Here is a 54,009-nt window from a genome sequence, read left to right on the forward strand (position 1 = left end):
GCGCGACGTTCGGAAACGTGGCTTCCCTCTCCCGACCCTCGCTGACGCGAGGCCCACCCTCCCCCGCAGCGGGGGGAGGGAGAGTTCGACCTAGACCACGTTCTGCGGCTTGCCGGCGACGAAGGCCTCGACGTTGTCGACGAGCTGGTCGGCCAGGATCTGCATCGCCTCCTTGCTGGCCCAGGCCACGTGCGGCGTGACGATCAGGTTCGGCAGGTCGAGGTCGCACAGGATGTTGCCGTTCTTGGGCGGCTCCTGCACCACCACGTCGAAGCCGGCGCCGCCGATCGTGCCGGCCTTCAGCGCCTCGGCCAGGGCCTCCTCGTCCACCAGCCCGCCGCGGGCGGTGTTAATGAGGATCGCGTGCTTCTTCATCTTCGCCAGCTGCTCGGCGCCGATCATGTTCCGGGTCTCAGGCGTCAGCGGCGCGTGCAGCGTGATGACGTCGGACTGGGTCAGGATCGTCTCGAGGTCGACGAGGCCCTCCTGCGGGAAGACATCGTAGGCGATGACCTTCATGCCGAGCGCTTCCGCCCGCTTGCCGATCGACTTGCCGAGCGCGCCGTAGCCGACGATGCCGAGCGTCGAGCCGGCGATGTCGTGGATCGGGTAGTCGAAGTAGCAGAACTGGGTCGACTTGTTCCAATCGCCCCGGCGCACCGAGTTGGCGTAGGGCACGATCGCGCGCCGCAGGGCGAAGATCAGCGCGATGACGTGCTCGGGCACGGTGTTGAAGGCGTAGTTGCGGATGTTGACGACGGTGATGCCTTGCGCCTTCGCCTGCTCCTTGTCGACCACGTCGGTGCCGGTGGCGGCGACGGCGATGAGCTTGAGGTCGGGCAGCTGCTTCAACGTGTCGGCGCGCATCGGCACCTTGTTGATCAGCGCGATCTCGGCGCCCTGGAGCCGGGAGACGATCTCCTCCGGTGTCCAGGTCGAATCGTATTCCTTGTAGTCGTGCGGGAAGTTGAACGGCCGGACCGTGGCGTCGAGGGACTCGCGGTCGAGGAATACGATCTTCTTCGTCATGGAACGCCTTTCATGCGACGGCCGGATCGGGCCCTGCCCGCGACGCGCCGGTCGCGGCGATCCCGATCCGGTTCGAGATGATCCCCTCTCGTCCGGGATGGCGCGGGGGCGTCGCCGCCCCCGCGCGATGGTGTCGGCCTAACGTCAGCCCTGGGTGAGCGGATGCTCGCGCAGGTAGCTCGACGCGGCGGCGACGCCCGAGCCCGGGGTGACGTGCACGCCGCAATCGATCATCGCCATCTCGGCGCCGGCGATCGCGCCCAGCAGCGACAGCTCGTTGAGATCACCGAGGTGGCCGATGCGGAACACCTTGCCGGCGACCTGGCTGAGGCCGGCGCCGAGCGAGAGGTTGTAGCGGTCGTAGGCGTGCTTGATGATCTTGGCCGCATCGACGCCCTCGGGCGCCAGGATCGCCGTCACCGTGTCGGAGTTCCACTTGGGCTCCTTGGCGCAGGTCTTCAGGCCCCACGCCACCACGGCCTGACGGGTCGCCTCGGCGAGCACGTGATGGCGGTGGTAGACGTTCTGCAGCCCCTCTTCCTTGATGCACTCGAGAGCCTCGCGCAGGCCGTAGAGCAGCGGAAGCGGCGGGGTGTAGGGGAAGTAGCCGGTCGGGTTCTGCTTCAGCTGGTCGGACCAGGCGAAGTAGACGTGTCCGAGGCGGTCGTTGCCGCCGGCGGTGCCTTCGGAGGCCTTGATCGCCTTGGCGCTGGCGCAGAGCACGCCGAGGCCGGCGGGGAGCATGAAGCCCTTCTGCGAGCCGGCGATGGCGCAATCCACCTTCCACGCGTCCATCTCGAACGGCAGCGAGCCGATCGACGAGATGCCGTCGACGAACAGCAGCGCCGGGTGGCCGGCGGCGTCGATCGCCTTGCGGACCGCGCCGATGTCGCTGGTGACGCCGGTCGCCGTCTCGTTGTGGACGACCATCACGGCCTTGATCTTGTGCTCGGTGTCGGCGCGCAGCGCCTGGCCGATCTTCTCCGGGTCGGCGCCGGTGCCCCAGGCCTCGTCCTGCACGATGACGTCGAGGCCGAGGCGCTGGGCCATGTCGACCCAGAGGTGGCTGAACTGGCCGTAGCGGGCGGTCAGGACCTTGTCGCCGCGGCAGAGCGTGTTCGCCAGGGCCGATTCCCAGATGCCGGTGCCGGAGGACGGATAGAAGATGATCGTGCCCGCCTCGGAGCCGAACACCATCTTGGCGTCCTGGAACAGCGGCTTCACCAGCGCCGGGAAGTCGGGCGAGCGGTGGTCCTCCGAGGGGACGTGCATCGCGCGCAGCACGCGGTCCGGGATGTTGGTCGGGCCGGGAATGAAGAGGTGATTGCGTCCGGGGCGCCGCGTTGCAGCCATGGGGTGTGTCCTCCGATTACCAAGAAACGTTGGCCGGCAAGCCGGCGTCAGGAACGATGCGCCGGCTTGCGACGCATGGGCGTGTGGTGATCCGTGGGCGGTCTGGTGAGGGGGACGCCGAACCGGCGCGGCCGGAAGCGCGCGGGAGGGCTGTCCCGCGCGGAACTTCCGCGTCGTCGGTCGGTCGCTTCACCGGGCGATGCGGAGCGGCGGAACGGTCTGGCACCGCTCGCGGTCGCGGCATGGATCCATGCCGGTCGCCTCCGAAAAGCCTCGTCTTCCATGCGTCGGCCGTGGCCGTCGCGCAAGCCGCAGAATGCGGATCCTGCACGCCGGCGCTCCGCCGACCCTCGACACCTTCCTCCCCGTCGTCCCGCCCCGGCTCACGATCCAAGTGGTTCACGATCCAAGTCGACCATCCAGGTCGGCGATCCATTGGCCGTCGCCGGCGCCGGCCTTACGGCAGGCGATCGCTTTGAATCCATTATGAACGCCGAAGCTCCACAAGCAAAACTGGAAAAACTTCCCGGACGACGAAAAAAAATTGTCGTGCACTGCAGCAAACCGGCGAAGGATCTTCGCATTGCTTGCTGCATCGCAGCATCGGATGCGCGCCACCGTCATCAAACTGAGACGCGTTTCCGGTTTGGCTCGGCCGAAGACCGCCGGGAGATGCTCGTGGCCGACGACATGGAAGGGACGACCCGCGTCCGCACCCTGTTCCTCTCAGACCTGCACCTCGGCACCCGCGGCTGCCAGGCCGGGCTGCTCCTGGACTTCCTGAAGGACTACGACGCCGACACGCTCTACCTCGTCGGTGACATCGTCGACGGCTGGCAGCTCCGATCGGGCTGGTACTGGCCGCAGGGGCACAACGACGTGGTGCAGAAGCTCCTGCGCAAGGTGCGCAAGGGCTCGAGCCTGGTCTACGTGCCGGGCAACCACGACGAGTTCCTGCGCGACTACATCGGCACCACCTTCGGCGGGATCGAGATCGCCGAGAGCCGCATCCACGAGGCGGCGGACGGGCGGCGCTACCTGGTGATCCACGGCGACCAGTTCGACATGGTGGTGCGCCACGCCCGCTGGCTCGCCCATCTCGGCGACGGCGCCTACACCTTCGCGCTGTTCGTCAACACCGGCCTGAACAAGCTGCGCCGCCGGCTCGGCCTGTCCTACTGGTCGCTCTCGGCCTGGGCGAAGCTGAAGGTGAAGAACGCGGTCAACTTCATCGGCGCGTTCGAGACCTTTCTCGCCGACGAGGCCCGGCGCCAGGGTGCCGACGGGGTGATCTGCGGCCACATCCATCACGCCGCCGACCGGCGGATCGACGGCCTGCGCTACCTCAACACCGGCGACTGGGTCGAATCCTGCACCGCGCTGGTCGAGCATTACGACGGCCGCATGGAGGTGCTGCATTATCCGAGCGTGCTTCGCGCCCGCGCGGCGGAGGCGTCGGAGGCCGAGCGCGCCGGTGCGCTTCCGGCGCAGGACCGCCGAGCGGTCGCGTGAGGCTGCTGGTCGCGACCGATGCCTGGGCGCCGCAGGTCAACGGCGTGGTGCGCTCGCTCGAGCGCATGGCCGAGGCCGCCCCCGCCCAGGGCTTCGAGCCGTTCTTCGTGACCCCGCGCGACTTCCGCTCGCTGCCGATGCCGGGCTATCCCGAGATCCGGCTGGCGCTGGCGGGCGCGCGCGGCATCGCCGCCGCCTGGGCGCGGATCGAGCCGACCCACGTCCACATCGCCACCGAGGGCACGATCGGCCACGCGGTGCGGCGGCTCTGCCGCGCGAAGGGCCGCCCCTTCACCACGAGCTACCACACGCGGTTTCCCGAATATCTCGCCGCCCGGGCGCCGATCCCCGAGGCGTGGAGCTACGCCTGGCTGCGGCGCTTTCACCGGGCGGCCAGCGGCACCATGGTCAGCACCGCCTCGCTCGAGCGCGAGCTCGCCGGCCGCGGCTTCCGCAACCTGATGCGCTGGACGCGGGGCGTCGACACCGACCTGTTCCGCCCGGCCGATCCTTCCGCGGAGGTTCCCCCTGCGCTCGCGGGGCTGCCGCGCCCGATCTTTCTCTTCGTCGGCCGCGTCGCGGTCGAGAAGAACGTCGCCGCCTTCCTCAGTCTCGACCTGCCGGGCAGCAAGGTGGTGATCGGCGACGGGCCCGACCGCGCCCGGCTCGCGGCCGCCCACCCGCAGGCCCGCTTCCTCGGCACCCGCACCGGCGCGGAGCTGTCCGCGCTCTACGCGGCGAGCGACGTGTTCGTGTTCCCGAGCCTCACCGACACCTTCGGCATCGTGCTGCTCGAGGCGATGGCCTGCGGCCTGCCCGTGGCGGCCTACCCGGTCACCGGCCCCCTCGACGTGGTCGCCGGGACCGGGGCCGGGGTGCTCGACGCCGACCTGCGCGCGGCATGCCTCGCCGCCCTCGCCGTTCCGCGCGGGCAATGCCGCGCGGAGGCCCTCCGCCGGACCTGGGCCGAGAGCGCCCGCCAGTTCTTCGGCAACATCGAGAGCGCCCACGCCCAGGCGGCCGATCTGCGCGTGCCGGCCGGCGCCGAGGCGGCCCTGCTTGGCTGATGAGGTGACGGGTTGAGAGGGTGACGGGCCGGCCGAGGAATGCGATGGGTCGCCGCCCCTTCGGACCCGACCCGCCCCGTGCCCCCCTTCGATCCCGCCTGCGCCGCCGACTACCCCGCCGTCATCGGCTGCGACGAGGTTGGGCGCGGCGCCCTGTGCGGCCCGGTGGTCGTCGCGGCGGTGTGGTTCGATCCGATTGCGATCCCGCCGGACCTGCTCGCCCGCCTCGACGACAGCAAGCGGGTCAAGGAACCGCTGCGCGAGATCCTGACGCCGCTGATCCGCGCGCAGGGCCGCGTCGCGGTCGCGGCGGGATCCCGGGCATTGATCGACCGGGTCAACGTCCGCGTCGCCACGCTCGACGCGATGCGCCGGGCGGTGCTGCGGCTCGCCCTCGATGCGCCGGTGCTGGTCGACGGGCGGGACGCGGTTCCCGGCTTGCCACAGCCCTGCCGTGCGGTCGTCGGCGGCGACCGCGCGGTGCCGCAGATCGCCGCCGCCTCGATCGTCGCCAAGACGTTTCGCGATGCGCTGATGCGGGTGCTGGCCCGGCGCCACCCGCATTACGGCTGGGAGCGCAACGTCGGCTACGGCGCCCCGGTGCACCTCGCCGGCCTCAGGACCCACGGCCGCACCCCGCATCACCGGCTGAGTTTCACGCGGGCGTACGGCGATGGCGGAGCGAACATCACGGGCGCCGATTAGGTCGCGTTCGTTTGCGAGATGCCTGAGGTCGTCCGTCGATGCCAAAACGATTCAGCCGTCCTGCCGCCGCGGAGCATTGCTCGATCGCCGCCTTCGCCCCCGTCACAGCAGCGAGAACTGCTCGCCGGGCTTGGCGAAGGCCGAGGCGTCGAGGGTGATGCGGGTCTGCGCATAGCCGAGACGCGCCTTGGCCAGCCGCATCCGCGTCGCGATCAGGTCGGCGTAGGCGCCCTCCCCGGTCATCCGCTTGCCGAACGTGGCGTCGTATTCGCGGCCGCCGCGGGCCTGCTCGACCAGGGAGAACACGTGGCGCTGCCGCCCGGGATAGTGCTCGGCGAACCAGTCGGCGACGAGGTCCTTCAGCTCGTGCGGCAGGCGCAGCAGCACGTGGTTCGCCTCCTGCGCGCCGCAGGCGCGGGCCTCCGTCAGGATCGCCTCGATCTCGTGGTCGTTGAGCGAGGGGATGATCGGCGCGACGATCACCATCACCGGCACGCCGGCTCGGCTGAGCGCCCGGATCGCCTCCAGGCGCTTGCGCGGATGCGGCGCGCGCGGCTCCATCTTCCGGGCGAGCACCGGATCGAGGGTCGTCACCGACATCGCCACCTTCACGAGGTTCCGCTCCGCCATCCCGGCCAGGATGTCGATGTCGCGGGTGACGAGGTTCGACTTCGTCACGATGCCGACGGGATGGCGCAGGCGGGCCAGCACCTCGAGGATCTCCCGGGTGATGCGGTGCTCGCGCTCGATCGGCTGATACGGGTCGGTCGCCGTTCCGAGAGCGATGGCCCGCGGCGCGTAGCCCGGCGCCGACAGCTCCCGCTCGAGCAGGCGCGCGGCGTCCGGCTTGGCGAAGAGCTTCGTCTCGAAGTCGAGCCCGGGCGACAGGCCGGCATAGGCGTGGTTCGGCCGGGCGAAGCAGTAGACGCAGCCGTGCTCGCAGCCGCGATAGGGGTTGATCGAGCGGTCGAACGAGATGTCGGGCGAGGTGTTGCGGGAGATGATCCCGCTCGCCCGCTCCAGCGTCACCTCGGTGCGTCTGGCCGGTGCGGGCTCGTCCGCCGGCCAGCCGTCGTCGGCGGCCTCGCGGCGGATCGCCTCGAAGCGCCCGCCCGGGTTGGCGGTGGCGCCCCGGCCGCGCAGCGTTTCCGACGTCGCGGCGAGCCGGCGTCGCGGCGTGGATTCGGCGCCGAGCGGAGGACGGGGTGTGGACATCGGACTGGCAGCACCCCGGAGAAGCGTGTTTCACATGGAACATAACAGGAACAAGGTCGACCGGACACGCCTCGATTTTAGGCAGTTTCTCGGGCTTTGTGGCTGTGGTGCAACGCTGGGCGGCCGCGTCGAGCCGGCCTGCCCGCGCCCGGCGAAAATACGGTATGCGCGGCCATGATCTCCGCCCTGGTTCATGTCGCCGACCCCGGCGACGCCGATGCGATCGACCGTCTGGCCGACACCCTGGGCGCCCTCGTCGGAGGCGTGGCCGCCGGGCTCGTGGGCGACGCCGTGATCGTCGCCGCCGCGATGGGCGAAGCGGTCGACACGATCGCCGACGCGACCGGCGCGACCCTGGTGGTGCCGCCGCGCGGATCGGACCGGTGGTTCGCCGGCGCGGCGGTCGCGCGCCGCGACTGGGTGCTGTGCCTGGAGGCGGGCGACGTGCCCGGCGACGGCTGGATCCGCACCCTCGACCGCTTCGTCGGCACAGCGCCGGCCGACGCCCTGGGGCGATTGTCCCGCCCGCATGCCGGGCTGGCGACGCGGCTGGCCATTCGGGCCGAGGCGCTGCTCGGCGCGGGTGCGGCGCGGCCCGGCGACCTCGTCCGCCGCGATCGCCTCACCGAGATCGGAACCTTCGCCCCGCGGCTGGTGCCGCGGCGCCTGATCGCGCGGATCGACCGGATGTGATCCTCAGGCCGTGAGCGAGGCGCCCCGCCGCAGGTGCTCGTCCAGGCGCGGCATGATCTCGACGAAGTTGCAGGGGCGGTGCCGGTAGTCGAGCTGGCTGACCAGGATCCCGTCCCAGGCGTCGCGGCAGGCACCCGGCGAGCCCGGCAGCACGAAGACGTAGGTGGCGTTGGCGACCCCGGCCGTCGCCCGCGACTGCAGCGTCGAGGTGCCGATCTTGTCGTAGGAGATGCGGTGGAACACCGCCGAGAAGCCGTCCATGCGCTTCTCGAACAGCGGCTCCAGCGCCTCGGGCGTGACGTCGCGGCCGGTGAAGCCGGTGCCGCCGGTGGTGATCACCACGTCGATTCCGGGATCGCGCGTCCAGCCCTCGACCGTCCCGCGGATCGCCGTCGCCTCGTCCGGCACGATCGCGCGTGCCGCGAGCCTGTGGCCGGCCTCGGTCAGCCGCTGCACCAGGGTGTCGCCGGAGCGGTCGTCCTCCGGCCGGCGCGTGTCCGAGACGGTCAGCACCGCGATCGACAGGGGGACGAAGCTGCGGGCGGGCGTATCGGGCATCGGGCCGTCTCCGGGTTGAACGACCGGAATATGGGCGCCCGCTCGCGATTGTCCCATCCTTCCCGGCGTGCGGCGCGCGGGCCGAGGCGCGCCGAACCCGCGATCCATGGTATCGGCACCGACCAGCGACCCCTGTCCGTTCGAACGCGCGGTGCCCTCATGGATGCGACCCCCGTCCGCCTCACCAGCCTCGCCCACGGCGGCGGCTGCGGCTGCAAGCTCGACCCGGCGATCCTGCGGTCGCTGCTCGCCGACCAGCCGATCGCCGGCCCGTTCGAGCGCCTGCTCGTCGGCAACGAGACCGCCGACGACGCCGCGGTCTGGGCGCTCGACGACGGCACCTGCGTCATCGCCACCACCGACTTCTTCACGCCGATGGTCGACGACCCACGCGATTTCGGCCGGATCGCCGCCACCAACGCGATCTCCGACGTCTACGCCATGGGCGGCCGCCCGATCATGGCGCTGGCCATCCTCGGGATGCCGGTCGGCAAGATCGCGCCCGAGATCGTCGCCGAGATCCTGAAGGGCGGCGCGGCGACCTGCGCCGAGGCCGGCATCCCGATCGCCGGCGGGCACTCGATCGACACGCCGGAGCCGATCTACGGCCTGGCGGTGATCGGCACCTGCCGCCGCGAGGACGTGCGCCGCAACGCCGACGCGCGGGTCGGCGACGCGCTGATCCTGACCAAACCCCTCGGCGTCGGCGTCTATTCCGCCGCGATCAAGCGCGACGCCCTGCCGGAGGGCGGCTACGCCGCGTTCGTCGCGACGACGACGCTGCTGAACAAGGTCGGCACCGAGCTGGCCGCCGACCCGGACGTGCACGCCATCACCGACGTCACCGGCTTCGGCCTGCTCGGGCACGGCCTCGAGTTCGCGCGCGGCGCCGGCTGCCGCCTCGTGATCGACTGGCCGTCCGTGCCGCTGCTGCCCTCGGCCGAAACGCTCGCCCGGGACGGCTTCGTTACCGGCGCGTCCCACCGCAACTGGACCGCGTTCGGCGGCGAGGTCGCGCTGGAGGACGGCTTCCCCGAATGGGCGCGGCACCTGCTTACCGATCCGCAGACCTCGGGCGGCCTGCTCGTCGCCTGCGCCCCCGAGCGCGCAGACGCGATCCTCGCCCGCATCCGCGCCGCCGGGCATCCGACGGCGGCGATCGTCGGGCGGGCGGAGGCGGGCGCGGCGGGAATTAGCGTCGCCGGCTGATCCCAGGGCCGGAAGGCGATCGAAACCAATCCTCCGGCATCATCGCGGCCCCGCGATGCGTCGCGCAGAGCCGCCCGCCCCCGTCGTGACCGACGTTCCCTACGACCCGGATCTCGAAACCGCCCACGGCGTCGCGGATTGGCCCTATGGCCGATCCGCCATCGCGCTCGCGCGCCCGGACGCCTTGCCGGACGGACGCCCGTGGCCGCGGCTGCGCGTGCTCACCGTCGCCTCCGGCGATGCGCCGCGTCTGGCGGACAGCATCGCCTCGGTCGCCCGGCAGGACTACCCGGAATGCCGGCACGACGTCGTGCCGCCGGGATCGCCGTCGCCCGCCGCGATCCTCGCCGACGACGGGGTCGATTTCGTCCTGGTCCTGCGGGCGGGCGATCTCCTGGCGCCCGGCGCGCTCGCCGCCCTCGTTCTCGACGCGGTCCTCTCGGGGGCGGATGCGGTGGCGGGGCTTCGGGTGCTGTTCGACGACGCGGTGACCGGCCTCGACCTGCCCTCGTCGGCGGGGGATGACGCCGCGCCGGACGCCGTCTTCACCGGCGGCGAAGTTCTGTGGCGGCGTGCCGCGCTCGGCATGCTGGGCAGCTTCGATCCGGTCGACGCCGAGTGGACCGCACGCGCTTGGTCGGCAGCCGTGCGGACGGAGGCCGGCGTCACCCGCATCGGCCGGCCCGTCCTGCTGCAGCGCGAGCGGACGATTCACGCAACGGATTCAAGTCCATCCGCGTCTTCCACTCCCCCCTTCGCGGAGGAGGGTGGGCCTCGGGTCAGCGAGGGTCGGGAGAGGGGAGCGCCGTATCCGGCACCGTCGCGCCCCTCTCCCCCCCTGCTCCGCAGGGTACCCTCCCCCGCCAAGGGCGGAGGGAAGAGTGCTGCCGCTTCCCTCTCGATCGCCTCGCTCACCGGCACGGGGCATGCCGGCGGTGCCGGGATCGCGCATCGGCGCATCGGCGAGGCGCTGCGGCTCGCCGGGCACCGCGTCGCGGAGTTCGTGCTCGCGGACGAATCGCCGCCCGCCGCGGCGGAATGGATCGATGCGTTTCCCGTCGCCGAAGCCGCGATCCGCGCCGGCGACCACGACCTCGTGCTCGCCGGAAACCTGCACGGCGCCACCCGAAGCCTCGCCGTCGCCGGGCGCCTCGCTGCCGAGCGGCCCGTCGCGCTCGTCCTGCACGACCTGTTCCCGCTGACCGGCCGCTGCGCCCACCCCCGCGGCTGTGCCCGGATCGAGACCGTCGGCTGCGACGCCGCCTGCCCGACGCCGGACGAGTATCCGCAGCTCGGCCGGCATCGCATCGCCGGCGCGCAGGCCGGCAAGCGTGCGGTGCTCGCCCGGCGGGACGGTCCGATCCTGCTCGCCAACTCGGCCTGGACGGCGTCGCGCGCCCGGGCGCTCGCGCCGCCGGGCGCCGTGGTCGCGCCCCTGGCGCTGGCCTTTCCGACGAGCGTCTTCCGGTCCCGCGATCGTTCGGCCCTGCGCCGCAGACTCGGGCTTCCCGCCGACGACCTGCTGATCCTGGTCTCGGCGGTGGTACTCGACGGACCGGACAAGAACGTCGGCGATCTCGCTGACGCTCTGCGCCGCGTCGCCGGTCCCGGCGTCGGCTTCGTCGCGATCGGCCGGCTCGACCATCCCGCGCGCCTCGCCCTGCCGAACCTGTTCGCGCCCGGGCTGATCGCCGACGAGGCGCACCTGGCCGCCTGGTACGGCGCCTGCGACCTGCACGTCACGGCGAGCCGGCTCGAGACGCTGGGGCAGACGCCGATCGAGGCCGGCCTGTGCGGAACGCCGACGCTGGCCTATCGCACCGCCGGCCTGACCAGCTCGGTGATCGACGGCGTCTCCGGGCGGCTCGTCCCGGTCGAGCCCGGCGCGCTGGGCGATGCCCTCGTCGAGCTCGTCGCCGATCGGCCGGCGCTCGCCCGGCTCGGCGCCTTCGCGCGGATCGCCTTGGAAAGCCGGTTCAGCCCGGCTTCCTGCGCGATCTCGCTCGACCGGGTGTTTCGCGAGCGCGGCCTGTTGCCGCCGGACGGGGGCCGCCTGCGCTTCGCGCCGGCACTGCTCGGCCATTTTCCGTTCGCCGCGATCCCGGCTGCGGCCGCGACCGGCCTCGTCGCCGCGCCGTCCAACCCGCTCGTCCGCGGGCTGCGCCGCGCCAAGCAGCGCCTGCTCGGGCGCCGCCTGCCGCCCTGGGCGCGGCGCGGCCTGTATTGGGCCGTCCGGCTTCGATCGCTCGGCGGAGCCCGGTGATGCGCGGCCCGATCTACCTCGACCAGACCCATGTCCGCGGCCACGTCACCGGCATCGAGCGGGTGGCGCTCGACCAGTTCACGCCGGCGATGCTCGGCGGCGCGGTCCGGCCCCTGCGCAGCCGCAGCATCCCGGGGATGATCCTCGCGCAGCAGCTCGGCCTGCCGCTTCGCGCGGCGCGGGAGCCCGAGGCGCAGTTCGTGATGGCCGGCTTTCCCCCCGGCCCGCTGATGGCGCCGTTCGCGGAGCGCTGCATCCTCTGCGTCTACGACACCTTCCTCCTCGACCGGCCGGAGGATCTCGCCTGGAAGAGCCGGCTCTACATGGCGCCGGCGTTCCGCTACGCGATGCGCTGGGGTCGGCGCTTCCTGGTGATCTCGCGCAAGACCGGCGCGGATTTGCGCCGCCACTGCGCCGACGACGCCCTCGTCGCCCTGCTGCGGCCGGCGGTGCGCGACGTGTTCGGCCTCGACGGGCTCCCCGGCCCCGCCGCCTACCGGCCCGAGGCGCCGTTGCGCATGCTGGCGATCGGCACGATCGAGCCGCGCAAGGATTACCCGGCGGCGATCGCGCTCGCGGCGGCTCTGAACCGCGCCGGCGTGCCGGCCGAGCTGCACATCGTCGGCCGCCTCGGCTGGGGCCGGCACGCCTTCCTCGACGATCCGCCGCCCTTCCTCACCTGGCACGGCTACGTCGGCGACGATGCGCTGCGCACCCTCGCCGCCAGCGCCCACCTTCTGCTCTCGACTTCGAAGGCCGAAGGCCTCGGCCTGCCCCTGCTCGAGATCCAGCATGGCGGCCTGCCGGTGGTCGCCCCCGACGACGCGGTGTTCCGCGAGGTGCTCGGCGAATCCGGCCTGTTCCTCCGCCCGGGCGATCCCGAGGGCGCCGCCTCGGCGCTGATCCAGGCCGTCCGGTCCGGCCGCTTGGCGGAAGCCGCGGCCGACGCGCGGGCAAACGTCGCACGATGGAATCGCTTGGCGGCGCGCGACGCGGAGGCGTTCCGCGGCTACCTCGCCGAGGGCGTGTCGGCCTACGGGCCAGACAACCTCGTCGCGCCCGATGGGGTCGCGCCCGATCCGGTTATCCCCAAGCGGTGAGGCGGACTACGTATTGAACGTCGCGCCGGCGGATCGTTAAGCATGTCACGCTGTCTCGTCTTGAAGAGATGCTGTTCGCCCCTGTTTCCAAGGCATTGGGAAAGATTTTGCGGCAACCAGAGAGCGCAACCTGCGGTCCGCAGATTGCGGAGACGTCATCGAACACCGCCATCGCCGGGCGCTTCCGGTTCAAGGTGGCACGGGAACGCTCCGAAACGGGATCGTTCCTGGAAACCGTCGGGCAGGTGAGGGACAGAGACCGATGTTCGATTTCTCGACCCCCGTCCGCGGCGAGCCCGTGGAGGTGACGCTGCCGCCGCGCTTCTCCGATCGGGCCGACACGGGCACGATCCTCCGCCGCCTGTGGCGCGGAGCGAGCTTCATCGTGCTGGGCGGCCTGTTCATGGTCGCCGCCGCCGTCGCGCTGCTCGGGCTGCTGACCCCGGTCTACACCTCCAGCATCCAGATCCTGGTCGATCCCTCCGATCTCCGCGTCGTCGACAACGACGTCAGCGCCCGCACGCCTCAGGCCGACAGCGGCGTGTCGCTCGCCGAGAGCCAGACCAAGGTGATCCAGTCGGACAACGTCCTGCGGCGCACGGTCGAGAAGCTCGACCTCGATCGCGACGACGAGTTCGCCAAGCCCGAGTCCGACAACCCGACGATCGTCTGGCTGCGCACGGCGCTCGGCATGCTGCCGCCGCCCGGCAGCCGCGACCCGGTCAACGTCGCCGTCGACACCCTGCAGACCAAGCTGACCGTGCGCCGGGCCGAGCGCACCTTCGTGATCGACGTGCTGGTGCAGTCGCGCGATCCGGAGAAGGCGGCAAAGATCGCCAACGCCATCGGCGACGCCTACTTCGCCGAGGAGGCCAGCGCCCGCACCGAGGCCGCTCGCCGCGCCTCGGACGCCCTCAACGGCCGCCTGTCGAGTCTGCGCCGCGACGTCGAGCTCGCCGAGGGCAAGCTCCTGAAGTACCGCGAGGACAACAACCTCGTCGCGTCGAGCGGTCGCCTGCTGACCGACCAGCAGCTCGGCGACCTCAACCAGCAGCTCGTCACGGCCCAGATCAAGACCGCGGAATCGCGCTCGCGCCTCGAGCAGGCGCGCAAGATGAAGGCCGGCGACGCCAGCACGGCGCTGCCGGAGATGCTGCAATCGCTCGAGATGCAGGCGCTCCGCCAGCAATACGCGACGCTCTCGCGCAACACCGCCGAGCTCGCGACCCGCCTCGGCGAGCGCCACCCGGCGATGGCCGAACAGTACGCCCAGCAGCGCGACCTCCAGCGCCTGATCCAGCGCGAGAAGGAGCGGATCATCGAGACGACGCAGAAGGACTACGATCGCGCGGCGGCGAGCGAAACGGCGATCCGCAAGAGCCTCGACCGGGCCAAGGCGGAGACCGTCACCAGCGATCGCGCCAATGTCGGCCTGCGCGAGCTGGAGCGGACGCTCGAATCCCGCCGCGGCGTGTACGAGACCTATCTCCGCCGTTCGCGCGAGGCGAGCGAGCAGGAGCGCCTGAACAGCATCAACGTCCGCATCATCTCGCCGGCGGTCCCCGCCCGCACCCGGACCTGGCCGCCCTCGCCCAAGGTGGTGCTGCCGCTGGCCCTGCTCGTCGGGATGATGCTGGGCGTGGCCATCGCGCTGTCGCTCGGCGCCGCCCGCGACCGTCGCAACGACCGCAACGAGCGCCGCGCCGCGACCGTGCCGCCCCGGAGCTTCCGAGCTGCCGATGCTTGAGGCGGGACAGGCGCAGGCCGAGGACGACGGCGCGGTGAAGGTCGCCGGCTTCGCCATTCACCCCGCGATGCCGCGGCCCCGGGCCGTCCGCGGGACGAGCCCTCGCCTCGAACCCGGTCATGCGGCCGGCGCCACGCCGGAAACCCCCTTAGATCGCCGCAGCGAGGCCGGCAGCGCCTGGCGCGTGCGGATGTTCGGCCACGACTTCGCCGCCGGTCCCGCAGCCGGGATCCTCGCCGCCTCGGCGATGCAGCCGTCGGCCGGGCCGCGCCTCGTCGTCACCGCCAACATCGACCACATCGTCCTGCTCTCGGAGAACGCCGCCTTCCGGCAGGCCTATGCCGGCGCCGTCGCGCGGACGCTGGACGGCACGCCGCTGGTCTGGCTCGCGCGGCTGCGCGGCCAGCCGGCCGCCCGCGTCACCGGACACGACCTCCTCGCGCACGCGTTGTTCGCCCGGCCGGTCGAAGGCCGCCGCGTCTTCCTCGTCTGCTCGCGGGACGCGGTCGCCGAGGCGATCCGCGACCGGCTCAAGCGGTCCGGCTATGACGCGGATGCCGTCGCGACCTGCGTGCCGCCCTTCGGCTTCGACGACGACGCGGAGTACGGCCGCGCGCTGTCGGCTCGCATTCGCGAGCACGGCACCACCCTGCTGGTCATGGGCGTCGGCGCGCCGCGCTCGGAGATCTGGGTGACGCACCAGGGTTCGGCCCTCGGCACGCCGCTCGTGCTGGCGGTGGGCGAGGCGGTCAACGTCGCCGCCGGGCTGGTGCCGCGGGCGCCGGTGATGCTGCAGCGTGCCGGGCTCGAATGGGCGTTCCGGTTCGCCTTCGCGCCGCGACGGCTGTTTCGGCGCTATTTCGTGCGGTCGTGGCGCTTCCTCGCGCTCCTGCGCGGCGAGATCGGGAACCGGGACGCGGCCTGACGCGCCGCTTCGCGGCTCCGCGGGTTCAGGCGGACGCGAACAGGTGCGGGTGCCGCAGGCGCAGCGCGAAGACCAGGGTCAGCGTCTTCATGTCCGCGATCTCGCCGGCGTCGCTGCGGCGGGCGAGGTCGTCGAGCGCCACCTCGTGGACGGTGATCGCCTCGTTCTCCTCGGCGAGCCCGCCGCCCGGTCCCGACCGGTCGGCCGCGCCGAAGGGGGCGAGGAACAGGTCCATCCGCTCGGTCGAGATGCCCGGCGCGGTCCAGGCGCTGACCACCCGCTCGAGCACGTTCAGGTCGACGCCGGTCTCCTCGTAGGCTTCGCGGCGGGCGCCGTCCTCCGGGTCGCCCTCGTCGAGGATGCCCGCCGGGGTCTCGAGCATGTCCAGCGGGCCCTCGGCGAAGAACACCGGGGCGCGGAACTGCGAGACCAGGAGCGCGACGCGGCGCGTCGGATCGTAGGGCAGCACCGCCACCGCGCGACCGTGATCCTCGATCTCGCGGGTGATGCGGGTGCCGTCCGGCATCGTCACCTCGGCGACGAGGAACCGGGCCCAGCCGTCATGAACGAGGCGTGTCCCGCGGATGATGGGTACCATGCCTGTGGATCTTCCTGCCCGAGTCGCGTCGAGGCCGTTCTAGGCAGGCGATCGTTCAGGAATGAGGCGGCTTCGCGGAGTCTCCGGGGCAGGTGCCGGGGCCGCGGCGGATCGAGAACCGGGTCGCCGTGCCGATCCGGTCCCAGGCTTCGACGGTGTCGCCCTCCTCGCGCACGAGGTTCGGGATGTCGAGGCAGGCCAGCGGATCGGTGCAGGTCACCCGCAGCAGCGTGCCCGGCGGCAGGCGGCGCAGCGCCTTGCGCGTCCGCAGCACCGGAAGCGGGCACTTGAGGCCGGCGAGATCGAGGTCGATCGGTGGTGTGTCCGGCATGCGAGAACCCCGACGACGGGGCCGCCGTCGCCGGGGTCGATAGACGGAATCGATGCGGCTTGTCAGCCGGGCGAAGCGGCCGGCCGTGACCCTAGCGCGTGACGAGGAAGCGGTGCGGGTCGCCCGCCCGATTACGGGAACCGGCAATGGGTGAAGGCGGGGTCGACCGAGCGCTTCCACGATCCCTCGTAGTCGGCGAGGCGGTCCTCGGCATGCGAGCGCCCGGCCGCCACGATCGCCTCCAGCGGCTGCAGGTAGATCGTCTCGTCCCGTCCGGAGCCGTCGCGGCGGGCACGTGCCTTGAGGCCGGCCCGCGCGATGGCGAGCGCCTCGGCCGCGACCGCGCCCAGGCTGCGCCGCGCGACCGGCGTCGCGAGGCCCAGGCGCGGGACGGTGGCGCGCAGGGCCTCCCGGTCGGTGGCGCTCCAGCCCGAGACGAGGTCGAGGGCGGCATCGAGCGACGCCTCGTCGTAGAGCAGGCCGACCCAGAACGCGGCCTGCGCCGCGATCATGCCGGCATCGCCGACATCGGCGCCGCGCATCTCGAGGAAGCGCTTGAGCCGAACCTCGGGAAAGGCGGTGGAGGCGTGGTTGGCCCAGTCGGAGACCGTGGCGTACTCGCCCGGCAACTGGGCGAGCTTGCCGGCCATCAGGTCGCGGAACGAGGCGCCCGAGACGTCGTGGTAGGTGTCGCCGCGCTTGACGAAGTACATCGGCATGTCGAGCAGCCAGTCCACGTAGCCCTCGTAGCCGAAGCCTGCGTCGAAGGCGAAGCTGAGCATCCCGGTGCGGTCGGCGTCGGTGTCGCGCCAGATCTCGGAGCGTCGCGACAGGAAGCCGTTCGGCCGCCCGTCGGTGAAGGGCGAGTTGGCGAACAGGGCGGTCGCGACCGGCTGCAGCGCGAGCGAGGCGCGGAGCTTCCGCGTCATGTCGCTTTCCGACGCGAAGTCGACGTTGACCTGCACGGTGGCGGTGCGCAGCATCATGTCGAGGCCGAGCGATCCGACCTTCGGCATGTAGCCGGCCATGATCTTGTAGCGGCTCTTGGGCATCACCGGCGTCTCGGCCCGCAACCATTTCGGGCTCATGGCGAGGTCGAGGAAGCCGATGCCGAGGCTGTCCGCCACGCGCTTCGTCGCGGCCAGGTGCTCGTCGAGCTCGCGGGCGGTGGCGTGCACGTCGGCGACCGGCGCGCCCGAGAGTTCGAACTGCCCGCCGGGCTCGATCGAGATCGCGCCGCCTTCCGCAGCCGACAGGCCGATGACGTGGCCGGCATCGAGGATCGGCTCCCAGCCGGTCTCGCGGCCGACGCCTTCCAGCAGGGCGCGGATGCCGCGCTCGCCTTCATACGGCACCGGTTCGCGCGTCTCGACGTAGAAGGGAATCTTCTCGTGCTCGGTGCCGATCGCGAAGCTCTCGCGCGGCTTCTCGCCGGCCGCGAACCAGTCGATCAGTTCGACACGCGTGGTGAGCGGTGTCGTGTCGGACGTATCGCGCGCCATGCGCTGCCTCGCCGTGAAATCATGGGCTGAACTCGGGAAGCGCGCCGGCCGTCTGGAAAAGAGCGATGCGGTCGTGCCCCGTCGCCGGGATGGGTCGTCCATAATCCAGGGCGCCGGACCCGACAACGCGACCTTGAGCGCCCCTGCCCCGCTTCGACCGGCAATCGTCGGGCGTCGGAGGCGCCGCGCGCGGTCGATGTGCGCGGGCGCACGCCGACCGGGCTATCATCGCGCGTCGCCGAGCACGGCCTGGACCAGGGCGAGCGCCGCGACCGCGGCGGTGTCGGCCCGGAGGATGCGGGGCCCGAGGGAGAGCGCCACGGAGTTGGGCCGCGCCAGGATCGCCGCGCGCTCCTCCGGCGCGAACCCGCCCTCCGGGCCGATCAGCACTGCGAGCGGAACGGGGCCCGCCGGATCCGCGGCCCGGCGCAGGGCGGCGACGGGGTCGGCGATCGCGGCGTCCTCGTCGCAGAACACCAGCAGCCGCTCCGGCGCGAGGTCGGCGAGCGCCGCGGGCAGGCGCGCGGCTTCCATCAAGGCCGGCACGGCGAGGATGCCGCACTGCTCGGCCGCCTCGATCATGTTGGCGTGCAGGCGCTCGGTGTTGAGGCGGTCGCCTTGCGTGTAGCGTGTCAGGACCGGCCGGATCGTGCCCGCCCCCATCTCGACCGCCTTCTGGGCGAGGTAGTCGAGCCGCGCGCTCTTCAGGGGCGCGAACAGGTAGTGCAGGTCGGGCGGTGCGGTCTGGGGCCGTACTCGGTCGACGACGGTCAGATGCGCGCTCTTGCGCCCCGACGGCACCAGGCTCGCCCGCCACTCGCCGTCCCGCCCATTGAACAGCAGCACCGGGTCGTCCGGCTGCCGGCGCAGGACGTTGAGCAGATAGTTCGCCTGCGCCCGGTCCAGGGGAAGGTTCGCGCCCGCGAAGAGGTCGTGCGCCACGTGGAGACGGGGCGCGGTGAAGTCGTAGGCCGCCATCCGGGCTCCGTCGCGTGCGGGATCGCCGCTGTCAACGCCGGAGCGAGGCGGCGCCGATGTTGCCGAAACATCACGGGCGCGGGTTTTCGAAACGTTACCCCGCCATGTCGGAGCCGGCCCGTTTGCGGCTCGATTGACGCCACATTCCTATGGCGAAGCGGAGCCCGGACATTCCGGACCGGCCGTACCGCAGCGCGGCCGACCTCCGGCTCGAAGACGACATCCGTCGACGCTGCGCGCCATGCCGACGGCGCATCGCCTGCGACCGGGGCGGATCTCCAGGGAGACGAGACCATGCGCTACAAGACCTACGGACTGGCCGCCGCCCTCGTCGCGGGCAGCTTCCTGGCCAGCACGGCCGCCTTCGCTCAGTCCGCCGAATGCGGCGCGATCCAGACGACGCTGCAGACCCGCAAGGATCTCGTCGCCAAGGCGAACGTGGCGTCGAACGGAAAGAAGAAGATGACCCCGCAGGAGGCCTGCGCGCTGTTCGGCAAGCTGCAATCCAACGGCGTCGAGGGCATGAAGTGGATCGCCGCCAACAAGGAGTGGTGCTCGATCCCCGACTCGTTCGCGGAAGGCTTCAAGGCCGACCACTCGAAGGTGGTGGGCATCCGCACCAAGATCTGCGGCATCGCGGCCCAGGCGACCAAGATGGAGGCTCAGGCCCGCGCTCAGGCCCAGAACGGCGGCGGCGGCGGCCTCCTCGGCGGCCCCGGCTTGACCGGCCAGTTCAAGATGCCGCAGGGCGCGCTCTGAGGCGGATGCGACCCGCCTCCCACCCGTTCCTCATCCCGTCCGGGCCCCAGTCGTGAATGCCGCGAAGGCGGTGGAATCCCGCGTCGCCGACGCGGTGACCGGCCATTGGGTCGACCGGCTCGCCCCGCGGGCCGCCCGGCCTTACCTGCGCCTCGCCCGCATCGACCGGCCGATCGGCTGGTGGCTGCTGCTGCTGCCGTGCTGGTGGTCGACGGCGCTGGCCGCCACCCGCGCCGGCCTGCCCTGGCCCGATCCGCGCCACCTGCTGCTGTTCCTCGTCGGCGCGGTGGCGATGCGCGGGGCCGGCTCGACCTACAACGACATCGCCGATCGCGACCTCGACGCGCAGGTCGAGCGCACGCGCTCGCGGCCCCTGCCCTCGGGGCAGGTCGGCACGCGCGCCGCCGCCATCTTCCTCGCCGCCCAGGCGCTGGTCGGCTTCCTCGTTCTGATGCAGTTCGATGCGTTCGCCATCGGCGTCGGGCTGTGCTCGCTGATCCCCGTGGCGATCTACCCGTTCATGAAGCGGGTGATGTCGATGCCGCAGTTGGTGCTCGGCCTCGCCTTCTCCTGGGGGGCGCTGATGGGCTGGGCCGCCCTGCTCGACCAGCTCGCAGCACCGGCCTGGCTGCTCTACGCCGGCACGATCGCCTGGGTGGTCGGCTACGACACGATCTACGCGGTGCAGGACATCGAGGACGACGAGATCGCCGGCATCCGCTCGTCGGCGCGGTTCTTCGGCGGCCGGCTTCGGGTCGCCGTCGGGGCCTGCTACGGGGCGGCCGTGCTGCTGATCGGCGCGGCGGCCTACGGGGCCGGGGCGGGACTGCTCGGTTTCCTGGGCGTCGCCGCGTTCGCGGGCCATCTCGGCCGGCAGGTCTGGCGGCTCAAGGCGCGGGACGGGCGGGAGGCGCTGGCCCTGTTCCGCTCGAATCGCGGGGCCGGGCTGATCCTGTTCGCGGGGCTCGCCGCCGATACGATCAACCAGGGCTGGCCGGGCTGAGCGCTCACGAGCGGGCGATGATCTCGTTCTCGCCGCGGTGGATCTGCGGGCGGACCGGGAGGCGGCCGGTCTTGCGGCGCACGAGGAAGCGCGGGCGGCGGTCGCCGAGCGAGCCGTGCCGGCGCCGAATGCGGGTCTTGCCGAGCATCAGCCGGCCGACCTGCGCCGACACGGTGGCGAGCACGCCGTCCTCGCGCACGATCATCCGCGGCAAGCCGGTGCGGGCGGCGAGGTCCCGCCAGATCGCGACGACCTCCTCCTCGCAGAACGGCCCGAGACGGGCGACGACGGCGCCGGCGGCGTCGACGAGGCAGAGGTCGAACCGGTCCTCGCCGCAGCTCTCCGCCTCGTCGGTCGCGAAGGTGAGCGCGATGCCGGCGGCCTTGGACGTCGCGGTGGCGGCGCTGAACACCGGCAGCGGCGAGGCGTCGAAGGCGAAGCGCGCCGGCGCGGCGGCGTCGCGATCGAGGCGATCGGTCTCGGCAAGATGATCGGTCGGGTTCCGGTCCATGGTGTCGAACGTGATCATCTGCCCGCCGTCCATTTGCAAGTGGCGACCTGCTCGGGTCGTCCGTTATGCCAAGCAGATTGGCGTCTAACCTCCCCACGGTGCCTTAAGAGTGAGCGTTAAGCGATCGTGGACAGCGCGTTTGCGCTCGGAATGCTCAACGGTTCCTTGCCGCGATCGATGAAAACCGCCGGTTCCGCGCTGCGGCCTCGCGATCCTTGTGGCGCTTCGGGGCAGACCCTACAACGGTTCGGTCGCGCGCTCCGGCGCGCCGCCCCCCTGTCGCGATCGGGACCATCCGCACGTCGCATCGGCGCGCGGGTCGGCGCGAGCCGCGATGCCGATCCCCTCCCCCGTCGCCGGACACGGACCGCCATGACCGATACGATCTCAGCGGACTTCGTGCACGCCCTGATGCCGGACCTGCGCGAGGCGCTTCGCGAGGCGGCCTCCCTCGCCCTGCCCTTCTTCCGCGCCGGCAGCCAGACCTCGGCGAAGATCTGGTCGAAGGCCGGCGGCTCGCCGGTGACGGAAGCCGACGTCGCCGTCGACACCTTCCTGAAGATCCGCCTGAGCCAGATCGTGCCGGCGGCGGCGTGGCTGTCCGAAGAGACGGCCGACGACGCCGTGCGGATCGGTCACGACCTCGTCTGGATCGTCGACCCGATCGACGGGACCCGCGCCTTCCTGTCCGGGCATCGGGACTGGTCGATCGCGGTGGCGCTGCTGAAGGCCGGCGAGCCCGTGATCGGCTTCGTGAACGCGCCGGCGCTCGGGCACGATTACGAGGCGATCCACGGGCGGGGCGCGACGCGCAACGGCGAGCCGATCGGCGCGCGGCAGGGCGTCGCGCTAGCGACGGCCCGCGTCACCGGCCCGAAGCCGATGATCGACCGGCTGGGGCGTGGCGTCTCGCGCGATCTGGGGGACGCCGCCTTCGAGCGCATCGACCGGATTCCGTCGCTGGCCCTGCGCGTGGCCCGCGTCGCCGAAGGCTCGGTCGATGTCGGGCTGGTCTCCTCGGATGCCCGCGACTGGGATCTCGCGGCGGCCGACCTGATCTTGCGCGAGGCGGGCGGCTCCGTCTGCGACATGTCCGGCGTCGCGACCGTCTACAACCGGACCGATCCGGTGCATGGCGAGTTGGTCGCGCTGCCGAACGACCTGCGCGACGTCGTCGTGTCGGCCTGGGACCGGGGCCGGTCGTGACGATCTCGCGAGCTTGAGCCGCCCTGAAACGAAGAAGAGCCGATCCCGCATCTGCAGGATCGGCTCGGCGCGGTCAGGCGTGGGCGGCTTCGCGAAGGGCCAGAGCGGCCGGCGCGAGCCCGAGGCGGTCGGCGAGATGCCAGCGCAACTCTCGGGGCGAATGATAATTGTAGGATCGATCGATGAGGTGGGAGAGGTCGAGGGTCGGGGCGTCCGACGTCGCGCTCTGCTTGATGCACCCCACCTTGAAGGTCGCCGAATCCGTGACGGGCGACCGGACGCTACGGCGTCGGGTGTATTCGAACAACATGGTGTGTTTGATTGTCTTCCGATGTGACCGGGTTTGCTCCGCCACGCGGCGGGCCCGGCTCTGTTTCTGTGGTGTTGCGATTAAGATTGCGTTTACCTTGACCGTCCGGCGCGGCCGCTCCCGGAGGATGGCAGCGTCGGATGGTTTCGACCGTGTTCACGGCCGCGTGGATGGGAGACCGATGGCCTCAGGCAGCCTGGAGGTTGCCGGCGGCGTCCTTGCCGCTGCGCTTGTCGGTCAGGATCTCGTAAGACACCTTCTGACCCTCGATCAGGTTGCGCATGCCGGCGCGCTCGACGGCGGAGATGTGGACGAACACGTCCTTGCCGCCGTCATCCGGCTGGATGAAGCCGTAGCCCTTGGTCTCGTTGAACCACTTCACGGTACCGGTATTCACGTAGAGAACCTCGTATCGACGATGGGTCGAGCCCTCGCGCTCGTGAAAGCGCGAACGGATCGACTGACTTCTAAGTCTGGTATGGGTGGCAGGGCGTCGGGCAAGGAACCCGTAACCGGCGTCCGTCCCAGGGTTTGGGCCCCCCACAACCCTATCTAAGGGCTCCCTGCGGCCGCAACAAGGCAGGGATGCAGGTTCTCGGCGTGCCCGGACAAAAGCGGAGGCCCGGCGGCTGGGATTTTCGCGGGCCCCAGTGCATATAAGGGTTCGCGCTCAGGCTTTTAGGCGATCCATGGCAGGTATCTCGGTTTCGTTGGAAGGGGCCAACATCCAGCTCTCCTTCCAGAAGGACGATCAGGCGACCGCCGTGGTGATGGATGCCCGCGCCGCCCGCGCCCTCGTGCGCGCCGTCGGGCAACTGCTCACCGCCATCGACGAACCCGAGGAGCCCGACATGGCCGAGGAGATGGGCGACGAGGAGATCGCGATGCTCGACGTGACCTCCTCCGCGATCGAGATCGGCACCGACGACCAGGGCCAGGCCGTCGTCGCGCTCCAGGCCGGCGCCCTGCCGCCGTTCCAGCTGCGCCTGACCGACGAGGAGGCCCGTCACGTGGCGACGAGCCTCTCCGAGATCCTCGCGGCCCCGCGCGACGTGCGGGCGTCGCACGGCGGCCATTGATCCGTTCCTACATCCTGACGCCGGGATCGGTCGGGGCGCCGGGAAACACGTCCGGCTCCGAGCCGGGGCCGCCGGGCTCGTCGATGCCGGGATCGTTCACCGGATAGGGCGTGCGCGGCCCGGTCGGCCCGATATCGGGCATCTCGTCCGGCGGGACGGGCGGTGGAAGGTCCCCGGGGGTCGGATCGGGGGTCGGAAGGCCGGGATTGGCCATGCGCTGCCTCGTGCAGTTGGGAATGAGCTAGCCAACGGATCGCCTGCGCGAGGGTTCCGCGCATTCCTGGGTTGCCGGATCGTCGGGGAACTGCGGGGAGACGTCCCGGTTTGCCGGCCGACGTCATCCATCGGAGCGAACCGCCATGCCCGACATCAAGCAAGCCAAGGTCCTGATCCTCGCCACCGACGGGTTCGCGGAGACCGAGCTCACCGTCCCGAAGGCCAAGCTGCGGCAGGCCGGCGCGACGGTCCACGTCGCGTCGCCGAAATCGCGCGAGAAGCCGGAATCGATCCGCGGCTGGGACAAGACCGATTGGGGCAAGAACGTCGCAGTCGACCTCGACCTCGAGACCGTCGATCCGTCTGCCTACGACGCCCTCGTCCTGCCCGGCGGCCAGATCAACCCGGACAAGCTCCGCCTCGAGCCGAAGGCGTTGGAGGTGATCAAGGCCTTCGTGACCTCGGGAAAGGTCGTCGCCGCGATCTGCCACGCGCCGTGGCTGCTGATCGAGGTCGGCGCGGCGAAGGGCCGTGACCTGACCTCGTTCTCCTCGATCCGCACCGACGTGATCAATGCCGGCGCCCGTTGGCACGACCGCGAGGTCGTGACCGACCACGGCATCGTCACCAGCCGGAATCCCGGCGATCTCGATGCGTTCTCGGCGAAGATCATCGAGGAGATCGCCGAAGGGCGGCACGAGCCCCGCTCCCTCGCCGCCTGATCGCGCGACGAGATCATGGAAGGCCGCCTGCCCTCTCGGCGGGCGGCCTTTTCTTCGAATGGAAGCCTCGTGCGCCGCTCAGCGCTTGGCGACGACGGCCTTCTGCGCCTTCGGCTTCAGGCCGGTGGTGCTGGCGATCAGCGCCGAGAGGTGATCCTGGTCGAGGTCCGCGGCCGCCTTCTGCGCCGGCTGGGCGGCGACGCGCTCGGGCTTGCGCGGCTCGATCGACCCGGTGGTCACCGGATCGGGCAGGCTCGCCAGAACCTGAGTGCTCGGCGCCGGATCGCGCTGGACCCGCAGCGCCCAATGGGCGGCGGTGGACAGCGCCGCGATCGCCAGGATCGCCTTGACGCCGCTGGTGAGGAACCCCCGCATGATGGTCAAGCCCGACAAAACGCAGTGACACGCGACCGGTTCCCCGGCCCATTGCCACTGTTGCCGATGAGCGTGAACGAAATCCGAAGGTCGGCACCGGCTGCCGTCCCGGAACGGGGCGAAACTTGTGTGGGCCATGCGCCGGGTCCGCGGTTCCTGTTCCCCGCGCCTCCGACACGCCTGCAGCACCCCGGCCCACCAGGATTCACAGGAGCGGTCCAGAGAACTGGTCCGGGCCGCCCCGTCACTGCCGACCCCGCGTCCATGCAGGCCCGAGCGGGCTCGCGAAACCTTCAGGCGCATCGGCCGCGGGGACCGCCGATGTAGGTGAAGTGCAAAGAGCCGGCAACCGATGGTCAGGACGATCCGCGCGTCCGCGACGATCCGCCTGCCGCTTCGGCGAAGGCGAGGAGCGTGGCGACGTCGTCCTCGCCCTCGGGCGTCGCGAGATGCGCGAAGGTCTCGGCCGCTCCGGCGAAGATCGCGCCGCCGGCTGGGTCCGGCGCCAGGAAGTCGACGATCTCGTGCATTTCCGCGACCCATCGGTAGGCCTTCGGCATCATGTCGGGAAACCCGCCGGCGAAGCGGGCGAGCAGCTCCGGCTCGCTCTCCGCCAGCTCCGCCCGCAGCGCGTCGGCGGCGCCCGCGCGCTCTGCGCCGAGGACGATCGCCGCGGCCACCGCCTTCAGGCCCTTGTTGATGCCGGCATAGGCCATCTTCAGGGTGGACGCCGCTCCGACGCCACCCGCGCAGGCCCGCATGTCGAGGCCGCATGCGCGCAGGGCCATCAGCGGCGCGAGATCGTCGCCGGCGACGTAGACCCGCGGCCCCTTCGCGCCGGGTTCGGGCGGGAGCCCGAGGATCGCACCATCGAGGAACGGTGCGCCCGTGCCCGCGATGATCGCGGCGATGCCGTGCACCGTCGCCGGCGACACCGCATTGCAATCGACGTAGACCGGCTTTTTCGGCTGAGCCGTCAGGCTCGGGGCGAGGTGGGCCGCGAGGCCGGCGGCATCGGCCGGCGGCACGATCGACAGGATCAGGTCGGCCGCGGCGATCTCCGCATCGTCGGCGTGGCTCATGCCGGCGGCCCGGGCGCGGTCGCGGGTCCCGGCGCTCCGTCCCGTCAGCGATGTCAGGACGCGGACGCCGTTCTCGGTGAGGCGGCGGGCGACCGCGCTTCCCATGGCGCCCGGGGCGATGACGGCGATGGTCGGCATCGCATCACCTCAAGCCATGGCCCGAACCACAGGGACGATCCGCGGCGGATCCGTATCGAAGTGGCGGGCACCCGATGGTGCCCGCCGTCGTCGTGCTAGCGCAGCGAGCCGCAGAAGCGCTGGATGCGGTTGCACGCTTCCTCCAGCGTCTTGGTCGAGGTGGCGTAGGAGATGCGCAGGTTCGGGCCGAGGCCGAAGGCCGAGCCGTGCACGGCGGCGACGCCCTCCGCCTGCAGCAGCTCGGTCACGAAGTCCTCGTCGGTGGCGATGGTCTTGCCTGACGGGGTCGTGCGCCCGATCGTCTCGGCGCAGGACGGGTAGACGTAGAACGCGCCCTCCGGCGTCGGGCATTGCAGGCCCTTGGTCTGGTTCAGCATCGAGACCACGAGGTCGCGCCGCTCCTGGAACGCCGCCTTGAATTGCGCGAGGTGCGCCTGCGTGCCGTCGAGCGCGGCCACCGCCGCCCATTGCGAGATCGAGGACGCGCCCGAGGTCTGCTGGCCCTGGACGAAGTCCATCGCCTTGATCAGCTTTTCCGGGCCGGCGGCGTAGCCGATGCGCCAGCCCGTCATCGCGTAGGCCTTCGAGACGCCGTTCATGGTCAGCGTGCGCTCGTAGAGGCCGGGCTCGATCTGCGCCGGGGTGACGAATTCGAAGTCACCGTAGGTCAGGTGTTCGTACATGTCGTCGGTGAGCACCCAGACGTGCGGGTAGCGCATCAGCACGTCGGTGATCTTCTTCAGCTCGGCATGGCTGTAGGCGGCGCCCGAGGGATTCGACGGTGAGTTGAGGATGATCCACTTGGTCTTCGGCGTCAGGACCCGCTCCAGCTCCTCGGGCTGGAGCTTGAAGTCGTGCGCCATGTCGGTCTCGGCGAAGACCGGCGTGCCGCCGCAGAGCACCACCATCTCCGGGTAGGACACCCAGTAGGGGCGCGGGATCACGACCTCGTCGCCGGGGTTCAGCGTCGCCAGCAGCGCGTTGTAGATCACGTGCTTGCCGCCGGTGCCGACGATGGTCTGGGAGACCTTGTAGTCGAGCCCGTTCTCCCGCTTGAACTTCTTCACGATCGCTTCGCGCAGCGGCACGATGCCCGACACCGGCGGATACTTGGTCTCGCCCCGGGCGATCGCCTCGATCGCGGCCTGCTTGATGTGCTCGGGCGTGTCGAAGTCGGGCTCGCCGACCGACAGGCTGATCACGTCCATGCCGCCGGCTTTCAGGTCGCGCGCCTTCTGCGTCATCGCGATCGTCGCGGATGGTTTTACGCGCGAGAGGGCGTCGGCGAGAAAGCCCATGGTCGGGTGCTCCGGTTTTCATGCAGGTTTCGCCGTCCCGTGACGGCGGCGGGACCGTAGTCGCGGCTCCTGGGACGAGCAAGGCGCCGGCTCGGGGTTCGCCGGCAAACGTCACGCACAGGGTGCAGGGCTCGTGCTCGACCGCCGCCTCGACGGCGGCTTCCGGCGACACCATCTCCTGGCGATGGCAACGCTCTCCGTCCTCGACCTGTCGTTCGTCGGTTCCGGCTCCAGCCCGGCTCAGGCGCTGCGCGACTCCCTCGACCTCGCCCGCCACGTCGACCGCCTCGGCTACGGGAGATACTGGCTCGCCGAGCACCATGCCCTGCCCTCGGTCGCGAGCCCGGCCCCCGACATCATGGTCGGCCAGATCGCGGCCGCGACCCGGACGATCCGGGTCGGCTCGGGCGGGATCATGCTGCCGAACCACGCGCCGCTGATGGTCGCCGAGCGCTTCAAGGTGCTGGAGGCGCTGTTTCCCGGGCGGATCGACCTCGGCCTAGGGCGCGCGCCCGGCACCGACGGCATCACCGCCCAGGCGTTGCGCCGGCGCGAGGCGCCGCGCGGCGGCGACGACTTCCTCGAGCGGCTGCAGGAGCTGATGCTGTGGGAGACCGGCGGCTTCCCCGAGGGCCATCCGTTCAACACCGTGACCGTGATGCCGGCCGGCGTGCCGCTGCCACCGATCTTCCTGCTCGGGTCGTCCGACTACAGCGCGCATCTGTCCGCACGCCTCGGGCTCGGCTTCGCCTTCGCGCAGCACTTCGCCTCATTCGACGCGCGTGGCCCGATGCTCGACTATCGCCGCGGCTTCCAGCCCTCGCGGTGGGGCACCCGGCCCCATGCGATCCTCGCGGTCGCGGCCGTCTGCGCCGAGACCGAGGCGCAGGCCGAGCGCCTGGCGCTCAGCACCCAGCTGGCGACGCTCCGGCGCGAGCACGGCGAGTACGCTCCGATCCCGACGCTTACCGAGGCCGAAGCCTATCCCTACAGCGATGCCGAGCGCGCCCGCATCGCCCGCGGCCGAGACCGGTTGCATGTCGGCACGCCGGAGACTGTGCGCGCCCTGCTCTCGGGCCTCGCCGAGGCGACGCAGGCCGACGAGATCATGGTGGTCTGCGCCGTTCCCGATCAGGAGGCCCGGCGGCGCTCCTACAGCCTGCTGGCGCAGGCCTGGGGACTCGCCGAGACGGCCGCGGCAGCGTGAATCGCCGGACGACATCCTGACCAGCCTGTCGCCTCGACCGGTCCCGGGCTCCTGACATCGATCCGGGATCGGCGCATCCTGGCGGTCTCGACGCGGCTTCGCGGCGTCGGGCACGCGGATGGCCCGTCGAAGGGCCACCACCCAGGCATCGACGATCTCGGGAGGAGAGAACGATGGGCGATCGACGCGATTTCCTGAAGGCGACGGCCGGTCTCGCGGCCACCGCCATGGCCGCCCCGGTCGCGGCACGGGCCGCGGAGAAGGGGCCGCCCGCGCCGACTGCCTTCGGCATGCCGCGCGACATGATCCTAATCAACCTGCGCCGCGACGGCGGCTACGGCCTCGGCCTGAAGACCCCGGACGGCGTGCTCGACGTCGCCGCCGCCGGGAAGGCGGTCGGCCTGCCGGTGCCGGCCGACATGGACGACCTTCTGCAGAACGGGAAGGGCCCGATGCTGCGCGCGGTGATCGATGCGGTCGAGGCGGCCCCCGACCCGCGGCTGACGATCCCCGAGGACCGGATCGCCTACGCGCCGCTGGTCACCCGGCCGGAAAAGATCATCATGATGGGATTCAACTATCGCAAGCACGCCGAGGAGACGGGAACGCCGCCGCCGAAGGACCCGCCGCTGTTCAACAAGTACAACAACACGCTCAACCATCACGGCGGCACGATCCGGCTGCCGACGCAGGCGGCGCGCGAGTTCGACTACGAGACCGAGCTGGTGATCGTCTTCGGCCGGGAATGCCGCGACGTCTCGGAGGCCGACGCGCTCGACTACGTCGCCGGCTACGCCACCGGCAACGACTTCAGCGCCCGCGACCTGCAGACGCTGACCTCGCAGTTCATGATCGGCAAGACCTCGGACGGGTTCGCTCCGCTCGGGCCCTACCTCGTCACCGCCGACCGCGTGCCCGACCCGAACAATCTGCGCCTGGTGACCAAGGTCAACGGCGCGGTGCGGCAGGACTGGACGACCGCGGACATGATCTTCAACTGCCGCCAGCTGATCAGCTTCGCCTCGAAGGTGATGACCATCAAGCCGGGCGACGTCTTCTACACCGGCACGCCGCAGGGGGTGATCTTCGGCGAGAAGATCCCGCGGGCGGAGCGGCAATGGCTGAAGCCGGGCGACGTCATCGTGTCGAGCCTCGAAGGGCTGGGCGAGCTGCAGTTCAGCCTGGTCTGACCGGCGTTCGGAAATACCTATCCGCCCGCTCTCATCGGTCCACACCGCTTGCGGGAACGACGTGGCTCCGTACCGGCAACCGAGGGATCGCGCGGATCACCGCGCGGTCCTTTCTGTCGTCTAGGGCCGAGGCCGCCGCGTCTCAGCCGCCGAACAACCCGCGCAGGCGGCTGAGGAAGCCGCCGGTCGGGGTCGTCGCGGCGGCGGCAGCGCTCGTCGGCGCGGCCGCGGCCGCCCGCGTCGGCGCCTGAACCAGCCCCAAAGCCGCCGTGTCCGTGCTCTCGCGATCGATCAGGATCAGGCCGCCGGTGTCGCGGGTCTCCGCGTAGGGGTCGAACGGCACCGCGCGGTCGAGCTTGAGCGTGACGTCGGCGATGTCGTTGGCGACGAGCTTCTCCGCCGAGCCGGGCTGCCCGGTCTCGGGGTCGATGCGGTTGCGGATGCGGTCCACCACGGCGTTGGCCGTGACGGTGCCGACCTTGGCGAGCAGCGCCGTGCCGGGGGCGAGCTCGGTCTCGGCGGCCCAGAACAGGCGCACGTCGAGGGTGTCGGAGACCTGCATCGGATGCGAGGCGGCGGCGATGACGCTTCCGCGCGAGGCGTCGACCTCGTCGGCGAGCACCAGGGTGACCGACTGGCCCTCCTGGGCGCTGGCGAGATCGCCGTCCGGGCCGACGATCCGCGCCACCGTGGAGGTGCGCGCAGACGGGGCGATCGCCACCGCGTCGCCCGGCTTCACCGTGCCGGCGGCGATGAGGCCCGAGAACCCGCGGAACTCAGAGTTCGGCCGGTTGACCCACTGCACCGCCATGCGGAACGGCGCGGCCAGCGCCTCCTCGTGCACCGGCACGCTCTCGAGATAGGCCAGCAGCGGGCCGCCCTGGTACCACGGCGCGGAGACCGCCGGCAGCACGACGTTGTCGCCGTTCTTGGCCGAGAGCGGGATCGCCCGGACCTCGACGAAGCCGAAATCGCGCGTGAAGGCGGAGAAGCCCGCCACCAGCCCGTCGAAGGTGGCCTGCGACCAGCCGACGAGGTCCATCTTGTTGATGGCGAGCACGACGCGGCGGATGCCGAGCATCGAGACCAGCAGGGCATGGCGCCGGGTCTGGCGGGTCAGGCCCTGGCGGGCGTCGACCAGGATCACCGCCACGTCGGCGGTCGAGGCGCCGGTGGCCATGTTGCGGGTGTACTGCTCGTGGCCGGGCGTGTCGGCGACGATGAACGAGCGCTTGTCGGTGGAGAAGAACCGATAGGCGACGTCGATGGTGATGCCCTGCTCGCGCTCGGCCTGGAGGCCGTCGACGAGAAGCGCCAGGTCGACCTCCTGCCCTTGCGTGCCGTGCTTCTTCGAATCGCGCTGGAGCGCGGTGATCTGGTCGTCGAAGATCTGCTTGGTGTCGTGCAGCAGGCGGCCGATCAGCGTCGACTTGCCGTCGTCCACCGAGCCGCAGGCGATGAAGCGCAGGACTTCCTTGCTCTGATGCGCGGCCAGGAACGACGCGTAGCCGAACTCGGGGGCGTCGAACGCGTCCTTGGAGGGGTGGACCGTCATCAGAAGTAGCCTTCCTGCTTCTTGCGCTCCATGGCGCCGGCGCCGTCCTTGTCGATCACCCGGCCCTGCCGCTCCGAGGTGCGGGCGGCCAGCGTCTCGCCGATGATCGCCGGCAGCGTGTCGGCGCCGCTCTCGACCGCGCCGGTGAGCGGATAGTCGCCGAGCGTGCGGAAGCGGACCTTGCGCAAGGTCGGCGTCTCGCCGGGCTCCAGCGGCAGGCGGTCGTCGTCGACCATGATCAGCTGCCCGTCGCGCTCGACCACCGGCCGCGGCTCTGCGAAGTAGAGCGGCACGATCGGGATCCGCTCCTGCTCGATGTAGAGCCAGATATCGAGCTCGGTCCAATTGGAGAGCGGGAAGATGCGCAGGCTCTCGCCGCGCTTCTTGCGCAGGTTGTAGAGGTGCCAGGGCTCGGCCCGCTGGCGCTTCGGGTCCCAGCGGTGCTGGGCCGTGCGCAGGGAGACGATCCGCTCCTTGGCGCGCGAGGCCTCCTCGTCGCGGCGGGCACCGCCGAAGGCCGCGTCGAACTTGTGCTTGTCGAGCGCCTGCCGCAGCGCCTGCGTCTTCATCACGTCGGTGTGGACTTCCGAGCCGTGGCTGATCGGGCCGACGCCGCGGGCGAGCCCGTCCTGGTTGGTGTGGACGATCAGGTCGAGGCCGAGCTCCTTCGCGCGGGCGTCGCGGAAGGCGATCATCTCGCGGAACTTCCAGGTCGTGTCGATGTGCATCAGCGGGAACGGCAGGCGGCCGGGGGCGAACGCCTTCAGCGCCAGGTGCAGCAGCACCGACGAATCCTTGCCGATCGAGTAGAGCATCACCGGGTTCTCGGTCTCGGCGACCGTCTCCCGGAAGATGTGGATGCTCTCGGCTTCCAGACGCTGCAGGTGCGTGAGGCGGCTGCCGGCTTGCGCCTGGATCGCGGGTGCGGCGCTCATCGGGCCATCTCCGGTCTGTGGGATTGCGTGGTCTCGAATGCCGCGGCTTCCTCGCCGGGCGCGACGTCGGCCTCGGGCACGTGGACGTGCAGGCCGCATTCCTTCTTGGATTCCTGCTCCCACCACCAGCGGCCGGCACGCTCGGGCTCGCCGACGCGGACGGCACGGGTGCATGGGGCGCAGCCGATCGAGGGGAAGCCGCGATCGTGCAGCACGTTGTAGGGCACGTAGTTGTCGCGCACGAAACGGTCGACGTCCTCGCGCGTCCAGTCGGCCAGCGGGTTGAGCTTGATCAGGTCGCGGCTCTCGTCGAACTCGGCGAGCGGCGTGTCGGCACGGTTGGCGGACTGGCCGGCGCGCAGGCCGGTGAGCCAGCCGGCCGCCCCGTCGAGGGCGCGGCCCAGCGGCTCGACCTTGCGGAAGCCGCAGCAGGCCTGCCGCGCCTCGATCGAATGGCGGAAGCCGTTGATGCCGGATTCGCGCACGAACGCTTCCTCGGATCGCCGCTCGGGGGCGTAGGCGCGGATGCGGATGCCGTAAGCCGATTCCGTCTCCGCCCAGACGTCGTAGGTCTCGGGATAGAGCCGCCCCGTATCCAGGGTGACGATCTCGGTCCGGCCCTTGGCCATCGCGAGCGCGTGCGTCAGCGCCTGATCCTCGATGCCGAGGCTCGTGGTGAAGACGAGGCGTCCGGGGATCGTCGCCTCGATCAGCGCGATCCGCCCCTTGAGGTCGAGGGGCTTGAGCTGGGCGGCGAGATCGGCCGCCGCCTGGGGGGTGGGAAGGGTCATCGCCTGTTCGTTCGCGGGCCGGGTCGTGCCAGGGGCACTGGTTGTTCCCTGAGATGTTCGCTATAACGAACGGTGTCAAGGCGCCGCCGCGAGGCCCGGATGCCCTGCGCTGCGATGCAGTAAGCCCTGGCAACACGCCGCAATCGGGATCGGTTGCGCGGAAATGGAAGTTCCTTCTCATGGGCGCCCTGCATGGGCCGCATGGCGAAGCGACGTCGAGATGCGAGGTTGGCCGTGGATTCGATCGATCTGAAGATCCTGGCGCTGCTGCAGACGGACGCGACCCTGTCGATCGCCGCGATCGGCGAGCGGGTCGGCCTGTCGCAGACCCCGTGCTGGAAGCGCATCCAGCGCCTTGAGGCCGACGGGGTGATCGACCGCCGCGTCGCCGTGCTCGATCCGGTCAAGCTCGGCCTCGGGCTCACCGTGTTCGTTTCGATCGAGACCGCCGACCATTCGCGCGAGTGGCTGGAGCGATTCGCCGGCACCGTCTCGGCGATGCCCGAGGTGCTGGAATTCTACCGCATGGCCGGCGACGTCGATTACATGCTCCGCGTCGTCGTGGCCGACATGAGCGCCTACGACACGTTCTATAAGCGCCTGATCGCGACGCTGCCGTTGAAGAACGTCACCTCGCGCTTCGCGATGGAGAAGGTGAAGTCGACGACGGCCCTGCCGCTGCCCGCGCCACCGACGAACGGCCGCCAGATCCAGGGATTGCCGCCGACCCTCGTGGCGGTCGGAGAATAAAGTTCTTTTTTGCGCCGCAACGACGATCGACTCCTTCTCCTAATCAAGCGTTCTGTAAAACGGACGTTTTCCCGTTGACAGGGGCCTTCCGCCCCACGACATGGTCTTCCGATGTCACGCCAAAGCCTTCTTCCCCGCACCGCGCCGTTCGGCGACAGCGAGCGGGCCAGCCTCGACGCCGTGCTCGGCAGCGCCACCGCGATCCAGCGCGCCTGGCTCGCCGGCTTCCTCGCCGGGATCGACGCGGCCGGCGGGCAGCCTGCGGCGGCACCGGCCGCTCCGCCGAAGGCCGCCGAGCCGCTGACGATCATCTACGCCAGCGAATCCGGCAACTGCGAGGCCCTGGCCGGCACCGTCGCCAAGCTCGCGCGCAAGCAGGGCTTCAAGCCGAAGGTCATCGACTTCGCCGACCTCGACCTCGCCGTGCTGCCGAAGGCCGGCAAGCTCGTCGCCATCGCCGCGACCTGGGGCGAAGGCGAGCCGCCCGCCCGCGCGACCCACACCTACAACGCCCTGATGGGCGACGGCGCTCCGCGCCTCGACGGCGTCGAGTTCGCGGTGCTCGCGCTCGGCGACACCTCCTACGCCGAGTTCTGCGCCATCGGTAAGGCGCTCGACGCGCGCTTCGAGGCGCTGGGCGGCAAGCGGGCGGCCGAGCGCGCCGACCTCGACCTCGACTACGAGACGCCGGCCGCCGCCTGGATCAAGGACACGCTGAAGGCGCTGGCGCCAGCCCCGGTCGCCGCCGACAACGTCGTGGCGGTCGACTTCGCCCGCGCCACGGCTGCCGAGGACGAGGATGCCGAGCCGAGCCGCGAGCCGGTCGTGGTCGAGGTGGTCGAGCACGTGAACCTCAACTCGTCGCGCTCGGACAAGGAGACGATCCACCTCGCGCTGGCCTTCGAGGACGGCGCGCCCGCCTACGAGCCCGGCGACTCGCTCGAGATCTACCCGGAGAACGACCCGGCCCTGGTCGAGGAGATCCTGAAGGCGACCGGCCTGACCGGCGACGAGGCCCTGCGCCGCTCGCTGCTCGCCGAGCGCGACATCACCACCCTCTCGGCCGCCACGGTCGAGCGCTTCGTTAAGGCGACCGGGCACGACGAGGCCAAGCGGCTGATCGAGAGCGGCGAGGTCCGCGCCTGGATCGAGGGCCGCCACCTCATCGACCTGATCGAGACCTACCCGGCGGCCCTGACCGCCGAGCATCTCGGCGGCATCACCCGTCCGCTGCCGCCGCGCGCCTACTCGATCGCCTCCTCGCGCAAGGAAGTCGGCGACGAGGTCCACCTCGTGATCGCCGCCGTGCGCTACGAGACCCACGGCCGGGCGCGGACCGGAGTCGCCTCGACCCACGTCGCCGACCGGATGTCGGACGGCGCCAAGCTCCGGGTCCGCCTGAAGCCGAACCGCCACTTCCGCCTGCCCGCCGACCCGGCGACCGACATCATCATGGTCGGGCCCGGCACCGGCGTCGCCCCGTTCCGCGCCTTCGTGCAGGAGCGCCGCGCGGTCGAGGCCACCGGCCGCTCCTGGCTGTTCTTCGGCGACCGGCACTTCATCCACGATTTCCTGTACCAGCTCGAATGGCAGGAGGCGCTGGAGGACCGCTCGCTCACCAAGATCGACGTGGCGTTCTCGCGCGACCAGCCGGAGAAGCTCTACGTGCAGCACCGCATCGACCAGCATCGCGAGGAGCTGGTGGAGTGGCTGGAGGGCGGCGCGCACCTCTACGTCTGCGGCGACGCCAAGGCGATGGCCAAGGACGTCCGCGTCGCGGTCGAGAACGCCTACGCGGCGGTGAAGGGCCTGAGTGCCGACGATGCCGCAGCGGCGGTGTCGGCCCTTGAGCGCGCCGGCCGTTACCAGCAGGACGTGTACTGAGATGCACCGGCCCTCCCCCGCTGCGGGGGAGGGTGGCCCCTGCCTCGGCAGGGGTCGGGAGAGGGGCCCCCCCTTTCCGGAGATGTCGCTCCCCTCTCCCGACCCGCATCGCGGGCCACCCTCTCCCGCAGAGGGAAGAGGGATCGGCGACCCCAGAGATTTGCGAGAACGAAGTCGGATCACCGCCATGGACGACCACAAGCCTGCTTCCGAGCGCGTCTACGAGACCCCGCCGACCGGCCGCCCGATCGACGAGGCGGAGGCCGCGCGGGCGGCGGGGCTCGCGCACAACGAGCACCTGAAGATCGCCAGCGGCTATCTCCGCGGCGGTCTCGCCGACGGGCTGCTCAAGCACGCCACCGGCGCGATCTCCGACGATGACGGCCAGCTCGTGAAGTTCCACGGGATGTACCTGCAAGACGATCGCGACCTGCGCCCGGAGCGGACCAAGAAGAAGCTCGACAAGGCCTACGCCTTCATGATCCGCCTGCGCATCGCCGGCGGCGTCATCAGCCCGAAGCAGTGGCTCGCGCTGGACGACATCGCCACGACCTATGCCGGCGACGCGATCCGCGCGACGACGCGCCAGACCTTCCAGTATCACGGCGTGATCAAGTCGAACCTCAAGCGCACCATGGCGGCGATCGACGCCGCGCTGCTCGACACCATCGCCGCCTGCGGCGACGTCAACCGCAACGTCATGGCCGCGACCAACCCGGCCCAGACCCACGCGCACGCCGCGGCCTACGAGCTGGCCAAGGACATCTCCGATTCGCTGCTGCCGCGGACCAATGCCTGGCGCGAGATCTGGCTCGACGGCGAGAAGGTCGTCGGCGGCGAGGAGGAGTTCGAGCCGGTCTACGGCAAGACCTACCTGCCGCGGAAGTTCAAGATCGTCGTCGCGGTGCCGCCCTCGAACGAGGTCGACGTGTTCGCGCACGACCTCGGCTTCATCGCGATCCTCGACAAGGCCAACAAGCTCACCGGCTGGAACGTCACCGTCGGCGGCGGCATGGGCATGACCCACGGCGAGCCGGACACTTTCCCGCGCACCGCCGACCTGATGCTGTTCTGCAAGCCGGACGAGGCGGTGAAGGTCGCCGAAGCGGTGATGACGGTGCAGCGCGACTGGGGCAACCGCACCAACCGCAAGAACGCCCGGCTCAAGTACACGATCGAGCGCTACGGCCTGAAGGCGTTTCGCGCCGAGGTCGAGAAGCGCGTCGGCAAGGCCTTCGCCGACCCGAAGCCGTTCACCTTCACCGGTAACGGCGACCGCTACGGTTGGACCGAAGGCGACGACGGCCGCCATCACCTGACGCTGTACGTGCCGTCGGGCCGGATCAAGGATTACGAGGACGGCCCCAAGTTCCTGAGCGGCCTGCGCCGGATCGCCACCGAGCACGAGGGCGACTTCCGCCTCACCGGCAACCAGAACGTGATCATCGCCAACGTGCCCTCCGAGAAGCGGGCGGCGATCGAGGCGCTGGTCGACGAATACGGCCTGACCAAGGGCGCCGGCGCCCTGCGGCGCAATTCGATCGCCTGCGTCGCGCTGCCGACCTGCGGCCTCGCCCTGGCCGAGAGCGAGCGCTACCTGCCCGACCTGATGACCGAGCTGGAGGCGAGCCTCGCCCGCCACGGCCTGCAGGACGACGAGATCACGATCCGCTCGACCGGCTGCCCGAACGGCTGCGCCCGCCCGTTCATCGCCGAGATCGGCCTCGTCGGCCGCGGCCCCGAGCGCTACCACCTCTACCTCGGCGCCGCCTTCGACGGCTCGCGGCTGGGCAAGCTCTACCGCGAGGACGTGAAGGCCGACGAGATCCGCGACACCCTCGACCCGCTCTTCGCCGACTACGCGCGCGGCCGCAATCCGGGCGAGCGCTTCGGCGACTACCTCGTCCGCGCCGGCCACGTGGCGAAGACCACCAACGGGCCCGACTTCCACGACAACATCGGCGCGCTGAAGCCCGCCGCCTGACGCGAAACCGCCTCCGCGCCGCTAGCGTTCGGAAACCTCGGCTCGCACCTCGCGTTGCGCCTGCATCGGCGTAACCCGGGGGCGACCATGAGTGATGCGAAGGCGATCCGCTACGCGGTGGTCGGCGGCGGCTGGATCTCGCAGGCCGCCTTCATGCCGGCGGTGGCGCAGACCGGCAATTCCACGATCACGGCGCTGGTCACCGGCGATCCGGAGAAGGCCGCTTCGCTCGGCGAACGCTATCGCCTGACCACCTTCTCCTACGACCGCTACGCCGAGGCTCTGGCCTCCGGCCTGTTCGATGCCGTCTACCTCGCGCCGCCGAACGGGATGCACCGCGAATTCGCCGTGCCCGCGCTGGAGGCCGGCATCCATGTGCTGCTCGAGAAGCCGATGGCGACGAGCGTCGCCGAGTGCGAGGCGATCATCGCCGCGGCCGAGCGCGGCAACGCCCGGCTGATGCTGGCCTACCGCCTGCACTTCGAGCCCGGCACCCTCGACGCGATCGAGCGGGTGCGGACCGGTGCGATCGGCGAGCCGCTGGTCTTCACCGCAACCTTCGGCCAGCACGTCGCGATCGAGAACCACCGCGCGCATCAGGGCTACTGGGCCGGGCCGGTGCCGGACATGGGTACCTATCCGATCAACGCCGTGCGCAACCTGTTCGCCGACGAGCCGGTCGAGGTCCACGCCCATGGTGCCCGCCGGCCGGGAAGCCCCTACGCCTTCCACGGCACCGTCGCGGTCACGCTCCGTTTCCCCGGCGACCGCCTCGCGCAGTTCACCGTCTCCTACGAGACCGATTCGGTCGACGCCTACCGCATCGCCGGGACCGAGGGCGACCTCCTGATGGCGCCGGGCTTCACCTTCGGCCAGTCGCTCGCGGGCGAGCTGACCCGTGGCGGCGAGACCGAAGCCCTGTCCTATCCGAGCGTCGACCAGTTCGGGGCCGAGACGCGGTACTTCTCGGATTGCATCCTGAACGGCCGCGTGCCGGAGCCGGACGGCGAGGAGGGGCTGGCCGACGTCCGCATCCTCGCCGCGATCGAGCGCGCGCTCGAGACCGGCCAGCCGCAGGCCCTCGCGCCGATGCGACGCCGGACGCGGCCGGATGCGTCGCAGGCGATCGCGCTGCCCGAGATCACGCCCCCGGACCTCGTCAACGCCGCCAAGCCGGGCGGCTGAACGCGGCGAGCGGCCGGCGTTGCGACCGGCCTCGCTCTTACCCATCACCGCGTGCTGAAGTGATCGCGCCGAGTGGACCTCGTAACCAGCAAGCTCTTGGGATCACGCGGCCGTCTGCGGTGTCGCTGCGCGGCATCTCGGCACCAGGGACGCGCGGGAGGCGGCGATCGACGAAGCGCCCAGCTCATGCGCGTCGGAACAAGGTTCGTCATGCGTCACCATGTTGCCTCGCAGCAAACACGTGCTGCCCTGCAAAGACCAAAGCTTGACGGTAAGATGCGGATAAATCTCCGCGCGCATCGAACGAAGTCGGGCCGTGCTCGTTATCCCGAAAATCCGTACGGGACCGAGACATGGCCAAGCACGAAATCCTCGGATACTTCGAACATCGCCGCGACGGCGCCTGGGTCTGTGTCCGCCCGTTCACGCTGACGACCAAGAGCGCGGCGGTCGACATCCGCCAGGGCATGCGCTTCGACTACGGCAAGCGCGTCGGCGGCGTCGACCTCGCCGAATACCTCGAGCAGCTCGGCTCGCAGTTCGGTTCGTAAGCCGTCTGCTTTTTCGGCGTTCGATCGATCAGGGTGATGCGGGTCCTCCGGCCCGCGTCGGTCACAAGCGATAGGCGGTCCGGCAGCCGCCCCAGTGGCGCCCTTTGATCTTCAGCGGTGCGTCGACCTCGGTCACCATGATGATCTGGGTCCCGAGTTCGCGTCGGTAGACCTGAAGCGTCACCGGCCGCATCGAACGCGCCGCCGTGATGCCGGTCCGGTCGTCGAAAATGCGCAGGTTCCGCGCGTTGACGTGATTCCACATCGGGTCGTCGCTGCGCTGCGGCTGCGAGTAGACCCGGTTGTGGAACGGCAGGAAGCCGTTGCGGTCGGTCAGGATGCAGAACATCATCCGCTCGTCCCGCCCGAGTTCCGCCTCGAGGATCGGTCCGAGCAACCGCACGATCGGCTCGACCGAGCGCGTCATGAACTGCGCCGGGTTCGAGCCGGCGATCGGCTGGTAGTCGGTGTCGAACAGGGCCGCCTCCGACACGCGCCCCGCGGCCAGCTCTCCTTCAAGGATCGACGCGGCCTGCGCCGCCAGGGTTTGGACCTTGACGATCAGGGGCGCGTGCTCCGCGTGGATCGACGCGATCTTCGCCAGCAGCTTGTCGCGGAACGCCTCGTCGTTCGCCTGGAACGCGCAGTGCACCCCCATCGCGCTCGTCGCCACCACCTGCGCCTGGACCTCGCCGACGGTGTCGATCGCGATGACGATGCCGGCGCCGACCGCGATGGCTTCCCCCTCCGGCGTGCGCAGCAGGACGCCGCCCTCGCTTAGATCGACCGTGCGGGTGCTGCGCCCATCCGGCAGGCGGACCTGGAGGTCGGCCGGGTAACGATCGAACCGGCGCCGGTCGCCGAGCTCGCTCTGGCGGACCACGGTGACGAAGCGCTGGCCCAGGCGGCCGGCCTGCTCGGCCGCGGACGCGGTGGCCGACTGCATGCGCTCCGCCTGGCGGTCGAGGTCGAACGCGGCGGCGCTGGCCGAGCCCGCATCCGCGTCGAGATGCGCGACGAGGTCCGAGGTGCGGGTCGCCTCGTCGACGATGCTCGTGACCGTGCGGGCCTGGATATCGGCGATCTCCCGGACGCTGGCGAAGGACGGGCGGACCGATTCGATGGCCCCGGCCGCAGCCTCGATCGCGGCGCCGGAGGCGGCGGCGCCTTCCCGCAGGCGCAGGACGCGGGTCCGCACCTCCTCGGCCGCCCGCGCCGTCTCGACAGAGAGCGCCTTGACCTCGGCGGCGACGACCGCGAAGCCGCGCCCGGCCTCGCCGGCGCGGGCGGCCTCGATCGTGGCGTTGAGCGCGAGCAGGTTCGTCTGCCGCGCCACCGCGGCGATCGTGTCGACGATGCCGGCGATCTCGTTGCCGGCCTGGGCCAGCGTCGCGATCAGGGCGCGCGCCTCGGAGCCGCGATCGCCGGCATGGTCGAGATGGCCGCCGGCCTGCGACATGGCCGGGGCGGTCTGGCTCGCGAGGGTCGACAGGCTTCCGGTCTGGCCGGCGAGGCTCGCGGTCGCGGCGGCCGCGTTTCGCGAGACCTGGACGAGGTCGTCCATCTGCGCCCGGATCGCGGAGAGGCCGCCCTTCATCTCGGCGACGTCGCTCTGCGCGGTCTCGATCGCGCGGCTCACCCCTTCGATCGCGCAGCGGACGTCTTCCTCGATGGCGTTCACGACGTCGCCGTCGAGGCGCGCCGCGACGGCCGCCACGGGCTTGGGCTGCTCGACCGCCTCCATTGGCGTGGAGGCGTCGATGGTGCGCGCTGGGGCTCTGGTTCTGAACTGGAACAGCATACCCTCAGATGTGACTGAAGTCCGCTACCATCCTGTTAACGTTGCCGAGATTTCCCGACAGACGCGGTCGAAACGGCCGGTCGCGGTTCAGGCGCCGCCCCACTGCATCGTCAGGCCGCCGTCGACGACGAGGGTGTGCCCGGTGACGTAGTCGGCATCGTCGCTGCTGAGGTAGAGGATCGCCTTGGCGATGTCGTCGGGCTGCCCGGCGCGATGCCACGGGATCCGCTCGAGCGACTTGTCGAGCACCTTCGGGTCCTCGAAGCGGTCGGCGGTCATCGGCGTCTCGATCAGGCCGGGCGCGACGTTGTTGACGTTGATCTTGTCCTCGGCGAGCTCGCGCGACAGGCTTCGGCAGAGCGATCCGACGCCCGCCTTCGACATGCCGTAGGGCGCGCTTTCCGGCGTCGGCAGGTGCTGCGCGACCGACGAGACCATCACGATCTTGCCGCGGCCGCCCTGCACCCGGCGCAGCTTGATGAAGGCGCGAGCGCAGAACAGCGGCCCCATCAGGTTCACGCGCAGGATCTGCTCCAGGCGCGCATCCTCCATGTCCGCCACCGCCATCCCGCTCATCGCCTGCCCGGCATTGGCCACCAGGATGTCGATCGGCCCGAGGTCGCTGGCGATGCGGTCGAAGGTGGCGGTGACGGAGGCCGGGTCGCCGACGTCGTTCTGGATCACCAGCGCCCGGCGCCCGGTCTCCTCGACCAGGCGCGCGGTCTCGGCGATGCCGTCCGCGTCGGTGTTGTAGGTGATCGCGACGTCCGCGCCGTGCTGCGCGAACAGGAGTGCGGTGGCCCGGCCGATCCCGGAATCCGCACCGGTGATCAGGGCCTTCTTGCCTTCGAGCTTCATCGGTGCCGGCTTCGCTGCTGGAGGTGGTCCGGCCCCGCCATCGGGCCGTTTCAGCGGGCCAATTCCGGCGTCGCGGCCCGGTTCCTCACAGGTGCGCGGTCCGACATTTTGACGCTTTGCCGGATTGCGGCATACGCTCGGTCCATGACCATCGCCGTCGACCTAGAACGCATCCAGAGCGACGAGAGCGCGCCGACGACGCGCTGCCGGATCCTGGCGACGGCCGAGCGCTCGTTCCGCGAGATCGGCTATCAGAAGACCACGGTCGCCGACATCGCCAAGACGCTGAAGATGAGCCCGGCCAACGTCTACCGGTTCTTCGACTCGAAGAAGGCGATCAACGAGGCGGTGGTCGAGCGCCTGGTCGGCGAGGTCGAGGCGCTGATCTCGACGATCGCCGACGCCCCGGGCTCGCGCGCCGCGGACCGCCTGACGGCGGTGATCGGGGCCTTGTACCGCGACACCTCCGAGCGCTGCCGCGCCTTCCCGCGCATGCACGAGATGATCGAGGCGGCGATGAGCGAGAGCTGGGAGGTCTGCCGCCATCACGTCGACCGGATCGGGGCGGTCTTCGAGCGGATCGTCGTCGACGGCGTCGCGCGCGGCGAGTTCGAGACGGACGATCCGGCCGGCACGGCGCGCTGCCTGCACACGGCGATCGCGCGCTACAGCCATCCGCTGCTGGTCAGCCAGTATCCCGACGCCCCCGTGCCGGACCTCGACGTGATGATCGCGTTCCTGCTGCGAAGCCTGCGACCGGCCGGCCGCTAAGACCGGTCGGTCACTCCGATGCGGGGTTGGCCGGCTCCGGCGCGATGCCGACGTTCGGCTGCTCGCCGTCGTAGCCCTCGATGATCAGGATGTCGGCATCGGCGCCGTTCTTCTGCTTGGCGCGCGCGACCTGGTAGCTGTCCGACTTCCAGCAGGCGAGCGCGTCGTCGTAGCTCGCGAACTCGATCACCACGTTGCGGGCACGCGCCGTCCCGGTCACCGCCTCGAAGCGTCCGCCGCGCACGAGGAAGCGGCCGCCGAACTCGGCGAAGGCGGCGCCGTTCGAGGCGGCGTAGTCCTTGTAGGCCTCCGCGTCCCGCACATCGACCCGGACGATCCAGTAGCCGCGCGTCATTCTCGTCATTCCTGTGCTGCCATCTCGGCGAGGATCGCTTGTGCCACGGCGCGCGGATCTGCGGCAGCGGTGATCGGGCGGCCGACGACGACGTGGTCGATGCCCGCCGCGCGCGCCTGGCCCGGGGTCATCACCCGCTTCTGGTCGCCGGCGGCGCTGCCGGCCGGGCGGATGCCCGGCGTCACGATCAGGCTGCCCGGGCCGACGACGGTGCGGACGGCCTCCGCCTCGAAGGCGCTGCAGACGATGCCGTCGATGCCGGCCTCGGCCGCCTGGAAGGCGCGGTGCGCGACGAGGTCGGAGATCGGCAGCGCGTAGCCGGATTCGCGCGCGTCGCCCTCGTCGTAGGAGGTGAGCACCGTCACCGCGAGGATCTTCAGGTCGGACGCGCCGCGCCCGCGCACCGCCGCGCGCATGGTCTGCGGGTAGGCATGCACCGTCAGGAAGGTCGCGCCGAGGCCGGAGAGCGCACGCACCCCCTCCTCCACCGTGTTGCCGATGTCGTGCAGCTTCAGGTCGAGGAAGACCTTGAGCCCGCGCGCGGCGAGTTCCGGCACCAGCGACAGGCCGCCGGCATAGGCCAGGCGGTAGCCGATCTTGTAGAATGTCGCCGCGTCCCCGATCCGGTCGATCAGCGCGCGGGCCGCCGCCGGGTCGTCGAGGTCGAGGGCGACGATGAGGCGGTCGCGCGGGGCGGTCGGACTCGGGTTCGGCTGATCTCGCATCGCAGTTCCCGATCACGCGGCCGGGTGCGGTGTCAATCGCGCCCCCGCGGGGGCAGCCATGACACGGGAAGCCATGACTCCGTTCGCCGTGACCCCGCCCGCCATGACGCGGGCCACCTCGGCCTTCAGCACCGGCAGAAGCTCGGCCTCGAACCAGGGCTCCCGCTTGAGCCAGCCGTTGTTGCGCCAGGACGGATGGGGCAGCGGCAGCACACGCGGGGCACGCGGCTCGGCGAGGATCTGGCGCCAGCGCCGCACCGTGCCGGTGAGCCCGTCCGGCATCTTGCCGAGGTGCCACGCTTGCGCGTACTGGCCGATCACCAGGACGAGCTCGAGATGCGGCAGGCCGGCGAAGAGCTCGTCGCGCCAGCGCTCGGCGCATTCGCGCCGCGGCGGCTTGTCGCCGCCCTTGGCATCGAGCCCCGGGAAGCACGAGCCCATCGGCACGATCGACACCCGGCTCGCGTCGTAGAAGGCGGGCTCGTCGAGACCGAGCCAGGACCGGAGGCGCACCCCCGACGGGTCCATGAACGGGATGCCGGTGCGGTCCGCCCGCGTTCCGGGCGCCTGGCTGGCGATGCACAGCCGCGCCGTGGCGGTCCCCTGGACGATCGGGCGCGGCTCCTGTGGCAGCGGCGGCCCGTAGAGCGGCGCGTCGCGGCAGATCCGGCAGGCGCGCAGGCGCGCGGCGGTGCGGTCGAAGGCGGTGTCCATGCTGGATGCGACATGGGCACCGCGTCGCGCTTCGGCGAGCCCCGACCGACGCGACCAAAAGAAACGGCGCGGGACGAGGCCCGCGCCGTGGTTGCAGTTGGGTTCGAAGCTCTGGGAAGCGGGCCGACGCTACGCCCTGCCCCGCATCCGCGGCGTGTCGAACCTCACACGCCCTTCAAGCCGGCCAGGTCGAGCGGCAGCGAGCGCAGGCGCTGCCCGGTCGCGGCGAAGATCGCATTGGAGATCGACGGCGCGAGCACCGGCACGCCCGGCTCGCCGATGCCGGTCGGTGCCGCCGAGGACGGCATGATGTGGACCTCGACCACGGGCATCTCGCTCATGCGCGTCGGCTCGTAGGTGTCGAAGTTCTTCTCCTGCACCACGCCGTCCTTGAGCGTGATGCGGTTGCGCAGCACCGACGACAGCGCGAAGCCGACCGCGCCCTCGACCTGGGCGCGGATCACGTCCGGGTTTACCGCCACGCCGACGTCGACCGCCGCGACGATGCGGTTGACCTTCACCTTGGCGTCCTCCGCCGTGATGTCGGCGACCATCGCCACGTAGGAGCCGAACGATTCGTGGGCGGCGATGCCGAGGCCGCGGCCCTTGCCGTTCGCCTTGCTGCCGGCGTCCCAGTTCGCCTTCTCGGCAGCGAGCTTGAGGACGCCCGAGAGGCGCGGGGCTCCGGTCAGAAGCGAGAGCCGGTAGGCCAGCGGGTCGACGTCGGCGGCATGCGCCAGCTCGTCGATGAACACCTCCATCGCCTGCGCGGTGTGGCTGTGCCCGACCGAGCGCCACCACAGGACCGGCACGCCCTCGCGGGCGTTGTGGACCTCGAAGCGGTAGGCCGGGAGCGCGTAGGCGGTGTCGGAGGCGCCCTCGACGGTGGTCGAATCGATGCCGTTCTTGACGATCATCGCCTCGAACGGCGAGCCGATCATGATCGACTTGCCGATCATCACGTGCTGCCATCCGACGATCCCGCCCTTGGCGTCGAGCCCGGCGCGGACCTTGTGGTAGACCGTGGGGCGGTAGTAGCCGCCGGACATGTCGTCCTCGCGGGTCCAGACGAGGTGGACCGGCGCCTTGGCCCCGGTCGCCTTGAGGATGGTCGCGGCCTCGGCGATGTAGTCGGCGGTCGGCGTCGCGCGCCGGCCGAACGAGCCGCCGGCCCATTGCGTGTGCAGGCGGACCTTGTCGGTGGTGGTGCCCATCACGGCGGCGACCGCGGCCTGCTCGATCGTCTGGAACTGCAGGCCGGCATAGACGTCGTAGCCGCCGTCCGGCGCCTGCTCGATCGTCGCGTTCAGCGGCTCCATCGCGGCGTGCGCCAGGTAGGGGAAGGTGAACTCCGCCTCCAGGACCTTGGCCGCGCCCTTGATGCCGGCCTCCGCGTCGCCGCGCTCGGAGGCGACGAGGCCGGGGCGCTTGGCCTGCTCGCGGTAGCCGGCGAGGATCGCGTCGGAGGAGTGCGTCTCGGCCGCGCCGTCGTCCCACACCACCTTCAGCGCCTCGCGGCCCTTCATCGCCGACCAGGTGTCCTTGGCGACGACCGCGACGCCGGAGGGAATCGCGACGACGTCGACGACGCCCGCGACCTTGCGGGTCGCGGCGTCGTCGAAGCTCTTCACCGCGCCGCCGAAGCGCGGCGGGCGGGCGACGACGGCGGTGACCTGGCCGGGCCGACGGATGTCGAGGGCGTAGACCGCGCTGCCGTCGGTCTTGGCCGCGGAATCCAGGCGCGGCGTACGCTGGCCGATCAGCGTCCACTGGCTCGGGTCCTTCAGGCGCGGCTCCTGCGGCACCGGAAGCGTCGCGGCGGAGGCCGCCAGCTCGCCGAACCGGGCCTGCCGGCTCGAGGCCGCGTGCCGGACGACGCCGTTCGCGACGGTGATCTCGGCCGCCGGCACCTTCCACTGGTAGGCGGCGGCCGCGACCAGCATCTCGCGGGCGGCGGCGCCGGCCTTGCGCAGCTGGAACCAGGAATTGGCGATCGCCGTCGAGCCGCCGGTTCCCTGGATCGGGCCCATCAGCAGGTTGTTGTAGCGGGCGGCGTCGGCCGGCGCGAACTCGGTGCGCACCCGCGACCAGTCCGCATCGAGCTCGTCGGCGAGGATGGTGGCGAGGCCGGTGGTGTTGCCCTGCCCCATGTCGAGGTGCTTGATGATCACCGTCACGGTGTCGTCGGCGCCGATCCGCACGAAGGCGTTCGGATCGGCCTTCACACCCGACAGGTCGGGGCCGGCGGCGGCGCGGGCGGTGTTCTTCAGATCGAGGCGGAAGCCGATGACGATCGCGCCCGTCGCGGCGGCGCCGCCGGCGAGGAAGCTGCGGCGGGTCGCGCGCGGGGAGCGCGGGTCCGTCTGACGGATCTTCAGCATGGCGTGGCTCCGGTCAGTTCGGGAACGGGCGAAGGGCGTTCGAAGGGGGCGAGCGACGGGCCGTGCGATCCGCGCGAAGGGACGCGCGGACGAGCCGGATCAGGCGAGGGTGCGGGCGGCCTCGTGGATCGCCGCGCGGATGCGCTGATAGGTGCCGCACCGGCAGATGTTGCCGTCCATCGCGCCGTCGATGTCGGCCTCGGACGGTTTCGGGTTGTCGGTGAGAAGGCCGATCGCGGACATGATCTGGCCGGACTGGCAGTAGCCGCACTGGACGACGTCGAGCTTGCGCCACGCGCCCTGCACCGCCTCCGCGACGCGGCCCGAGATGCCCTCGATCGTCGTGATCTTGGCCTCGCCGACGTCGCCGATCTTCGTCTGGCAGGAGCGGACCGGCTGGCCGTCGAGATGGACCGTGCAGGCGCCGCACTGCGCGATGCCGCAGCCGTACTTGGTTCCGGTCTTGTCGAGGTGGTCGCGCAGCGCCCAGAGCAGCGGCATCTCGGGATCGGCGTCGACGGTGTGCCGGACGCCGTTCACGGTGAGGTTCAACATCCGAGATCTCCCGCGCGCAGAGCTTATGCCGTCGATGGCTAATCCTCGGACGCATCCACAAGATGTGCGTCCGCGCACGAACCGCGAACGGTCCGGAACGTCAGTGCACGCTTCGCGCGATGGCGACAATCCTCGCCCTCGCGGCAGGCCGTTCTTAACACATCCCGCGCATCGTCGATCCGCCGCATGTTGCGGTCGGGCACCCCGCACCGGCGCCCCCTACGTCCAGCCTTCGAAGAGGCCGATGTCCGAACTGACGGTCGAGATGGTGCAGCGCGGCCGCGGTCCTTCGTCGGAGGAGGCCGTGCGCCGCCGTGGCGTCGCGCGCGACATGCGCTCGGTCCGCGAGAAGCTGACCTCGAAGACGGGCCTCGAACGGGCGTTCGACTACGAGCTGCTGCGCCTCTACGCGCAGTATCGCGCCGGCGCCGGCATCCCGCTCGGGCTGTTCGCGATGGCGCTGGCCGGCGCCGCCTGCTTCTGGGTCGAGCCGCTCGTCGCGTCGCTCTGGGCGCTGTGCGCCTTCCTGATGATCACCCTCAACGCGTCGATGAGCCGGAGCTTCCTGCGCGCCGAGCCGGACACCGTGTCGCTCGCGCGCTGGCGCCGCCGCTTCGCCTTCGGCGAGGTGCTGCAGAGCCTGAGCTGGTCGGCGTTGATCGGGCTCGGCGCGGTCGGCGGCTGGCACTTCGCGATGTTCGGCCTGGTGATCGCGGCGGCGGTCGCGACGATGGTGGCCGCCACCGTTCCCGCCGCCGCCGTCGCCGCCCTGGTGCCGCTGGCCCTGGCGACCCTGTGCCTGCTCGCCTTCACTCGCCAAATGGACGCGGTGATGCTGGTCGCGATGGCGATCGGCTCGCAGATCTTCTTCCTCGGCCTTGCCCGCCGCATCTACACCTCGACCATCGGCGCGCTGCAGTCGCGGGCGGAGAAGGACGCGGTGTTCGGCGAGCTGGAGGAGGCCAAGGCCAATTCCGACGAGGCCCGGCGCCGGGCGGAGGAGGCGAACCTCGCCAAGTCGCGCTTCCTCGCCACCATGAGCCACGAGCTGCGCACGCCGCTCAACGCCATCCTCGGCTTCTCGGAGGTGATGAAGAACGAGGTGTTCGGCCCGCACACCGCACCGAGCTACGGCGAGTATTCCAACGACATCCACGACAGTGGGATGCACCTCCTGAACCTCATCAACGAGATCCTGGACCTCTCGCGGATCGAGGCCGGCCGCTACGAGCTCAACGAGGAGGCGGTGAAGCTCGCCCACATCGTCGAGGAATGCCGCCACATGATGGGGCTCAAGGCGCGCGGCAAGAACCAGACCTTCCTGGACTTCGTCGACGAGACCCTGCCGCGGCTCTGGGCCGACGAGCGGGCGTTGCGGCAGGTGGTGCTGAACCTGCTCTCGAACGCGGTGAAGTTCACGCCGCCGGGCGGCGAGATCACGATCAAGGTCGGCTGGACCAGCTCCGGCGGCCAGTACGTCGCGGTCAAGGACAGCGGCCCCGGCATCCCGGAGGACGAGCTCGGCACCGTGATGTCCTCGTTCGGCCGCGGCTCGCTGGCGATCAAGACCGCGGAGCAGGGTTCCGGCCTCGGCCTGCCGATCGTGAAGGGCCTCGTCGACCTGCATGGCGGAAACTTCACGCTGAAGTCGAAGCCGCGCGAGGGCACCGAGGTGATCGTCACGCTGCCGGCGAGCCGGGTGATGGACACGCTCGCCGCCGTCGCCGTCGGCCCGGAGCCGGAGAAGCCCGCGGCGTCGGTCCGCGCCAAGCCCGCCGCCAGGGCCGCCTGACGCATCCTCACGCGCGGTGAGGTCCGGCTCGCGCGAGGCGGATGCGACCCCGCACGATGCCCTGGCCGGCGATCAGCCGAGCCCGCCCATCGCCCGGACCAGCGCCCACTCGGCCTCCGTCACCGGCTGCACCGAGAGGCGCGAGTTGTTGACGAGAACCATGTCCTTGAGCGCCGATTCTGCCCTGATCGCGTCGAGGGTGACGGGATTCGGCAGCGTCTCGACGGCGGCGAGGTCGACCATGCCGAACCGGCCGCTCGCGTCGGTGTGATCCGGGTAGTACGGCTTGATCACCCGCACGATCCCGACGACGGCCTTGCCCTCGTTCGAGTGGTAGAAGAACCCGAGGTCGCCGACCTGCATCGCCATGAGCTGCTTCTTGGCGAGGTGGTTGCGCACCCCGTTCCAGTGCGTGCCGGTTTCCCCGGCGGCGACCTGCTGCGCCCACGACCAGGTCGCGGGCTCGGACTTGTAGAGCCAGTGGGGCATGCGTCTCGTCGCTTGCTCGAAGATCAGGACCGGCCGACCGCCGCGGCCCAGAAGGCGAGGCTCGCCGGGTTGATCGGCGATCCGGCCCCTGCGTTCCGCGCGGTCGCGAACGCGTAGAAGTCTTGCGCCTCCGCCTCGCCGAGCAGGTCGCGGATCGCCGTGAGGATGCGGGTGATGCGCAGGTGGTTGTGGTCGTGGGGCGCGAGCCAGCGATCGGTGTCGGCGTAGAACCGACGCATCCGCGCGAGCGCCGCGCGCAGGCCCTCGCGGGCGGCCGGATCGCGACGGATCGAGTCCGCCTCCGCCGGCGTCAGCACCGGCGCACCGGGCACCGCGCGGCTCGCCTGCTCGAGGGGGAAGCACCATTGGATGAAGTCGTGGACCGCCTCGATGCGGTCGTCGTCGAAGGCGAGCACGGTGGCTAGCGTGCGGCCGGCGCCGTCGGTGCCGCCGCCCGCGAGGAAGGCCTGGATCGGGGTCATTCGGATTCCGCCTTCAGGGGGCGGGCAAGCAGCGCGGCGACCACGTCCTCGACGCTCGCCTGCCCGGCCACGATCGCCGCGACGGCTTCGGCGATCGGCATCTCGATCCCCTGCCCGCGGGCGAGCCCGACCAGAGCGGTGGCGGTGAAGGCACCCTCGGCGAGCTTGCCGCCGGCGGCGGCTTCCGGCGTGGCGCCCGCCCCCAGGGCGAGGCCGAAGGCGAAATTGCGCGATTGCGCGGACGATGCGGTGAGCACCAGGTCGCCGAGCCCCGACAGGCCCATCAGCGTCTCGGGCCGGCCGCCGAAGCTTCGCGCGAACCGCATCAGCTCGGCGAAGGCGCGGGCGATCAGGGCGGCGCGCGCGCTCTCGCCGAGGCCGCGCCCGGCGACGATGCCCGATGCGATCGCGAGCACGTTCTTGCCGGCGCCGCCGATCTCGACGCCGCGGACGTCGTCGGTGTGGTAGAGCCGCAAGGCCGGGCCGGACAGCAGGCGCGCGAGGCTCGCCGCGAGGTCCGCATCCGCGGCCGCCAAAGTGACCGCCGTCGGCAGGTTGCGCGCGACGTCCACCGCGAAGCTCGGGCCGGACAGCACCGCCACGGGCGTACCCGCCGGCAGCACCTCGGCCGCCACCGCGCTCATGAAGGCGCCGGTCGTCCGCTCGATGCCCTTCGAGCACAGGACCACCGGCGTGCCCGGCGCGAAGGCGGGCGCGAGCTGCCCGAGCACCGCGCGGGAAGTCTGCGCCGGCGTGACGAGCAGCACCGCCTCGGCGGCGGCGAGGTCGTCGGCCTCGGCCGTCGCCCGGATGCGCGGATGCAGCATCACGCCCGGCAGGTAGCGCGGGTTCTCGCGCTCGGCTTCGAGGGTGGCGGCGGATTGGGCGTCGCGCAGCCACAGGGTGACCGGGCGCCCGGCCGCGGCGGCGGCGTTCGCCAGGGCGGTGCCCCATGCGCCGCCGCCGACGACCGCGACGGGTCGCGCGTTCTCGCTGCTCATGCGGGGTCTCCGGAACAATCCGCCGCCGCGAGCCGATAGAGCACGTGCCGCTGCAGCGGGTGGCCGGCGGTCAGCGCCGGATGGTCGAAATCGGCCTCGCGCACCATGCCGAGCCGCTCCATCACCCGTCGCGACGGCGCGTTGGCCAGCGCCGTGAACGCCACCACGCTCGGCAGCCCGCAGCGGCCGAACAGGTCGGCGAGCGCCAAGCGCGCGGCGCGCGTGGCGATGCCGCGCCCCCAGGCCTCGGGGCTCAGGCGCCAGCCGATCTCGATCAGGCTGCCCGGGCGCTCGCCCCCGGAAAACGGCATCGACCGCATCAGCCGCATCGCCCCGACGAAGCCGAGGAACGGGCCGCCCGGCTCCTCGACCGCCCACGGCCCGAAGCCGTCGGCCTCGAAGCGGCGGTCGAGCGCCCGCGCCTCGGTCAGGCTCTCGGCGGGCGATTTCAGCTTCGGGAAATGGCGCATCACGGCGGGGTCGGCGTTTAGGCGCGCGAACGGATCGTCGTCCGATCGGCGCCAACGGCGCAGGCGCAGCGAACCGGTCTCCAGGGTCTCGGGGGCCTTGGGCAGCCGGCGCTTGCCGCGCCACAGCAGGGAGCGGCGGTTGAGCAGGGCGAGGTCGGCGCGGCCGGCGAGCACGGCGTTGCCGAGGTCGATCGCGACCGCGAGCCGGTCGGGCGGCATGTTGGCCCAGGCCGGCGCCGCTACGCTCTCGCGCCACGGCCCGTTGCAGGCGTTGTCGAGCAGGATGCGGGCGAAGCAGTGGTCGTTCACGACGGGCCAGTCGGGATGGTCCGGCGCGGCCTGCGGCAGGAGGCGGTCGACCAGCTCGCGCCACCGCGCCTGCGGCTCGCCGACGGGGGCCGGAGCCGCCTCCGGCTCGGGCTCCGTCACGCGGAGATCGCGTAGATTGCCGCGCGAGAGGATGTGGCGGGCGGCTCCGCTCATCCGGCGCTGGCCTCGGCGCGGGGGGCGTCGGCGAAGGGCCAGCGGGCGCGGGCCGGCGCGGTGATGTCGTCGGTCAGCCCGAGGCGCAGCCGCTCGATGCCGGCCCAGGCGATCATCGCGCCGTTGTCGCCGCAGAGCGCCAGCGGCGGGGCGACGAAGGCGAGGCCCGCCTCGCCCGCGAGCGCGGCCAGCGCCCGCCGGATCGCGCCGTTGGCCGAGACTCCGCCGGCGGCGACGAGCGCGGTCGGGTGGCCGGCGACGGTGGAGAAGGTACGCAGCGCCACGCGGACGCGGTCGACCACCACGTCGACCACCGCGGCCTGGAAGCCGGCGCAGAGGTCGGCGACGTCGCGCTCGGCGAGCGGCGCGGTGCGCTCCGCCTCGATCCGCAGCGCGGTCTTCAAGCCGGACAGCGAGAAGTTGGCGTCGCGGCGCCCGAGCATCGGCCGCGGCAGGGTGAACCGCTCCGGATCGCCGGCTTCCGCCATGCGCTCGACCTCGGGGCCGCCGGGATATGCCAGACCCAGGAGCTTGGCGACCTTGTCGAAGGCTTCGCCGATGGCGTCGTCGATGGTGCTGCCGAGGCGCACGTAGTCGCCGACGCCCTTCACCGCCACGAGCTGGGTGTGGCCGCCGGACGCCAGCAGCAGGAGGTAGGGAAAGGCCAGGCCGTCGGTCAGCCGCGCGGTCAGCGCGTGCGCCTCCAGATGGTTGACCGCGAGCAGGGGCTTGCGCGCCACGAGCGCCAGGGTCTTGGCGGTGACGAGGCCGATCAGCACCCCGCCGATCAGGCCGGGGCCGGCCGCCACCGCGATGCCGTCCACGTCCTTGAGGGCCAAGCCGGCGCGGTCGAGCGCCCGCGCGATCAGCCGGTCGAGCACCTCGACATGGGCGCGGGCGGCGATCTCCGGGACCACGCCGCCATAGGCCGCGTGCTCGGCGATCTGGCTCAGCACCTCGTTCGACAGGATGACGCCGCGGCCGTCCTCCCCCGGCGCGACGATCGCGGCGGCGGTCTCGTCGCAGGTGGTCTCGATGCCCAGCACGTTCATGGTGACGATCGACGCTTCCGTTTCCGCGCGAACCCGCCCGCCCCGTGTATCCGCACCGGACGCCCCCCGGCAACGACCGGGACCGCCTCAGGGCGCATCGGCGTCGTCGGCCGGATCGGCCTCCGGGATCGGCGCCGCGCCCCAGCCGGCCAGCACGGCGTTGAGCTCGTCGAGGACGAAGTGGCGGGCGCTGTCGCGGTCGTAGCCCTCGGCGAGGAGGTCGTCGTAATCGGTGAAGACGTGGCGGGCATAGGCGACGAGCGCAAGCCGGGCCGCCGTCTCGGGCGCCGCCCCGCGCAGGCCCGGGCTGGCGAGCGCCGAATCGACGATCGCCTCGGCCTCGAACCCGGGCAGGCGCCGGGCGAGCCGCGCGAGGGCATCGGCGACCTGCTCGCGACGGTTGCGCGGTGCGCCGCCGTCCTGTCGCGCTGCGGGCAATCGACGCTCCCCTCTCCGCTCCGGCGCGATCGGCCGGCCTCGATGTCGGCGTGCCATAGTTTTTGACCAGGTGCACGTTAGGATGGGTTGCATCGACGACGCGCCCGATCGGGATCCGCACGAGGA

Annotated in this window: 55 protein-coding genes; 23 read left to right on the forward strand and 32 right to left on the reverse strand. The window is 71.2% G+C overall.

Annotated features, from left to right (window positions below):
- Positions 1-90: 90 nt before the first annotated feature.
- The 3 genes from MKK60_RS26485 to MKK60_RS26495 all read right to left on the reverse strand — a co-directional run bounded on the left by MKK60_RS26485 (position 91) and on the right by MKK60_RS26495 (position 3,009).
- On the reverse strand, positions 91-1,029 hold the full coding sequence (locus MKK60_RS26485; protein ID WP_147726357.1) for a D-2-hydroxyacid dehydrogenase: 939 nt from the start codon (positions 1,027-1,029) through the stop codon (positions 91-93).
- 144 nt (positions 1,030-1,173) lie between these two features.
- Positions 1,174-2,382 (reverse strand): aminotransferase class V-fold PLP-dependent enzyme, encoded by a 1,209-nt coding sequence (locus MKK60_RS26490; RefSeq protein ID WP_243989097.1) that lies wholly within the window; start codon positions 2,380-2,382, stop codon positions 1,174-1,176.
- Positions 2,383-2,781: 399 nt separating this feature from the next.
- Positions 2,782-3,009, reverse strand: coding sequence for a hypothetical protein (locus tag MKK60_RS26495; protein WP_243989098.1), 228 nt, complete (start codon positions 3,007-3,009; stop codon positions 2,782-2,784).
- 45 nt (positions 3,010-3,054) lie between these two features.
- Between MKK60_RS26495 and MKK60_RS26500 the strand changes: the two genes are divergently transcribed.
- From MKK60_RS26500 to MKK60_RS26510, 3 genes are all read left to right on the forward strand, one after another.
- On the forward strand, positions 3,055-3,894 hold the full coding sequence (locus MKK60_RS26500) for a UDP-2,3-diacylglucosamine diphosphatase (protein ID WP_279604263.1): 840 nt from the start codon (positions 3,055-3,057) through the stop codon (positions 3,892-3,894).
- Positions 3,891-4,961 (forward strand): glycosyltransferase family 4 protein, encoded by a 1,071-nt coding sequence (locus MKK60_RS26505; RefSeq protein WP_243989100.1) that lies wholly within the window; start codon positions 3,891-3,893, stop codon positions 4,959-4,961. The genes MKK60_RS26500 and MKK60_RS26505 overlap by 4 nt, the downstream gene beginning before the upstream one ends.
- A gap of 78 nt (positions 4,962-5,039) precedes the next feature.
- A complete protein-coding gene (locus tag MKK60_RS26510) occupies positions 5,040-5,666 on the forward strand; it encodes a ribonuclease HII (RefSeq protein ID WP_409567459.1) in 627 nt (208 codons plus the stop codon).
- Between the two features lie 102 nt (positions 5,667-5,768).
- Here the strand turns inward: MKK60_RS26510 and MKK60_RS26515 are convergent, their stop codons facing one another.
- On the reverse strand, positions 5,769-6,881 hold the full coding sequence (locus MKK60_RS26515; RefSeq protein WP_243989102.1) for a PA0069 family radical SAM protein: 1,113 nt from the start codon (positions 6,879-6,881) through the stop codon (positions 5,769-5,771).
- A 174-nt stretch (positions 6,882-7,055) separates the two neighbouring features.
- Here MKK60_RS26515 and MKK60_RS26520 point away from each other — a divergent pair, with 174 nt between their 5' ends.
- The gene (locus MKK60_RS26520) at positions 7,056-7,574 is read left to right on the forward strand and encodes a hypothetical protein (RefSeq protein WP_147844223.1); all 519 of its coding nucleotides are present in this window, start codon (positions 7,056-7,058) and stop codon (positions 7,572-7,574) included.
- A 3-nt stretch (positions 7,575-7,577) separates the two neighbouring features.
- On the opposite strand, the gene moaB is transcribed toward MKK60_RS26520, so the two are convergent.
- On the reverse strand, positions 7,578-8,132 hold the full coding sequence (gene moaB / locus MKK60_RS26525; RefSeq protein WP_147729372.1) for a molybdenum cofactor biosynthesis protein B: 555 nt from the start codon (positions 8,130-8,132) through the stop codon (positions 7,578-7,580).
- Positions 8,133-8,291: 159 nt separating this feature from the next.
- Here moaB and selD point away from each other — a divergent pair, with 159 nt between their 5' ends.
- The 5 genes from selD to MKK60_RS26550 all read left to right on the forward strand — a co-directional run bounded on the left by selD (position 8,292) and on the right by MKK60_RS26550 (position 15,376).
- Complete coding sequence (gene selD, locus MKK60_RS26530) at positions 8,292-9,341, forward strand: selenide, water dikinase SelD (protein WP_243989103.1); 1,050 nt, start codon at positions 8,292-8,294, stop codon at positions 9,339-9,341.
- Between the two features lie 85 nt (positions 9,342-9,426).
- Complete coding sequence (locus MKK60_RS26535) at positions 9,427-11,604, forward strand: glycosyltransferase (RefSeq protein ID WP_243989104.1); 2,178 nt, start codon at positions 9,427-9,429, stop codon at positions 11,602-11,604.
- On the forward strand, positions 11,604-12,704 hold the full coding sequence (locus MKK60_RS26540) for a glycosyltransferase (protein ID WP_243989105.1): 1,101 nt from the start codon (positions 11,604-11,606) through the stop codon (positions 12,702-12,704). The genes MKK60_RS26535 and MKK60_RS26540 overlap by 1 nt, the downstream gene beginning before the upstream one ends.
- 262 nt (positions 12,705-12,966) lie before the next feature.
- Positions 12,967-14,451, forward strand: a complete 1,485-nt coding sequence (locus tag MKK60_RS26545; protein ID WP_147844207.1) for a GumC family protein — start codon at positions 12,967-12,969, stop codon at positions 14,449-14,451.
- Positions 14,444-15,376: a WecB/TagA/CpsF family glycosyltransferase gene (locus MKK60_RS26550; RefSeq protein ID WP_243989106.1), complete on the forward strand. Its 933-nt coding sequence runs from the start codon at positions 14,444-14,446 to the stop codon at positions 15,374-15,376. Before MKK60_RS26545 ends, MKK60_RS26550 begins: the two co-directional genes overlap by 8 nt.
- A gap of 25 nt (positions 15,377-15,401) precedes the next feature.
- Here the strand turns inward: MKK60_RS26550 and MKK60_RS26555 are convergent, their stop codons facing one another.
- The 4 genes from MKK60_RS26555 to MKK60_RS26570 form a co-directional block, all read right to left on the reverse strand.
- Positions 15,402-15,974, reverse strand: coding sequence for an NUDIX domain-containing protein (locus tag MKK60_RS26555; RefSeq protein ID WP_147844208.1), 573 nt, complete (start codon positions 15,972-15,974; stop codon positions 15,402-15,404).
- Between the two features lie 55 nt (positions 15,975-16,029).
- On the reverse strand, positions 16,030-16,305 hold the full coding sequence (locus MKK60_RS26560) for a sulfurtransferase TusA family protein (RefSeq protein WP_243989107.1): 276 nt from the start codon (positions 16,303-16,305) through the stop codon (positions 16,030-16,032).
- A 131-nt stretch (positions 16,306-16,436) separates the two neighbouring features.
- Entirely contained in the window at positions 16,437-17,807 is a 1,371-nt protein-coding gene (locus MKK60_RS26565; RefSeq protein WP_243989108.1) for a glutamate--cysteine ligase, read from the reverse strand.
- 225 nt (positions 17,808-18,032) lie between these two features.
- Positions 18,033-18,785, reverse strand: coding sequence for a 16S rRNA (uracil(1498)-N(3))-methyltransferase (locus MKK60_RS26570; RefSeq protein ID WP_147725963.1), 753 nt, complete (start codon positions 18,783-18,785; stop codon positions 18,033-18,035).
- Between the two features lie 294 nt (positions 18,786-19,079).
- On the opposite strand from MKK60_RS26570, the gene MKK60_RS26575 reads away from it, so the two are divergent.
- Together MKK60_RS26575 and ubiA are read left to right on the forward strand one after the other, a co-directional pair.
- Positions 19,080-19,544: a hypothetical protein gene (locus tag MKK60_RS26575; protein ID WP_147843066.1), complete on the forward strand. Its 465-nt coding sequence runs from the start codon at positions 19,080-19,082 to the stop codon at positions 19,542-19,544.
- 52 nt (positions 19,545-19,596) lie between these two features.
- On the forward strand, positions 19,597-20,547 hold the full coding sequence (gene ubiA, locus MKK60_RS26580; protein WP_147843065.1) for a 4-hydroxybenzoate octaprenyltransferase: 951 nt from the start codon (positions 19,597-19,599) through the stop codon (positions 20,545-20,547).
- 4 nt (positions 20,548-20,551) lie between these two features.
- Here ubiA and MKK60_RS26585 read toward each other — a convergent pair whose 3' ends face one another.
- Positions 20,552-21,076, reverse strand: coding sequence for a DUF6101 family protein (locus MKK60_RS26585; RefSeq protein ID WP_243989109.1), 525 nt, complete (start codon positions 21,074-21,076; stop codon positions 20,552-20,554).
- Between the two features lie 354 nt (positions 21,077-21,430).
- Between MKK60_RS26585 and MKK60_RS26590 the strand changes: the two genes are divergently transcribed.
- Positions 21,431-22,264: a 3'(2'),5'-bisphosphate nucleotidase CysQ gene (locus MKK60_RS26590; RefSeq protein ID WP_243934345.1), complete on the forward strand. Its 834-nt coding sequence runs from the start codon at positions 21,431-21,433 to the stop codon at positions 22,262-22,264.
- Between the two features lie 73 nt (positions 22,265-22,337).
- Here MKK60_RS26590 and MKK60_RS26595 read toward each other — a convergent pair whose 3' ends face one another.
- The gene (locus MKK60_RS26595) at positions 22,338-22,574 is read right to left on the reverse strand and encodes an AsnC family transcriptional regulator (RefSeq protein ID WP_147725966.1); all 237 of its coding nucleotides are present in this window, start codon (positions 22,572-22,574) and stop codon (positions 22,338-22,340) included.
- 187 nt (positions 22,575-22,761) lie between these two features.
- The gene (locus tag MKK60_RS26600) at positions 22,762-22,971 is read right to left on the reverse strand and encodes a cold-shock protein (RefSeq protein WP_147725959.1); all 210 of its coding nucleotides are present in this window, start codon (positions 22,969-22,971) and stop codon (positions 22,762-22,764) included.
- A 292-nt stretch (positions 22,972-23,263) separates the two neighbouring features.
- On the opposite strand from MKK60_RS26600, the gene MKK60_RS26605 reads away from it, so the two are divergent.
- Positions 23,264-23,653: a hypothetical protein gene (locus tag MKK60_RS26605; RefSeq protein WP_147843063.1), complete on the forward strand. Its 390-nt coding sequence runs from the start codon at positions 23,264-23,266 to the stop codon at positions 23,651-23,653.
- 7 nt (positions 23,654-23,660) lie between these two features.
- On the opposite strand, the gene MKK60_RS26610 is transcribed toward MKK60_RS26605, so the two are convergent.
- Complete coding sequence (locus MKK60_RS26610) at positions 23,661-23,867, reverse strand: hypothetical protein (protein ID WP_243934347.1); 207 nt, start codon at positions 23,865-23,867, stop codon at positions 23,661-23,663.
- Positions 23,868-24,012: 145 nt separating this feature from the next.
- Here MKK60_RS26610 and MKK60_RS26615 point away from each other — a divergent pair, with 145 nt between their 5' ends.
- Positions 24,013-24,591, forward strand: coding sequence for a type 1 glutamine amidotransferase domain-containing protein (locus MKK60_RS26615; RefSeq protein WP_243989110.1), 579 nt, complete (start codon positions 24,013-24,015; stop codon positions 24,589-24,591).
- Positions 24,592-24,669: 78 nt separating this feature from the next.
- On the opposite strand, the gene MKK60_RS26620 is transcribed toward MKK60_RS26615, so the two are convergent.
- From MKK60_RS26620 to MKK60_RS26630, 3 genes are all read right to left on the reverse strand, one after another.
- Positions 24,670-24,966, reverse strand: coding sequence for a hypothetical protein (locus MKK60_RS26620; protein WP_147725955.1), 297 nt, complete (start codon positions 24,964-24,966; stop codon positions 24,670-24,672).
- 356 nt (positions 24,967-25,322) lie between these two features.
- Positions 25,323-26,186 carry an NAD(P)-dependent oxidoreductase gene (locus tag MKK60_RS26625; protein ID WP_243989111.1) on the reverse strand — a complete coding sequence of 288 codons (864 nt, stop codon included), beginning with the start codon at positions 26,184-26,186 and terminating at the stop codon, positions 25,323-25,325.
- Positions 26,187-26,281: 95 nt separating this feature from the next.
- Positions 26,282-27,484, reverse strand: coding sequence for a pyridoxal phosphate-dependent aminotransferase (locus MKK60_RS26630; RefSeq protein ID WP_243950293.1), 1,203 nt, complete (start codon positions 27,482-27,484; stop codon positions 26,282-26,284).
- 184 nt (positions 27,485-27,668) lie between these two features.
- Between MKK60_RS26630 and MKK60_RS26635 the strand changes: the two genes are divergently transcribed.
- Positions 27,669-28,691, forward strand: a complete 1,023-nt coding sequence (locus MKK60_RS26635) for an LLM class flavin-dependent oxidoreductase (RefSeq protein WP_243989133.1) — start codon at positions 27,669-27,671, stop codon at positions 28,689-28,691.
- A gap of 173 nt (positions 28,692-28,864) precedes the next feature.
- Positions 28,865-29,881, forward strand: coding sequence for a fumarylacetoacetate hydrolase family protein (locus MKK60_RS26640; RefSeq protein ID WP_243989112.1), 1,017 nt, complete (start codon positions 28,865-28,867; stop codon positions 29,879-29,881).
- 142 nt (positions 29,882-30,023) lie between these two features.
- Here MKK60_RS26640 and cysN read toward each other — a convergent pair whose 3' ends face one another.
- From cysN to MKK60_RS26655, 3 genes are read right to left on the reverse strand one after another with little or no spacing between them, the layout of a single operon-like run.
- Positions 30,024-31,436 (reverse strand): sulfate adenylyltransferase subunit CysN, encoded by a 1,413-nt coding sequence (gene cysN / locus MKK60_RS26645; protein WP_243989113.1) that lies wholly within the window; start codon positions 31,434-31,436, stop codon positions 30,024-30,026.
- A complete protein-coding gene (cysD, locus tag MKK60_RS26650; RefSeq protein ID WP_243950299.1) occupies positions 31,436-32,371 on the reverse strand; it encodes a sulfate adenylyltransferase subunit CysD in 936 nt (311 codons plus the stop codon). Before cysD ends, cysN begins: the two co-directional genes overlap by 1 nt.
- Entirely contained in the window at positions 32,368-33,162 is a 795-nt protein-coding gene (locus MKK60_RS26655) for a phosphoadenylyl-sulfate reductase (RefSeq protein WP_147725949.1), read from the reverse strand. Before MKK60_RS26655 ends, cysD begins: the two co-directional genes overlap by 4 nt.
- Positions 33,163-33,396: 234 nt before the next feature.
- On the opposite strand from MKK60_RS26655, the gene MKK60_RS26660 reads away from it, so the two are divergent.
- The 5 genes from MKK60_RS26660 (at position 33,397) to MKK60_RS26680 (ending at position 39,516) form a co-directional block, all read left to right on the forward strand.
- Positions 33,397-33,912 carry an Lrp/AsnC family transcriptional regulator gene (locus MKK60_RS26660; RefSeq protein WP_147725948.1) on the forward strand — a complete coding sequence of 172 codons (516 nt, stop codon included), beginning with the start codon at positions 33,397-33,399 and terminating at the stop codon, positions 33,910-33,912.
- A 111-nt stretch (positions 33,913-34,023) separates the two neighbouring features.
- Positions 34,024-35,796 carry a sulfite reductase flavoprotein subunit alpha gene (locus MKK60_RS26665; RefSeq protein ID WP_243989114.1) on the forward strand — a complete coding sequence of 591 codons (1,773 nt, stop codon included), beginning with the start codon at positions 34,024-34,026 and terminating at the stop codon, positions 35,794-35,796.
- A 187-nt stretch (positions 35,797-35,983) separates the two neighbouring features.
- A complete protein-coding gene (locus MKK60_RS26670; protein ID WP_147726037.1) occupies positions 35,984-37,780 on the forward strand; it encodes an NADPH-dependent assimilatory sulfite reductase hemoprotein subunit in 1,797 nt (598 codons plus the stop codon).
- Positions 37,781-37,867: 87 nt separating this feature from the next.
- Positions 37,868-38,965 carry a Gfo/Idh/MocA family protein gene (locus MKK60_RS26675; RefSeq protein ID WP_243989115.1) on the forward strand — a complete coding sequence of 366 codons (1,098 nt, stop codon included), beginning with the start codon at positions 37,868-37,870 and terminating at the stop codon, positions 38,963-38,965.
- A 353-nt stretch (positions 38,966-39,318) separates the two neighbouring features.
- Entirely contained in the window at positions 39,319-39,516 is a 198-nt protein-coding gene (locus MKK60_RS26680; RefSeq protein ID WP_147842373.1) for a hypothetical protein, read from the forward strand.
- 61 nt (positions 39,517-39,577) lie between these two features.
- On the opposite strand, the gene MKK60_RS26685 is transcribed toward MKK60_RS26680, so the two are convergent.
- Together MKK60_RS26685 and MKK60_RS26690 are read right to left on the reverse strand one after the other, a co-directional pair.
- Positions 39,578-41,260, reverse strand: a complete 1,683-nt coding sequence (locus tag MKK60_RS26685) for a methyl-accepting chemotaxis protein (protein WP_243989116.1) — start codon at positions 41,258-41,260, stop codon at positions 39,578-39,580.
- A gap of 144 nt (positions 41,261-41,404) precedes the next feature.
- Complete coding sequence (locus MKK60_RS26690) at positions 41,405-42,175, reverse strand: SDR family NAD(P)-dependent oxidoreductase (RefSeq protein WP_243934380.1); 771 nt, start codon at positions 42,173-42,175, stop codon at positions 41,405-41,407.
- A 144-nt stretch (positions 42,176-42,319) separates the two neighbouring features.
- Between MKK60_RS26690 and MKK60_RS26695 the strand changes: the two genes are divergently transcribed.
- The gene (locus tag MKK60_RS26695; RefSeq protein WP_147726032.1) at positions 42,320-42,946 is read left to right on the forward strand and encodes a TetR/AcrR family transcriptional regulator; all 627 of its coding nucleotides are present in this window, start codon (positions 42,320-42,322) and stop codon (positions 42,944-42,946) included.
- A gap of 10 nt (positions 42,947-42,956) precedes the next feature.
- Here the strand turns inward: MKK60_RS26695 and MKK60_RS26700 are convergent, their stop codons facing one another.
- The 5 genes from MKK60_RS26700 to MKK60_RS26720 all read right to left on the reverse strand — a co-directional run bounded on the left by MKK60_RS26700 (position 42,957) and on the right by MKK60_RS26720 (position 47,676).
- Positions 42,957-43,301, reverse strand: a complete 345-nt coding sequence (locus tag MKK60_RS26700; RefSeq protein ID WP_243989117.1) for a DUF1330 domain-containing protein — start codon at positions 43,299-43,301, stop codon at positions 42,957-42,959.
- Positions 43,302-43,306: 5 nt separating this feature from the next.
- Complete coding sequence (pyrF, locus tag MKK60_RS26705; RefSeq protein WP_243989118.1) at positions 43,307-44,026, reverse strand: orotidine-5'-phosphate decarboxylase; 720 nt, start codon at positions 44,024-44,026, stop codon at positions 43,307-43,309.
- A gap of 12 nt (positions 44,027-44,038) precedes the next feature.
- Positions 44,039-44,740 carry a uracil-DNA glycosylase family protein gene (locus MKK60_RS26710; RefSeq protein ID WP_243989119.1) on the reverse strand — a complete coding sequence of 234 codons (702 nt, stop codon included), beginning with the start codon at positions 44,738-44,740 and terminating at the stop codon, positions 44,039-44,041.
- A 164-nt stretch (positions 44,741-44,904) separates the two neighbouring features.
- Positions 44,905-47,121, reverse strand: a complete 2,217-nt coding sequence (locus tag MKK60_RS26715) for a xanthine dehydrogenase family protein molybdopterin-binding subunit (RefSeq protein ID WP_243989120.1) — start codon at positions 47,119-47,121, stop codon at positions 44,905-44,907.
- Between the two features lie 99 nt (positions 47,122-47,220).
- On the reverse strand, positions 47,221-47,676 hold the full coding sequence (locus MKK60_RS26720; RefSeq protein WP_243934384.1) for a (2Fe-2S)-binding protein: 456 nt from the start codon (positions 47,674-47,676) through the stop codon (positions 47,221-47,223).
- 244 nt (positions 47,677-47,920) lie between these two features.
- Here MKK60_RS26720 and MKK60_RS26725 point away from each other — a divergent pair, with 244 nt between their 5' ends.
- A complete protein-coding gene (locus tag MKK60_RS26725; protein WP_147726026.1) occupies positions 47,921-49,468 on the forward strand; it encodes a sensor histidine kinase in 1,548 nt (515 codons plus the stop codon).
- A 72-nt stretch (positions 49,469-49,540) separates the two neighbouring features.
- On the opposite strand, the gene MKK60_RS26730 is transcribed toward MKK60_RS26725, so the two are convergent.
- The 6 genes from MKK60_RS26730 to MKK60_RS26755 all read right to left on the reverse strand — a co-directional run bounded on the left by MKK60_RS26730 (position 49,541) and on the right by MKK60_RS26755 (position 53,883).
- The gene (locus MKK60_RS26730; RefSeq protein ID WP_243934664.1) at positions 49,541-49,957 is read right to left on the reverse strand and encodes an EVE domain-containing protein; all 417 of its coding nucleotides are present in this window, start codon (positions 49,955-49,957) and stop codon (positions 49,541-49,543) included.
- A gap of 23 nt (positions 49,958-49,980) precedes the next feature.
- Positions 49,981-50,439 (reverse strand): opioid growth factor receptor-related protein, encoded by a 459-nt coding sequence (locus MKK60_RS26735; RefSeq protein ID WP_243934665.1) that lies wholly within the window; start codon positions 50,437-50,439, stop codon positions 49,981-49,983.
- Positions 50,436-51,440: an NAD(P)H-dependent glycerol-3-phosphate dehydrogenase gene (locus MKK60_RS26740; RefSeq protein ID WP_243989121.1), complete on the reverse strand. Its 1,005-nt coding sequence runs from the start codon at positions 51,438-51,440 to the stop codon at positions 50,436-50,438. The genes MKK60_RS26735 and MKK60_RS26740 overlap by 4 nt, the downstream gene beginning before the upstream one ends.
- Positions 51,437-52,393 (reverse strand): GNAT family N-acetyltransferase, encoded by a 957-nt coding sequence (locus MKK60_RS26745; RefSeq protein WP_243989122.1) that lies wholly within the window; start codon positions 52,391-52,393, stop codon positions 51,437-51,439. The genes MKK60_RS26740 and MKK60_RS26745 overlap by 4 nt, the downstream gene beginning before the upstream one ends.
- The gene (tsaD, locus tag MKK60_RS26750; RefSeq protein ID WP_243934402.1) at positions 52,390-53,445 is read right to left on the reverse strand and encodes a tRNA (adenosine(37)-N6)-threonylcarbamoyltransferase complex transferase subunit TsaD; all 1,056 of its coding nucleotides are present in this window, start codon (positions 53,443-53,445) and stop codon (positions 52,390-52,392) included. Before tsaD ends, MKK60_RS26745 begins: the two co-directional genes overlap by 4 nt.
- Positions 53,446-53,532: 87 nt before the next feature.
- The gene (locus MKK60_RS26755) at positions 53,533-53,883 is read right to left on the reverse strand and encodes a DUF2293 domain-containing protein (RefSeq protein ID WP_243934404.1); all 351 of its coding nucleotides are present in this window, start codon (positions 53,881-53,883) and stop codon (positions 53,533-53,535) included.
- Positions 53,884-54,009: the final 126 nt, after the last annotated feature.

Source organism: Methylobacterium sp. J-092, from assembly GCF_022829325.1.
In the GTDB taxonomy this organism is placed as follows: Bacteria; Pseudomonadota; Alphaproteobacteria; order Rhizobiales; family Beijerinckiaceae; genus Methylobacterium.

Coding starts and splice junctions, on each gene's coding strand:
- moaB (WP_147729372.1), bottom strand. CDS start 8,132: ATGCCCGATACGCCCGCCCGCAGCTTCGTCCCCCTGTCGATCGCGGTG.
- cysD (WP_243950299.1), bottom strand. CDS start 32,371: ATGAGCGCCGCACCCGCGATCCAGGCGCAAGCCGGCAGCCGCCTCACG.
- MKK60_RS26595 (WP_147725966.1), bottom strand. CDS start 22,574: ATGTTGTTCGAATACACCCGACGCCGTAGCGTCCGGTCGCCCGTCACG.
- MKK60_RS26725 (WP_147726026.1), top strand. CDS start 47,921: ATGTCCGAACTGACGGTCGAGATGGTGCAGCGCGGCCGCGGTCCTTCG.
- pyrF (WP_243989118.1), bottom strand. CDS start 44,026: ATGCGAGATCAGCCGAACCCGAGTCCGACCGCCCCGCGCGACCGCCTC.
- tsaD (WP_243934402.1), bottom strand. CDS start 53,445: ATGAACGTGCTGGGCATCGAGACCACCTGCGACGAGACCGCCGCCGCG.
- MKK60_RS26710 (WP_243989119.1), bottom strand. CDS start 44,740: ATGGACACCGCCTTCGACCGCACCGCCGCGCGCCTGCGCGCCTGCCGG.
- MKK60_RS26665 (WP_243989114.1), top strand. CDS start 34,024: ATGTCACGCCAAAGCCTTCTTCCCCGCACCGCGCCGTTCGGCGACAGC.
- MKK60_RS26730 (WP_243934664.1), bottom strand. CDS start 49,957: ATGCCCCACTGGCTCTACAAGTCCGAGCCCGCGACCTGGTCGTGGGCG.
- MKK60_RS26585 (WP_243989109.1), bottom strand. CDS start 21,076: ATGATCACGTTCGACACCATGGACCGGAACCCGACCGATCATCTTGCC.
- MKK60_RS26610 (WP_243934347.1), bottom strand. CDS start 23,867: ATGGCCAATCCCGGCCTTCCGACCCCCGATCCGACCCCCGGGGACCTT.
- MKK60_RS26515 (WP_243989102.1), bottom strand. CDS start 6,881: ATGTCCACACCCCGTCCTCCGCTCGGCGCCGAATCCACGCCGCGACGC.
- selD (WP_243989103.1), top strand. CDS start 8,292: ATGGATGCGACCCCCGTCCGCCTCACCAGCCTCGCCCACGGCGGCGGC.
- MKK60_RS26735 (WP_243934665.1), bottom strand. CDS start 50,439: ATGACCCCGATCCAGGCCTTCCTCGCGGGCGGCGGCACCGACGGCGCC.
- MKK60_RS26545 (WP_147844207.1), top strand. CDS start 12,967: ATGTTCGATTTCTCGACCCCCGTCCGCGGCGAGCCCGTGGAGGTGACG.
- MKK60_RS26745 (WP_243989122.1), bottom strand. CDS start 52,393: ATGAGCGGAGCCGCCCGCCACATCCTCTCGCGCGGCAATCTACGCGAT.
- MKK60_RS26690 (WP_243934380.1), bottom strand. CDS start 42,175: ATGAAGCTCGAAGGCAAGAAGGCCCTGATCACCGGTGCGGATTCCGGG.
- MKK60_RS26740 (WP_243989121.1), bottom strand. CDS start 51,440: ATGAGCAGCGAGAACGCGCGACCCGTCGCGGTCGTCGGCGGCGGCGCA.
- MKK60_RS26490 (WP_243989097.1), bottom strand. CDS start 2,382: ATGGCTGCAACGCGGCGCCCCGGACGCAATCACCTCTTCATTCCCGGC.
- MKK60_RS26540 (WP_243989105.1), top strand. CDS start 11,604: ATGCGCGGCCCGATCTACCTCGACCAGACCCATGTCCGCGGCCACGTC.
- MKK60_RS26655 (WP_147725949.1), bottom strand. CDS start 33,162: ATGACCCTTCCCACCCCCCAGGCGGCGGCCGATCTCGCCGCCCAGCTC.
- MKK60_RS26500 (WP_279604263.1), top strand. CDS start 3,055: ATGCTCGTGGCCGACGACATGGAAGGGACGACCCGCGTCCGCACCCTG.
- MKK60_RS26615 (WP_243989110.1), top strand. CDS start 24,013: ATGCCCGACATCAAGCAAGCCAAGGTCCTGATCCTCGCCACCGACGGG.
- MKK60_RS26700 (WP_243989117.1), bottom strand. CDS start 43,301: ATGACGCGCGGCTACTGGATCGTCCGGGTCGATGTGCGGGACGCGGAG.
- MKK60_RS26685 (WP_243989116.1), bottom strand. CDS start 41,260: ATGGAGGCGGTCGAGCAGCCCAAGCCCGTGGCGGCCGTCGCGGCGCGC.
- MKK60_RS26565 (WP_243989108.1), bottom strand. CDS start 17,807: ATGGCGCGCGATACGTCCGACACGACACCGCTCACCACGCGTGTCGAA.
- MKK60_RS26560 (WP_243989107.1), bottom strand. CDS start 16,305: ATGCCGGACACACCACCGATCGACCTCGATCTCGCCGGCCTCAAGTGC.
- MKK60_RS26520 (WP_147844223.1), top strand. CDS start 7,056: ATGATCTCCGCCCTGGTTCATGTCGCCGACCCCGGCGACGCCGATGCG.
- MKK60_RS26630 (WP_243950293.1), bottom strand. CDS start 27,484: ATGGGCTTTCTCGCCGACGCCCTCTCGCGCGTAAAACCATCCGCGACG.
- MKK60_RS26715 (WP_243989120.1), bottom strand. CDS start 47,121: ATGCTGAAGATCCGTCAGACGGACCCGCGCTCCCCGCGCGCGACCCGC.
- MKK60_RS26605 (WP_147843063.1), top strand. CDS start 23,264: ATGGCAGGTATCTCGGTTTCGTTGGAAGGGGCCAACATCCAGCTCTCC.
- MKK60_RS26695 (WP_147726032.1), top strand. CDS start 42,320: ATGACCATCGCCGTCGACCTAGAACGCATCCAGAGCGACGAGAGCGCG.
- MKK60_RS26720 (WP_243934384.1), bottom strand. CDS start 47,676: ATGTTGAACCTCACCGTGAACGGCGTCCGGCACACCGTCGACGCCGAT.
- MKK60_RS26675 (WP_243989115.1), top strand. CDS start 37,868: ATGAGTGATGCGAAGGCGATCCGCTACGCGGTGGTCGGCGGCGGCTGG.
- MKK60_RS26635 (WP_243989133.1), top strand. CDS start 27,669: ATGGCAACGCTCTCCGTCCTCGACCTGTCGTTCGTCGGTTCCGGCTCC.
- MKK60_RS26680 (WP_147842373.1), top strand. CDS start 39,319: ATGGCCAAGCACGAAATCCTCGGATACTTCGAACATCGCCGCGACGGC.
- MKK60_RS26570 (WP_147725963.1), bottom strand. CDS start 18,785: ATGGCGGCCTACGACTTCACCGCGCCCCGTCTCCACGTGGCGCACGAC.
- MKK60_RS26670 (WP_147726037.1), top strand. CDS start 35,984: ATGGACGACCACAAGCCTGCTTCCGAGCGCGTCTACGAGACCCCGCCG.
- cysN (WP_243989113.1), bottom strand. CDS start 31,436: ATGACGGTCCACCCCTCCAAGGACGCGTTCGACGCCCCCGAGTTCGGC.
- MKK60_RS26575 (WP_147843066.1), top strand. CDS start 19,080: ATGCGCTACAAGACCTACGGACTGGCCGCCGCCCTCGTCGCGGGCAGC.
- MKK60_RS26640 (WP_243989112.1), top strand. CDS start 28,865: ATGGGCGATCGACGCGATTTCCTGAAGGCGACGGCCGGTCTCGCGGCC.
- MKK60_RS26590 (WP_243934345.1), top strand. CDS start 21,431: ATGACCGATACGATCTCAGCGGACTTCGTGCACGCCCTGATGCCGGAC.
- MKK60_RS26620 (WP_147725955.1), bottom strand. CDS start 24,966: ATGCGGGGGTTCCTCACCAGCGGCGTCAAGGCGATCCTGGCGATCGCG.
- MKK60_RS26625 (WP_243989111.1), bottom strand. CDS start 26,186: ATGCCGACCATCGCCGTCATCGCCCCGGGCGCCATGGGAAGCGCGGTC.
- MKK60_RS26555 (WP_147844208.1), bottom strand. CDS start 15,974: ATGGTACCCATCATCCGCGGGACACGCCTCGTTCATGACGGCTGGGCC.
- MKK60_RS26550 (WP_243989106.1), top strand. CDS start 14,444: ATGCTTGAGGCGGGACAGGCGCAGGCCGAGGACGACGGCGCGGTGAAG.
- MKK60_RS26485 (WP_147726357.1), bottom strand. CDS start 1,029: ATGACGAAGAAGATCGTATTCCTCGACCGCGAGTCCCTCGACGCCACG.